Annotated in this window: 37 protein-coding genes and 1 pseudogene (1 of these 38 cut by a window edge); 12 read left to right on the top strand and 26 right to left on the bottom strand. The window is 66.5% G+C overall.

Annotation, left to right across the window (positions count from 1 at the left end):
- Positions 1 to 109, bottom strand: the 5' end (the start) of a protein-coding gene (gene gatC / locus ABIA70_RS08535) for an Asp-tRNA(Asn)/Glu-tRNA(Gln) amidotransferase subunit GatC (protein ID WP_354147155.1). It extends 188 nt beyond the left edge of the window; 109 of the gene's 297 nt are visible here — the first part of the coding sequence; its start codon is at positions 107 to 109; its stop codon lies off the left edge, out of view.
- Between the two features lie 147 nt (positions 110 to 256).
- On the bottom strand, positions 257 to 1,756 hold the full coding sequence (locus ABIA70_RS08530) for a CitMHS family transporter (RefSeq protein ID WP_354147154.1): 1,500 nt from the start codon (positions 1,754 to 1,756) through the stop codon (positions 257 to 259).
- Between the two features lie 225 nt (positions 1,757 to 1,981).
- Between ABIA70_RS08530 and ABIA70_RS08525 the strand changes: the two genes are divergently transcribed.
- Complete coding sequence (locus ABIA70_RS08525) at positions 1,982 to 3,889, top strand: sensor histidine kinase (RefSeq protein ID WP_354147153.1); 1,908 nt, start codon at positions 1,982 to 1,984, stop codon at positions 3,887 to 3,889.
- Positions 3,882 to 4,544, top strand: a complete 663-nt coding sequence (locus ABIA70_RS08520; RefSeq protein ID WP_354147152.1) for a response regulator — start codon at positions 3,882 to 3,884, stop codon at positions 4,542 to 4,544. Before ABIA70_RS08525 ends, ABIA70_RS08520 begins: the two co-directional genes overlap by 8 nt.
- A gap of 130 nt (positions 4,545 to 4,674) precedes the next feature.
- Here ABIA70_RS08520 and ABIA70_RS08515 read toward each other — a convergent pair whose 3' ends face one another.
- The 23 genes and pseudogenes from ABIA70_RS08515 to ABIA70_RS08410 all read right to left on the bottom strand — a co-directional run bounded on the left by ABIA70_RS08515 (position 4,675) and on the right by ABIA70_RS08410 (position 44,214).
- Positions 4,675 to 6,264 carry an HNH endonuclease signature motif containing protein gene (locus ABIA70_RS08515; RefSeq protein ID WP_354147151.1) on the bottom strand — a complete coding sequence of 530 codons (1,590 nt, stop codon included), beginning with the start codon at positions 6,262 to 6,264 and terminating at the stop codon, positions 4,675 to 4,677.
- 107 nt (positions 6,265 to 6,371) lie between these two features.
- Complete coding sequence (locus ABIA70_RS08510; protein ID WP_354147150.1) at positions 6,372 to 6,755, bottom strand: RidA family protein; 384 nt, start codon at positions 6,753 to 6,755, stop codon at positions 6,372 to 6,374.
- 38 nt (positions 6,756 to 6,793) lie between these two features.
- Positions 6,794 to 7,306, bottom strand: a complete 513-nt coding sequence (locus ABIA70_RS08505; protein WP_354147149.1) for a GNAT family N-acetyltransferase — start codon at positions 7,304 to 7,306, stop codon at positions 6,794 to 6,796.
- 26 nt (positions 7,307 to 7,332) lie between these two features.
- On the bottom strand, positions 7,333 to 8,151 hold the full coding sequence (locus tag ABIA70_RS08500) for an inositol monophosphatase family protein (protein ID WP_354147148.1): 819 nt from the start codon (positions 8,149 to 8,151) through the stop codon (positions 7,333 to 7,335).
- Complete coding sequence (ligA, locus tag ABIA70_RS08495) at positions 8,148 to 10,469, bottom strand: NAD-dependent DNA ligase LigA (protein ID WP_354147147.1); 2,322 nt, start codon at positions 10,467 to 10,469, stop codon at positions 8,148 to 8,150. Before ligA ends, ABIA70_RS08500 begins: the two co-directional genes overlap by 4 nt.
- Before the next feature lie 128 nt (positions 10,470 to 10,597).
- Positions 10,598 to 10,861, bottom strand: coding sequence for a WXG100 family type VII secretion target (locus ABIA70_RS08490; RefSeq protein ID WP_354147146.1), 264 nt, complete (start codon positions 10,859 to 10,861; stop codon positions 10,598 to 10,600).
- A 165-nt stretch (positions 10,862 to 11,026) separates the two neighbouring features.
- The gene (locus ABIA70_RS08485; protein WP_354147145.1) at positions 11,027 to 11,611 is read right to left on the bottom strand and encodes a hypothetical protein; all 585 of its coding nucleotides are present in this window, start codon (positions 11,609 to 11,611) and stop codon (positions 11,027 to 11,029) included.
- Between the two features lie 122 nt (positions 11,612 to 11,733).
- Complete coding sequence (locus tag ABIA70_RS08480) at positions 11,734 to 16,179, bottom strand: type VII secretion EssC family protein (protein WP_354147144.1); 4,446 nt, start codon at positions 16,177 to 16,179, stop codon at positions 11,734 to 11,736.
- Positions 16,176 to 16,880: a hypothetical protein gene (locus ABIA70_RS08475; protein ID WP_354147143.1), complete on the bottom strand. Its 705-nt coding sequence runs from the start codon at positions 16,878 to 16,880 to the stop codon at positions 16,176 to 16,178. Before ABIA70_RS08475 ends, ABIA70_RS08480 begins: the two co-directional genes overlap by 4 nt.
- A gap of 62 nt (positions 16,881 to 16,942) precedes the next feature.
- Complete coding sequence (locus ABIA70_RS08470; RefSeq protein ID WP_354147142.1) at positions 16,943 to 18,769, bottom strand: serine/threonine-protein kinase; 1,827 nt, start codon at positions 18,767 to 18,769, stop codon at positions 16,943 to 16,945.
- The gene (locus tag ABIA70_RS08465; protein ID WP_354147141.1) at positions 18,766 to 20,592 is read right to left on the bottom strand and encodes an FHA domain-containing protein; all 1,827 of its coding nucleotides are present in this window, start codon (positions 20,590 to 20,592) and stop codon (positions 18,766 to 18,768) included. Before ABIA70_RS08465 ends, ABIA70_RS08470 begins: the two co-directional genes overlap by 4 nt.
- A gap of 1 nt (position 20,593) precedes the next feature.
- Positions 20,594 to 21,496 carry a PP2C family protein-serine/threonine phosphatase gene (locus ABIA70_RS08460; protein ID WP_354147140.1) on the bottom strand — a complete coding sequence of 301 codons (903 nt, stop codon included), beginning with the start codon at positions 21,494 to 21,496 and terminating at the stop codon, positions 20,594 to 20,596.
- Positions 21,493 to 22,830 (bottom strand): RDD family protein, encoded by a 1,338-nt coding sequence (locus tag ABIA70_RS08455; RefSeq protein WP_354147139.1) that lies wholly within the window; start codon positions 22,828 to 22,830, stop codon positions 21,493 to 21,495. Before ABIA70_RS08455 ends, ABIA70_RS08460 begins: the two co-directional genes overlap by 4 nt.
- A 218-nt stretch (positions 22,831 to 23,048) precedes the next feature.
- The gene (locus ABIA70_RS08450) at positions 23,049 to 25,652 is read right to left on the bottom strand and encodes a transglutaminase domain-containing protein (RefSeq protein ID WP_354147138.1); all 2,604 of its coding nucleotides are present in this window, start codon (positions 25,650 to 25,652) and stop codon (positions 23,049 to 23,051) included.
- Positions 25,649 to 26,980 carry a DUF58 domain-containing protein gene (locus tag ABIA70_RS08445; RefSeq protein ID WP_354147137.1) on the bottom strand — a complete coding sequence of 444 codons (1,332 nt, stop codon included), beginning with the start codon at positions 26,978 to 26,980 and terminating at the stop codon, positions 25,649 to 25,651. The genes ABIA70_RS08450 and ABIA70_RS08445 overlap by 4 nt, the downstream gene beginning before the upstream one ends.
- A gap of 54 nt (positions 26,981 to 27,034) precedes the next feature.
- Positions 27,035 to 28,006 (bottom strand): AAA family ATPase, encoded by a 972-nt coding sequence (locus ABIA70_RS08440; protein ID WP_354147136.1) that lies wholly within the window; start codon positions 28,004 to 28,006, stop codon positions 27,035 to 27,037.
- A 31-nt stretch (positions 28,007 to 28,037) separates the two neighbouring features.
- Positions 28,038 to 34,160: an Ig-like domain-containing protein gene (locus ABIA70_RS08435; protein ID WP_354147135.1), complete on the bottom strand. Its 6,123-nt coding sequence runs from the start codon at positions 34,158 to 34,160 to the stop codon at positions 28,038 to 28,040.
- A 130-nt stretch (positions 34,161 to 34,290) separates the two neighbouring features.
- A complete protein-coding gene (locus ABIA70_RS08430) occupies positions 34,291 to 40,482 on the bottom strand; it encodes an Ig-like domain-containing protein (RefSeq protein ID WP_354147134.1) in 6,192 nt (2,063 codons plus the stop codon).
- Positions 40,483 to 40,615: 133 nt separating this feature from the next.
- Positions 40,616 to 41,731, bottom strand: coding sequence for an adenylate/guanylate cyclase domain-containing protein (locus tag ABIA70_RS08425; RefSeq protein ID WP_354147133.1), 1,116 nt, complete (start codon positions 41,729 to 41,731; stop codon positions 40,616 to 40,618).
- Positions 41,721 to 41,903 carry a hypothetical protein gene (locus ABIA70_RS21650; RefSeq protein WP_502917192.1) on the bottom strand — a complete coding sequence of 61 codons (183 nt, stop codon included), beginning with the start codon at positions 41,901 to 41,903 and terminating at the stop codon, positions 41,721 to 41,723. The genes ABIA70_RS08425 and ABIA70_RS21650 overlap by 11 nt, the downstream gene beginning before the upstream one ends.
- A gap of 3 nt (positions 41,904 to 41,906) precedes the next feature.
- Positions 41,907 to 42,209 (bottom strand): annotated as a pseudogene (locus ABIA70_RS21645) (PH domain-containing protein); the annotation flags it as partial.
- Between the two features lie 121 nt (positions 42,210 to 42,330).
- Positions 42,331 to 43,245: a biotin--[acetyl-CoA-carboxylase] ligase gene (locus ABIA70_RS08415; protein WP_354147131.1), complete on the bottom strand. Its 915-nt coding sequence runs from the start codon at positions 43,243 to 43,245 to the stop codon at positions 42,331 to 42,333.
- Positions 43,246 to 43,329: 84 nt separating this feature from the next.
- Entirely contained in the window at positions 43,330 to 44,214 is an 885-nt protein-coding gene (locus ABIA70_RS08410) for an SDR family oxidoreductase (RefSeq protein WP_354147130.1), read from the bottom strand.
- Positions 44,215 to 44,451: 237 nt separating this feature from the next.
- On the opposite strand from ABIA70_RS08410, the gene ABIA70_RS08405 reads away from it, so the two are divergent.
- The 4 genes from ABIA70_RS08405 (at position 44,452) to ABIA70_RS08390 (ending at position 49,656) form a co-directional block, all read left to right on the top strand.
- Positions 44,452 to 46,035: an acyl-CoA carboxylase subunit beta gene (locus tag ABIA70_RS08405; RefSeq protein WP_354147129.1), complete on the top strand. Its 1,584-nt coding sequence runs from the start codon at positions 44,452 to 44,454 to the stop codon at positions 46,033 to 46,035.
- Entirely contained in the window at positions 46,032 to 46,262 is a 231-nt protein-coding gene (locus ABIA70_RS08400) for an acyl-CoA carboxylase epsilon subunit (protein ID WP_354147128.1), read from the top strand. The genes ABIA70_RS08405 and ABIA70_RS08400 overlap by 4 nt, the downstream gene beginning before the upstream one ends.
- A gap of 9 nt (positions 46,263 to 46,271) precedes the next feature.
- A complete protein-coding gene (locus ABIA70_RS08395; RefSeq protein ID WP_354147127.1) occupies positions 46,272 to 47,966 on the top strand; it encodes a DUF885 domain-containing protein in 1,695 nt (564 codons plus the stop codon).
- Positions 47,967 to 48,192: 226 nt separating this feature from the next.
- Positions 48,193 to 49,656: a dicarboxylate/amino acid:cation symporter gene (locus ABIA70_RS08390; protein WP_354147126.1), complete on the top strand. Its 1,464-nt coding sequence runs from the start codon at positions 48,193 to 48,195 to the stop codon at positions 49,654 to 49,656.
- A gap of 72 nt (positions 49,657 to 49,728) precedes the next feature.
- Here the strand turns inward: ABIA70_RS08390 and ABIA70_RS08385 are convergent, their stop codons facing one another.
- The gene (locus tag ABIA70_RS08385) at positions 49,729 to 50,295 is read right to left on the bottom strand and encodes a Clp protease N-terminal domain-containing protein (protein ID WP_354147125.1); all 567 of its coding nucleotides are present in this window, start codon (positions 50,293 to 50,295) and stop codon (positions 49,729 to 49,731) included.
- Between the two features lie 160 nt (positions 50,296 to 50,455).
- Here ABIA70_RS08385 and ABIA70_RS08380 point away from each other — a divergent pair, with 160 nt between their 5' ends.
- From ABIA70_RS08380 to ABIA70_RS08355, 6 genes are all read left to right on the top strand, one after another.
- Positions 50,456 to 51,115 carry a TetR/AcrR family transcriptional regulator gene (locus tag ABIA70_RS08380; RefSeq protein ID WP_354147124.1) on the top strand — a complete coding sequence of 220 codons (660 nt, stop codon included), beginning with the start codon at positions 50,456 to 50,458 and terminating at the stop codon, positions 51,113 to 51,115.
- Position 51,116: 1 nt separating this feature from the next.
- Positions 51,117 to 53,642 (top strand): MMPL family transporter, encoded by a 2,526-nt coding sequence (locus tag ABIA70_RS08375; RefSeq protein WP_354147123.1) that lies wholly within the window; start codon positions 51,117 to 51,119, stop codon positions 53,640 to 53,642.
- Positions 53,643 to 53,651: 9 nt separating this feature from the next.
- Positions 53,652 to 54,338, top strand: a complete 687-nt coding sequence (locus ABIA70_RS08370; RefSeq protein WP_354147122.1) for a Maf family protein — start codon at positions 53,652 to 53,654, stop codon at positions 54,336 to 54,338.
- 130 nt (positions 54,339 to 54,468) lie between these two features.
- Positions 54,469 to 56,283 carry an acetyl/propionyl/methylcrotonyl-CoA carboxylase subunit alpha gene (locus ABIA70_RS08365; RefSeq protein WP_354147121.1) on the top strand — a complete coding sequence of 605 codons (1,815 nt, stop codon included), beginning with the start codon at positions 54,469 to 54,471 and terminating at the stop codon, positions 56,281 to 56,283.
- A gap of 19 nt (positions 56,284 to 56,302) precedes the next feature.
- Entirely contained in the window at positions 56,303 to 56,743 is a 441-nt protein-coding gene (locus ABIA70_RS08360) for a YybH family protein (protein WP_354147120.1), read from the top strand.
- A 129-nt stretch (positions 56,744 to 56,872) separates the two neighbouring features.
- Positions 56,873 to 57,604: a glutamine amidotransferase gene (locus ABIA70_RS08355; protein ID WP_354147119.1), complete on the top strand. Its 732-nt coding sequence runs from the start codon at positions 56,873 to 56,875 to the stop codon at positions 57,602 to 57,604.
- Positions 57,605 to 57,671 lie beyond the last annotated feature (67 nt).

Here is a 57,671-nt window from a genome sequence, read left to right as displayed (position 1 = left end):
CAACGATGACGGCGAGTTCGCCGGCCATCCTGTCCAGCTCTTCGGCACTCATCTCGATGTGAGCGAGCCGCGCGAGGTGCGCGACGTCGTCACGGTTGATCGCAGCCATGGATCTCCCCTGCAAAGTTTGAATTGTTTTCCGAACCAGTCTAGTGGGGAAACGTCAGTGCCCGTCTGACGACCCCCAGCGGGCTTCAGACGGGCACCTCGGTACCGTGGTCCCGGCCACGGGGGGCCGGCCACAGGCAGGATAAGACTAACCGATTCCGATGGCCCCGGTAAGCATCCCCACACCGAGCATCACGAGGGACACCACGGCAGTGCGCCAGAGCACCTTTTTGTGGTGATCGCCCAGGTCAACCTTGGCCAGGGAAACGAGCAGCAGGATGGCCGGAACCAGCGGGCTCTGCAGGTGGAACGGCTGGCCGGTGATGGAGGCGCGGGCCATTTCGGCGGCACTGATCCCGTAGTGCCCGGCGGTCTCGCTCAGCACGGGCAGGACGCCGAAGTAGAACGCATCGTTGCTCATGAAGAACGTCATGGGGATGCTGAGGACGCCGGTGATGACAGCCATGAACGGGCCCATGCTCGTGGGGATGATCTGCACCAGCCACGCGGACATTGCCTCCACCATGCCGGTCCCCTTCAGGACGCCGGTCAGGACGGCGGCGGCCATGACCATGCTGACCACAGCCACGATGGACGGTGCGTGCGCGATCAGCTGGGCGCCCTGGTCCTTGACCCTGGGGAAGTTCACCAGCAAGGCAATGGCGGACGCCACCATGAAGACGAACGGCAGCGGAACGACGTTGGCAACCAGCACCACCATGACCGCGACGGTCAGGCCCAGGTTGAACCAGAACAGCTTGGGACGCAGCGTGGAGCGGTTGGGGTCCAGGGCCGTGTCGGCCATGGCGGTGTCTTTGTCGTCCACCAGCGTTTCGGTGCGCTCCAGCACGGCCACCGATGAGCCTCCGACGGCGGGAGCGCCGGTTCCGGGAGCACCGATGCCGGGGGTGCCGGAACCCAAGCGTCCGCGGCCTGAGCCCGGACCGCCGGCGGAGGTGCCGCCGTCGCGGGCTTCAGCGCCGCCGTCGAACTTTCCAGCTGTATCCGGCACGCCCCAGATTTCCGGTTCGGTGGCGCGGAGGCGGTTGCGTTCCTGCATACCCAGCAGCCAGGCGAAGGCAAAGACCACAACGAGGCCGGCGATGAGGGACGGGATCATGGGGACGAAAACGTCGTTGACGTCGAGCTTCAGGGCGGTGGCGGCGCGGGCAGTGGGGCCGCCCCACGGCAGGATGTTCATGGTGCCGTTGGCCAGGCCGGCGACGCAGGTGAGGACCACCGGGCTCATCTTGAGACGCAGGTAGACCGGCAGCATGGCCGCGGTTGTGAGGATGAAGGTGGTGGAGCCGTCGCCGTCAAGGGACACAGCGGCAGCGAGGACTGCGGTACCGAGCACCACCTTGGCGGGGTCATTGCCGAGTTTGCGGAGGATGCATCTCACCAGCGGGTCGAACAGGCCGACGTCGATCATCAGGCCGAAGTAGATGATGGCGAACATCAGCAGCGCCGCGGTGGACGTCATGGACTTCATCGATTCCAGGACCATGCCCCCGATGCCAAGTCCTGCACCTGCAAAGAGGCCAAAAACGGTGGGGACGATGATCAGCGCCAGCACTGGCGTCAACTTCTTCGTCATGATCAGCACCATGAATACCGCGATCATGGCGAATCCAAGTAATACCAGCACGGCCGGCTCCTTTTGTGAACGGCGACACAACGGCGTGACGCGTGCTACAGACGATATGGTGGCGGACGTCACGGCTGTGCCTTTCGCTCAATTGATTGGCATACTGCTTATTCAGAGCATTTTGCGCATTGTGCTCACGCAGGGAGTGCGGCCGAATGCGGCCCCTGCGTGAGGGTCTCCGTGTAGTGCCCCACCCGTCAAAGATGCGCTTTCCAAAGGAGGATCATGCAGCGTCCCGCACCCCGGCCGCCGTTGCGGTTCTCGACCCAGACCCTGCTCCTGCAGTTGGGCGTGGTCCTGCTGGTGGTCCTGCTCAGCGCCGGCGTGCACACGTGGCTGACGTACGGCAGGATCGGCGACGAAGCCGAAAACCAAGCCCTGACGCTGGCACGCACCGTAGCCTCGGACCCCTCAGTACGGGCCGAGGTGCTGGCCATCAGCGAACAGGCCGGCACTCCCCCGCCCGCGGAACTCCGCACCGGGCCGCTGATGGCCACCGCTGAGGCTGTGCGCACCCGGACCGGTGCACTCTTTGTGGTGATCACCGACGAGACCGGGCTGCGGTTGGCGCACCCGGACCCCGGCCGGCTGGGCGAGAAGGTCAGCACCGATCCCTCCGAGGCCCTCGCTGGCCGGGAGGTGACCACGCGCAACACCGGCACGCTCGGACCCTCAGCCGGCGCCAAAGTCCCCGTCTATGCGCCCGGGACAGAGACCATTGTGGGTGAAGTGAGCGTCGGATACTCCATGGAGAGCGTCGGCCAGAGCGTTGCGCGGGACGTCGGACCGGTAGCCCTGGCGGCTGCCGGGGCGCTGCTGACCGGCGTGCTGGCGTCGTTCCTGCTGCGGCGCAGGCTCCAGCGGCTGACGCTGGGCCTTGAGCCTGAGGAAATAAGCACCCTGGTCCACGACCAGGTGGCTGTGCTGCAGGGTGTGGACGACGGCGTCATCGGGGTGTCGGCCGATGGCAGGATCAGCGTGTTCAACGCCGCCGCGCAGCGCCTCCTGGATCGGGGGGACCTGGCCGGGACACCCTGGGCTGACGCGCCGGTGCCGGACCGGCTCAAGGACCTGACACTTCCGGATGCCACGGAAGGGGACGCCATTGAGCTGGTGGCTGGCGGCCGGGTACTGGTGGCCAGTGCCCGCAAGGCCCTGCACCGCCGCGAGGACCTGGGCTGGGTGATCATGCTGCGCGACCGTACCGAGCTGCAGCAGCTGACCCGGCAGCTGGACGCCGTGGGCACGATGTCAACGGCATTGCGCGCCCAGCGCCACGAGTTCGCCAACCAGCTGCACACCATCGCCGGGCTGATGAGCATCGGGCAGCACCAGCAGGCCCGCAACTACCTGGCCGGACTGGCCGCCACCGGTCCGCTCAAATTCCCTGTGGACCAGGCTGAACTGCTGCAGGACCCCTACCTCCAGGCCTTCGTGGGCGCCAAGGGTGTTGAGGCGGACGAACGCGGAGTGACGCTGCGCATCGGCCCCGAAACCCTGGTCCGCGGGCAGGTCACTGAGCCGCAGGACGTGACCACTGTCCTGGGCAACCTGATCGACAACGCGGTGAACGCCGCCGTCGCAGGCTCTTCCCAGGAGCGATGGGTGGAGCTTGAAGTACTCGATGAACCGCACGACGACGGCGGAACGCTGCACATCGTCGTCGCCGACTCAGGCGACGGGTTGGGCGCCGGAACGGACGCTGAGGCCGTCTTCGTCGAAGGATTTACGACGGCGGCACCCGCCACGAATGCCGGTTCAGTGGCTGCGGGGTCAGCGAGTTCCGGGGTCAGCCGTTCCAGCGGTGGCCAGGGGCTGGGACTGGCTCTTGCCCGGCAGCTGGCCCGCCGCCGCGGCGGCGACGTGAGGGTGCTGGAAGCCGGCTCACCGGGCGGTCCGGGCGCGGTGTTTATGGCCTCACTTCCCGGCACCACAGCAGGAAGCACCACTGCGGGTAGCCCCGCTGCTGGTAGCCCCGCTGCGGGGAACAACACGGCTGAGAACAAGACGGCCGGGAAAAGCACAGCCGGTACCGCGGCAGCGTCAGGCAGCGGCATAGCTGGCGTGGAAACACCCGGCACCGGGCACACCGCCGGCATCAGGGACACAGTTGGAGAGGATAACGATGCCTGAGGACTACAGGGTATTGATTGTGGACGACGACTTCCACGTTGCGAAGCTACACGCCGCCTATGTGGATTCGGTGGCGGGGTTCCTCGCCCTTTCGCCGGTGGGTTCGGCGTCGCTGGCGTTGCAGGCCATCCACAGCCTGCGCCCGGACCTCGTGCTGCTCGATGTGTACCTGCCCGATGCGTCCGGCCTGGATCTGCTGCAGCAGCTCGACGTGGACACGATGATCCTCAGCGCGGCGTCCGACGCAGCGTCTCTGCGCGTTGCCTTCCGTCGCGGCGCCTTGGGATATCTGCTGAAGCCGTTCACGGCCGAATCCCTCTCCCAGCAGTTGAGGTCCTATGCCAGATACCGCCGTATCCTGGGCCAGCCCGGCGTGCTGGACCAGGAGGCAGTGGAACGCGCCAAACGGGCCCTGATTCCCGGCGACGTGACGCCGTCGGCCAAGCCCCGCTCTGCCACGGAAGCCGCCGTCCTGGAGTCACTCGTTCCCGGTGAGCAGTACTCGGCCGCTGAAGTCGCAACGCGCGTAGGCGTATCCCGGGCCACGGCGCAACGCTACCTGTCCTCGCTGGCCGACGACGGCGCCGTCGACATCCAGCTGCGCTATGGAACCACCGGCCGTCCTGAACACCGCTACGGCCTTCCAGTCCAGTAGGGCAGGCCGACCCAGCGGAAGTCATCGTCAGCCCGCAGCCGTCAGGCACCGGTGTGTCGACCGGCAGCGTCAGCCCTCACGTATCAGCGGTAAGCGCGTCCTCGGGCGGGCCTGAGAAAGCATGCAACCCTCAGGGGTCAACCGGTATCGCACCCTGGGGCGGCCCTGAGAAAGCATGCAACCCGGTACCGGCGGAAAAGCTCACGGCCGGCAGGTGAAGCTGCAGGTCTTCCAGCAGGTCTTCCGGCCAATGTGGTGGTTCCCAGTCGGGTTGTTCGCTGGCGTAGCGTCTGCCGGTGGGTGAGATCCAGCCGGGTGGTTCGTGTTGGGTGGCGGGGCCGGGTGTCCAGCCGCCGGTGTGGCGGAGCTTGTGGTGTTTGGGGCAGGGTTGGGCGAGGTTGGTGATTCCGGTGGTGCCGCCGTGTGCCCAGGCGAGGAGGTGGTCTGCTTCGTTGTCCAGGGATTGGTTGTGGCAGCCGGGGAACGGGCATTTCCCGTCCCGGAGGCGCAGCCATTGGCGTTGGGCTTTGGTGACGGGGTAGCTGGTCCGGCCGATCTCCAGCGGTGCCCCGTCCCTGGGGTCGATCAGGACCCGGTGGAAGGAGGTGGCGCCGTCCGCGATGAGCCTGCGTGCCATGGTGACAGGGATCGGCCCGAACCCGTCCAGCATCGCCGGTTCGGCCGTGGCGCCGAGGAGGGACATGAGGGGCACGGTGAGCAGGACCTGCGCACGGGGTGACGGCACCCGCCCCGCGGCGCTTCCGTCCTTGCCGCCACCAGTGGTTCCGCCCCCGCCAGTCTGGCTGGCCATTTCACCTGTGCCGCCGGAGCCGGCGGGAAGCAGGGTGTCCGCGTCTCCACAGAGGAGCAGGGTGGCGGTGATGTCGGCTCGCATCTGGGTCATGGTGCGGTCCTCGTCCGGGCCCTGCAAAGCGCGGGCGTCGGCGGTGGTCCGGTTCCAGATCCCGGCGGCCTGGTCCGCGGGCAGGTACGCCGAAAGCCACGCCATCCCGTCCCGGTCCGGCCGGTATTCCAGCCGCCGGTCCGCAACACTTCTGGTGTGGCGTTTTTCGATGCTGACCGGATGGTGGCGTTCGCGCCAGATCCGGGCCTTGTGCCTGAACCGGGAGGCGACCAGTTCCCCGGCCGGGCAGCCCCGGGCGGGGTTCTCCGCCCCGGGGTCCAGGAAGTGCGCCTCCAAAGCCTGAGCAGCAGAAGCGTCCAGGTTGCCGGTCTCATCCACCATGACCCGGGCATGCTGCCACGAAATTGCCCCTGCCTGCAGAGCGGAAAGGGTCAAGGGTAAATCAGTGGTCAGGGCCTGGGATTCGGCCAGCAGGGCCCCGGCGGTCCGTTCGCCGACCGTCAGCACACACGCGACCTCGGCCACGACCGCCATCTCCTGCGCCCGATCAGAGGTATCGGGGGACGCCAACGCCTGGGCCATGCCGGCATACCCGGCTGCCGCGTGGACCGCCACGGCGGCGACCTGCGCGTTGAGCCGGGCGGTCAGGGCCAGCGTGTCCAACCAGCCATCGGCTTCCCGGCGCAACGGATCATCAGCAGCACACCCAGCCAGCCGGGCAGAGTCCGCGTTCCCGCTGAATCCGGCAGGCCCGACAACCGCGGCGGAATCCGCGCCGGCCTTAGCCGCAGCGAGCAGCGCCGCGGCGGAGGCACAAACAGCCTCCGCCGCCTCAACCGCCGCCCTGTTTCCCATACCAACATCATCCCGCGGGGCACCGACAAAAACCGCGAAGCATCAGGCCTATGTGGATAACCTGGGCCAGCGGATGACCGTCACATCCTCAGTGTTAGCCGGCGCTGTCAGCTGGCGCTCTTCTGGGCCACAAGTTCGATCTCCACGAGCATCTTCGGGTCCAGGAACGGCAGGACGTGCACCAGTGCGAGCGTAGGACGGATCTCGCCAAAGACCTCGCCGTGGGCCCGGCCGGCCTCTTCCCACTTGCTGATGTCCGTGAGGTACAGCTTGGACTGGACGACGTCCTCGAAGCTGAAGCCGGCGTCGGCCAGCACTGCCCCGAGCTTCTGCAGGATGAACTGGGTCTGGGTGTAGAAGTCCTCGCCCACAATGCCGTCCTCACCGCTGGCGGCCGTGGCAGAGATGAACAGGGTGTTGTCCACCTGGACGGCGCGGGAGTAGCCGAGCGTCTGTTCCCAGACGGAGCCGGTGCCGAACGTTTTGCGCATGGTGGGCCTTTCAGAGCTGAAAATGAGTCGGCACCACTTTAGGGCGGCTGGACGTCGAGCCGGTAAACCAGCAGCTTTATGTCGGTGCCCGGAACCAGCCAGTCACGTTCCGGGACGCGTGTGAAGCCTGTTTTCCGGTACAGTCCGTGGGCGCTCTCCCACGTCTTGCCGGTGGTGAGGGCAACCGCTTTGATTCCTGGGAGGGACCGGGCGTGGTCGATGATGGCTTCCACCATCGCCTTGCCGGCGCCGCTGCGCTGAATGGCGGGGTCCACCACCAGCATCCGGAACTCCAGCTCATCCGCCAACGCGATGTCGGCGTAAGGTTCTCCTGCGACCGCCAGGGTCACTGAGCCCACTACGTGCCCCTCACGCTCGGCAACCCAAATGGTGGCCTTCGCTGCACGCTCGGCAACTTCCTGCACCTGCCGCATGTAGGGGTGGTCCGGGCTGTCGAAGTAGCCTGCTGCGAGGTAAGAGTCCCGGGTGATGCGGGCGATCGCGTCGAAGTCTGCCTCAACGGCTGGTCGGATGGTTATCTGCGGCTGCACCTGACAATGTTAGTGGCCGCACCGGATCAAAGCGGAAACTTCCCCGACAGTTCCAGTGTTCCGGCGCAGGTCCAGGCCGCGAGCCTGTCCGCATCGGCGGGTCCGCCGTCCAGCGGACTGTCCAGGCGGGGCCGGCGGACCCAGCAGCCGGCTTCCTCGGCGATCAGGGCGCCGGCGGAGAAATCGTGTTCGTTGAGCCCGCGTTCACCGTAGGCGTCGTGGGTACCATCGGCCACCAGGCACAGGTCAAGTGCGGCCGAGCCCAGCCGCCTGACGTCGGCGAAGCCGTCCATCAGCTCACCCAGCAAAGCGGCCTGCTCCGTGCGGACGGCGGGATCGTAGCTGAAGCCGGTGGCCAGAATCTGGCCTGCCCGGCCGGCCACGGGGCCTTCCAGCTGCGTCACCTGGCCGCGTTCCTCCAGCCACGCCCCCTGTCCCCGCGCTGCGTAGTAAACGCGGTTCAGCGCAGGCGCGTGTACGACGCCGGCCAGCCAGACGCCGTCGGGGTCCGCCACTGCCACAGAGGTGGCGTAGTAAACGATGTTCCGGATGAAGTTGGTGGTGCCGTCCAGCGGGTCGATGGACCAGCGGTAGCCGCTGGGTTCCGCCGGCCGCGTGGTGCCGTGCTCCTCCCCGGTGATGGTGTCCTGCGGCCTGGCAGCGGTGATCGCATCCCGCACCGCGTTCTCAGCGGCCACGTCAAAGGCGGTGACCCAGTCGCCCGAGTCCCCCTTGTTGCTGACTTCCAGGGCATCGCCGTTCCGTGAGGCCAGGACGGCGGCGCCCGCGGCGGCGGCCCGCCTGGCCACCCCAAGCAGCTCGGTGACGAGGTCCGGGTGGTTCACTCGGCCTCATCCGGTGCGCCCACAGCGGCGACGTGGCCGTCGTCGTCGTCGGTCGCAGCAGAGTCAGCGGCTGCTGAGTCAGCGGCTGCAGAGTCGCCGGCCGCAGACGGGCCGTTGGCCAGCAACTCCCGGAAACCGTCTTCGTCCAGCACCGGGACCCCCAGCTGCTCGGCCTTGTCCAGCTTGGTGCCGGCATTTTCGCCTGCCACCACGTAGCTGGTGTTTTTCGATACCGAGCCCGCGGCCTTGCCTCCCCGGACCAGGATTGCTTCCTTGGCTTCGTCCCGGCTGAAGTTCGGAAGCGAGCCCGTCACCACAATGGTCAGGCCTTCCAGGGTGCGCGGGGTGGACTCGTCCCGTTCGTCCTCCATCCGGACACCGGCTGCCGCCCAGCGGTCAATGATTTCCAGGTGCCAGTCCTCGGCAAACCATTCCTTGAGCGCAGCCGCGATGGTGGGGCCCACGCCGTCCACATGGGCCAGGTCTTCCTCCGAGGCGTTCCGGATGGCGTCCATGGTGCCGAAAGTCTGGGCGAGGGCCCGGGAGGCCCGCGGACCCACGTGCCGGATGGACAGCGCCACCAGCAGACGCCACAGCGGCTGGCTCTTTGCTTTTTCCAGTTCCTTGAACAGCTTCTCGGTGTTCGCCGTGGGTCTCGACGGGGACTTGGCGGTGCCCTTACTGAAGAAGTAAGGCACCAAATCGAACTCGCCGGTGGCCACTCCCTTGGAGCGCTTTTCACGCCTGATCCGGACGTTCGCCAGGTCCTCGGGGGTGAGGTCGAACAGGGCAGCCTCGGTGGTCAGGGGCGGCACTTCCGGCTCGGCCGGCTGGGTGAGGGCGATGGCGGCTTCCCAGCCAAGTGCCTCGATGTCGAACGCCCCGCGGCCGGCCAGGTGGAAGACGCGTTCGCGGAGCTGCGCCGGGCAGGACCGGGCGTTGGGACAGCGGATATCCACGTCGCCTTCCTTGCCCGGGGCAAGCGGAGTTCCGCACGAGGGGCATTCGGTGGGCATCACAAAGTCCCGGACGGGCGGGTTCTGCTGATCCCGGAGGGCAAGCACGGGACCAACGATCTCCGGGATGACGTCGCCGGCCTTCCGCAGGACCACGATGTCGCCGATTTTCACGCCTTTGGCTTTGACGACGTCCTGGTTGTGCAGGGTGGCCATTCCCACGGTGGACCCCGCCACCTTCACCGGCTCCATCACACCGAACGGGGTCACGCGTCCGGTGCGCCCAACGTTCACGGCAATATCAAGGAGCTTGGTGTGGACTTCTTCCGGCGGGTACTTATACGCGACGGCCCAGCGCGGCACCCGGGTGGTGTAACCCAGCGCGCGTTGGGTGGCGAGATCGTCAACCTTGACCACAATGCCATCGATTTCGTGCATCAGGCTGTGCCGTTTATCGCCGAAGCGTTTGATGAAGGCAAGGATCTCCTCAAGGCTGCCGAGCACCTCGAAGTAGGGGCTGACGGGGAGGCCCCACTGCTCCATCACGGCATAGGTCTCGGACTGGCTCCGGGTCTCCAATCCTTCCCGTGCACCGATGCCGTGGACAAACATCCGCAATGGACGCTTCGCAGTTTCCGCGGGGTCCTTCTGCCTGATGGAGCCGGCAGCGGCGTTCCGCGGGTTGGCCAGCGGCGCCTTTCCGGCCTCGATCAATGCTTCATTGAATTCCGCGAAAGCCTTGGAGGGAATAAAGACCTCGCCCCGGACTTCCATCTCGGGCGGAAAGCCGGTGCCGCTCAGTTCCTGCGGGATTTCCTTGATGGTGAGCACGTTGTGCGTGATGTCCTCACCGGTGGTGCCGTCCCCGCGGGTGGCTGCGCGCACCAGTTTCCCGTCACGGTACAGCAGGTTGACGGCCAGGCCGTCGATCTTCAGTTCCGTCAGCCAGGCCGGCCCGGCCGTGCCGTTGCCGATCTTGGCGACGGAGGCCTCGGCTTTGGTGATCCAGGCTTCCAGCTCCTCAAGGGAGAAGACGTCTTCGAGGCTGTACATGCGCTGCAGATGTTCGACGGCGGCAAACGCGGCTGAGACTTCGCCGCCCACCTCCTGCGTGGGCGAGTCGTTGGACACCAGTTCAGGGTGGAGCGCCTCGATCTCCTCCAGGCGGCGGAAAAGTGTGTCGAATTCGGCGTCCGAGACCAGGGGTTCGTCTTCCTGGTAATACGCGAACCGGTATTTCCGGACGAGGTCAGCGAGGTTTTCGTATTCCTCACGCACTGACCCGGAGGGAACGGCGTCCGGCTCGGTCGGGTCATCGGTGCTGGCGACTGTCTTCCCTGCGGGGCCCGGTACTGTGCTCACAAACCTATCTTGCCCTACCGGCGGCATCTCTTGCCTTACCCCGGCTGACAACTGACGCCGGACAACGCCGGAGGGCCCGGACACTGTGCTGTGTCCGGGCCCCCGCGGTGAATTTGTGGTGCTGGTGTCTAGCGTGAAGCCTGGTCCTGCTCGTTGGCGTTCTTGGTGGCCTTCTGGCCGGCTTCGTTCAGCGCCTGGATGACCTGGTTCAGCGCGCTGGTGTGGGCGCCGTTCCATTCGCTGCGGAAGTGCTGTGCGTCCGGGCCTTCCCAGTTGGTGCTCTCCAGCACGCGGCCAAGGTTGGTCCGCTGCTGCTCGATCTCCGAAGCACCGGCCTTCAACTTGTTCCCCAGAGTCCTGAGCTGCTCTACATCTGCGCCCCAAATAGCCATCAGTTTCTCCTCATATTCTTGGATCCGAACTCGTCGGCATCCCCAGCGGCCCCCGGCTCATCCGGAAGATCCATTACCTAGAACCTATCCCGGCCCCAAAACACTGTCGATGGGCACCGCTGCCCATCCAGCACTCCCCATCCAGGTCAGTGCGACCCATCCAGGTCAGTGCGAGGAGAGCCGGTTCCGGCCCCACCAGGCGAATGCCAGCCCTGCGACGCCCACCAGCAGCACCCCGGCCATGATGGCCAGCAGCCCGGGGCTGCCGAAGAGGCCGGAGCCGTCGTTCCGTGACACGGCGGCGGCCTGGGTGGGCTTGGCCGACTTGGTGACGGGTTTGTTCCAGTTCGATTCCGTGGACGGGGTTGCGGACGACGGCGACGGGCTGGGGTCGGTGGTGGTGGGCGAGGCCGAGGCCGTCTCCTCGGTTGGCGCAACGATGGGTTCCGGCGCCGTGGTGGCGACCGGTTCCGGGGCTGCGGGTGCCGGCGCCGCCGGTGGTGCAGGAGGTGCCGGTGCCGGGGCAGGGGGCTCGATGGTGGGCTTGGGGTCCTGTTTTCCGGGGTTCCCGGGCGGTGTCTTATCCCCGGAATCGACGAGGATTACACCGCAGTTGAGCAGGCACGACGGGGTGGGTTCACCGGTTTCAGCATGCGCCGGAACAGCCGCCGAGAGCCCCAACGTCAGCGCCAGAAACGCACCTGCAACAGTTGCGGAGACGTCGCGGAGCACAGCGGAGGATCGGATCATGTTTACCTTTTCGACGGCGCGCGGCACCCCTCCGCGGCGAACTTGTGTTTCCCGTAGTCTCCTACAGCGCACAACGGGGCCGCAAATCCCCCGGTTCCCGGCCCCGCCGGAACAGCCGGCTTTCAGTCCCTGTTTTCGGGCGGCAACGCGACCTGCAGTTTTCGTGCCTTGCCGCGTCCCACAATGTAGCCCCGGCCCGGAATGAACTCCGGACTGACCCGGCCCAGCGACGTATTAAGCAGGCTGTCCCCTTCAATGTCCCCCGGGTTGATGAGCAGGCCCCGGCGCCCGGATTTGAAGGGCTGGGACAACGACCAGGCCGAGGACCAGGTTGAGGTTTCGGACTCACCGATCACCCACTGGTCGGCTTTGAGCGACGCCGTCACAAGCTGCGAGACACCCGATTCGGCCACGGAATCCGTGAACTCGGTCAGGCCTTCAATGAAGATCGCCACCTTGCCCGGATTGCCGCTGGAGTGCGCGATCAGGTCCTCGACGACGTCGGCAAGGTCATCGGCACCCACCACCGACCGGTTCCAGACCGGGAGCGAGGCCACCGCTGACCGGCGGGAACCGATGTAGACAAGCTCCGTGTCAGGGTTGGACCGGCGCAGGGCGTAGGCGAGGCTGACCAGCGCCACCGTCCGGCCTGCCCCCGGCGGACCTGCCAGAAGGAGGGTGCCCTTGGCCATGATCACGGCGGGCTGGAGGGTTTCGTCGTCGACACCGATGACCGGCAGGTCCGGGCTGCCGGCGGGAAGAACGTCCAGATCCACCTGCTCCGGAAGCCGCTGGATTTTCGGTGCCTGCTCCAGACCCTGGCGCAGCATTGCCTGACTGAGCTTGTGGACCTCGCGGGCCTGCAGCGCCAGGTTGGAGTTGCCGCCCAGGACCGCCAGTTGGACCTCAAGGCCGCCCAGCAGGCCACGCCCCGGCGGCGACGAACTGCTCAGGACGTCCTTGGGAACGTCCATGGAGAGGTAGTCCTCCTCGGAGGAAAGCCGAAGTACCAGCCGGCGCTGGATCGATGCGAGCAACGACGCCGGTACAGAGTTGGGACGGTCCCCGGTGACCACGAGGTGGATTCCGAGGGGACGGCCGTCCGTGGCCAGCTGGAGGAAGATGTCCCACAGGGCGGACAGCCGGCTGTATTCATAGGTCTCACGGAAGGCTGACATGCCGTCCACCAGCACGAAAATGCGTTTTTCGTCCGGCCTGTCGGCGAGGGTCCGGTATTCGCCGATGGTGGACGCCCTGACGTCGGCGAACTGGGCCGACCTTTGGTCAGCAATGTCCCGGAGCAGGCGGAGCAGGCGGCCGACGCGTTCGACGTCGTCGCCGCTGATGATCTCGCCAACGTGCGGCAGGTCTTCGAGCATGCTTAGCCCCGAGGAACCGCAATCGATCCCGTAGATGTGGACCGGCCCGCCGCGCGGCGTGACCGCAGCGGCAATCGCGATCCCCCGGAGGGCAGCGGACTTGCCGGAGCCGCCGGTGCCGTAGATGGCCATGTTGCCGTCTTTGTCCGGTTCGTAGAACACCGTGGGCTGTTCCTGGCGCGCGGGGTCATCCGCAACACCGAGCAGCAGCCGCTCGTCAGTGCGGGGGTTGGGCAGCAAGGAGAAGTCGTAGGTTTTGGCAAGCTCGTCAAGCCAGGGTTTCCGCGGCGGCCTGATGGCCAGCGAATCAGCGGCGCTGACGATGTTGGTGGTCATCCGGGAGATGTCGTTGGGTCCGGCCGGGGCTTCCCTGACGGGTTTCTCCGGGGCAGGGGCCTCCCAGCTGGGCCCGGAGCCGAACGCCATTTCCACGATGTCGATCTGGGGCCGCTGGGGTTTCTCGGTGGTCCAGCCGCCGGCGTAGCCGGTCTGGAATCCCTGGATGCGGCCTGGGCCGGTTTTGGCCGCGCCGCGGCCCGGGATGGTGGGGTCGAAGTAGGCCGCGTCAGGCACTCCGAGGATGTCGGTGGCGTCGTCTTCATCAGCCATGCGCAGGGCAACCCGGAGGTTGGTGTTCGCGCGCAGGCTGTCCTTGATGACGCCGGCGGGACGTTGCGTGGCAAGGATCAGGTGCAGGCCCAGGGACCGGCCGCGGGCGGCCACATCCACCACCCCGTCCACGAATTCCGGTACCTCGGTGGCCAGTGCGGCGAACTCGTCCACGACGATGACAAGGTACGGCGGGGCCTCGGGATCGGCTTCGCGCTGGAGCGCCAGCAGGTCCTTTGCCTTCTTCCGGTTCAGCAGATGCTCACGGTAATGCAGCTCCGCCCGGAGGGACGTCAGGGCACGGCGGACCAGGTGCTGGGACAGGTCCGTGACCAAGCCAACGGTGTGGGGCAGGTTGAGGCAATCGGCGAACGCCGCGCCGCCTTTGTAGTCGACGAACAGGAAGCTCACCCTGTCGGGGCTGTACGCGGCGGCCATGCCCATGACCCAGGACTGCAGGAACTCGGATTTGCCGGCACCGGTGGTGCCGCCCACCAGTGCGTGCGGTCCCTCGTTCTTAAGGTCCAGGTAGAGGGGTTCGATGCCCTTGGAACCCACCAGCGCGCGGAGGGTGCCGTTGTCCTTGCGGTTCGGCACGGCGGAGGCGTGGACGGAATTGTTCTCCACCCAGCGCTCCGCCACGGCCTTCGGATTGTCCAGGAAGTCCTTGCCGATCAACGTGGCATAGGAGACCGCGCGCGGCAGGTCGGAGTCGTCGCTGACGGGTTTGCCGACGTCGACCACCGGCGCCAGCATCCTGGCCAGCTGGGCGGCCAGTTCGGCGTCGAGGCTTTCACAGCTGACGGGGTAGGAGTGGCGCCCCAGGCGCACCTGCCCGGTGGTGGTGCCATTCTCGCCGTCGACCACCATGAAGTCCCGGCAGGCAGCCGGGAGGGCCTGGATGTCGGTTGCCACCCACATCACGTGCACGCCGGAGTCAGGCCCCCGCTCAGCGAGGCGGGTCAGCCTGCCACGGTCAACCGGGGCGTCATCCTCGACGATGACCATTACTGCCGGCAATACCGGGGCCGGGAGCTCGTCCCTGGCCGGGTTGATTTCCGCCCTCGGCTCGGGGGCTGAGCGTCCGGCCGTGGCTTCCCTGGCGTCGAGCAGGTCCTCGAGCCTGGCCAGCAGGGTTGAGCCGCTGGCAGAGCCTGCGGCAAGGTGGTCCCCGGCGAGGGGGCTGTGGCCCGAGCCAACGTGGGGCAGCCATTGCAGCCAGTCCCAGCGCTGCCGGGACTGTGCCGACGTAATGGCGGTGACCACGGCTTCCGCCGGCGAGTGCAGTCCCACGAACTGCAGCACCATACCGCGGGCGACGTCGTCAACGAGGCCGCGCGCCCCGGCAACACCGAAGGACCCCGCGGCCCGCAGCTGCGAGACCACCGGGACGCCTTCGATGTCCTGGAACTGCTTGAGGCAGTCCTGGATCTCGCGCATGTGCTCAACTTCGGTGTCGTTGCTGGCCGGTTCATCGAAAATGATGCGTGAGGGGCTGGTGCCGAGCCCGAACCTCAGGCCCAGGAAGCCGATGTGCTCCGGGCGGTGGGTCCATAGCAGAGGGCCCAGTTTGTAGATGGAATCCACGGTGTCGCTGACTGATGGGGCTTCCTGCAGGCGGACTGCGCGTTCCACATGCTGCAGTTCGGTGATGTCCTGGCGGAAAGCGGCCATGGATTCCCGGAAGTGCTTGAGCTGTTCCTTCTGCTGGCGCCTGGCCTGCATTTTGTGGTCCACGTAATGGCCCACAATGAACAGCGGCATCATCATCATGAACACCACGGACAGTACGTTCCCGGTGGTGGCGAACATGATTCCGCCCATCAGGAGCGGGGCCATCAGCATGATGTAGGGGAACGGCTGGTGGTCCGGCCTTTTGGGCCCGGCCGGAGGCACGCGCTTGGGGGCCTCGAAGCGGGGAACCACGCGCGGGGAGCGGTTGAAATCGACAAGGGGCGACGTCGGTGCTGCCGCATGGTTGCGGCCCAGCGGAACCACTGTGAGCGTTGTGTCCCCCAGCGTCACCGTGTCCGAAGAGTTCAATGTTGCCCGCGTGACGGGAAGGCCGTCCATCAGCAGCCCGTTGGCCGAGTTGGTGTCAACGATTTCCACGCTCTCGCCAACGGTGATGCGCGCGTGGCGCTTTGACGTCAGTGGATCGGAGAGCCGGATGTCCACGTCCCGGTCCCGGCCGATGTAGCTGGTGCCGGAGGGCAGCGAGAATTCCTGGCCGACGTCGGGCCCTGAAAGGATCCGTAGCGTCGCAGCGGCGGGGCCTCGGTTGGCGCCGGGGGCGTTGAAGAGTTCGCTGACCTCGGTCAGCGACACCACGGAACCGGGGCGAAGGCCCGACTCCAGAAGGTTGTCCGAACGGGAAAGGACATTGCCGCGCATTCCGCCGGCCACAAATGCCTCGTCGATACGCAGCGAAAGGTTCTCCGGCGGCGTCGAACCCTTCCGTTCGGGATCGGCGGCCCACAGTTGGGTGGCGATGTCCGCCACTGTGGCCAGTCCGTCGACCGTGACGGCCAGGTCCTTCGTTTCCGCCGGGTCCCGGCGGAGTGTCAGCCGGATCCTCATCCTTCGTCCACGCCCCTCATCTTTTCAAGCAGGGGCAGGTCCTCGGCGGTGACCAGATGCGAGGTGACCGCATGTTCGACGAGCCTCGCCCGCCGGTTGGTGGCCAGCTTTCCGCCGCCGCCGCGAAGCCCCACCACACCTACCCGGTCAAGTTTGTCGCAGACGTTGTCCAGCTTCCGGTTGAAGCGGGTGAGGGCCCAGCCCAGGGTCTTGGCCGCTGCAGCCGAGGACGGGATGGCGCTGAAGCCCGTCCCTTCGCGGCGGAGCATGGGTTCTGCGAGCGCCACAATGAGTGCCCGCTGGGAATCGGTGAAAACCACGGGGCCGATCGTGGTGTCGCCGTTGCTGTCGTCCTCGCGTGATTGCTGGCGGAAGGACGGGGTCTTGAGGTGTACGGCGAACTCGTAAGTGGTAGGGCCGGCGGTGAAGATGACATTGGTGTGGCTGAACACCAGCGGTATGCGTGCACCCGGCGACAGCCAGGCCTGCATGCCTCCGGAGCCGTCGGCGACAGTCGCGGAGAGCATCCTGCCCACGTTGCTGAGCCACCAGATTCCGTCGTAGCGGGCCACCTGCAGGAACTGACGGTGAAGATATGGGTTGTCGTCCACCTCAAGATCGCCTTCGCGGCCGATATTGAAGATTTCCTCATCGGACGGTTCGTACCATTCACCACAGAAATCTATTGCTAGATCCCCCATTTTCCGTGCCTCCTTGTCGGGCCTGGCCCGCGTTCGCCCAGCGTTTATGCGTCTGCCTGCAATCACTTGCGGATGCAGGCGATCGAATCTTCTTCCAGGGGCGAGAACATGCCGTCGCTCCTGACGAGCATCACCTGGATGCAGGTGGGTTCACTGGGATTCAGTGCCACCTGGGCCCTTGGCTCGGCCGTGGACTGGTATTCGCCGCTGCCCCCGAGGGCATAGACCCGCCATTTGTAGGCGTCCCCGGCCTTCGGCTGAGGGTTGGTCCAGGTAAAGGTCGCCTTGCCCGTGGCATCCACTGTTCCCGCCAGGTCTGCGACGTCGGGGACCGTGCCGTCATCGAGGGCATCCGCCGGAGGTTTGCTGATCCCGGCTGTCGGAGCCACCTTCGGCGCGGGCGCGGCGCTGGCCATGACGATTCCCACGATCACGGCGAGGACCAGCAGGGTCCCGCCGGCGACGCCGAGCCACAGATTCCGCTTGCCGTGGTCAGTTGGCGCCTCAGGGGCGGTTTCCCGGACAGGAGCGGGACGGCTGATCGTCGCATCGACTGCCTGCTCTGCCGCAGCGGCCCGGCCCGGGGATCCTGCCTGCTGTCCCTGTCCTGCCTGCGGGACAAGGAGGCCCGGCCCTTGCACGGTTGCGTCCTGGGGGGTGCCGTACTCAGTGGCGGCGGGCGCACTGCCCCGCAGCATGGTGGCATGGGCCCATTCACCGGCCGGGTTCGCGCCGGGTTGCTGCCCGGCGGATTGCTGACCGGGTTGCTGCCCGGACTGCTGCCCGGCAAAGAGGTTGCCCGGCACTTGCGGCTGGGGCCCTCCCGGCTGCACGGCGGCTGGCGGAAAGCCCGACGACTGAAAGCCCGACGGCGGCGCGCCGCTGCCGGCGCCCTGCGGCCGGGTGCGTGCCGGGAAAGTCGGCGCACTGCCGGTGCGCTCGGGATCGATGGCCGCGATGCTCCGGACGCGGGTTTCCTCGAAGCCGTCGTCCGGATGGCTGTCATCCTGGTGCTGCTCTTCAAGGACCTCGAAGGGCGTGACCGACAGGTTCAGTTCGGCCTGGATCCGTTGCAGGGCAAGGGCGAACGCGTGCGCCGAGGAGTACCGGGACGCAGCAGACTTCGCCATCGCCGTCGACAGTGCGCGTTCGAGCGAATCCGGAACGTCCGCCCGCCCCAGCCGTGGCAGGGGCGAGTTCGTGATCCGTGAGATCAGTTCACGCTGGGAATTATCCGTGCCGGGCATGACAAACGGGGATCTGCCGGCCAGCAGAGTGTACAGCGTGGCACCCAGTGCCCAGACGTCCACCATGATGCCGTCGACCGGGCCGTCGGCAAACTGCTCCGGCGGCGACCACGGAATGGACATCCCGGCGTCCTCGTCAGCCGCGTCACCCAGGGTTCCCGAGATCCCGAAGTCCGTCAGCGCGGGCCTGTTGTAGTCCGTCACCAGGATGTTTGCCGGCTTGATGTCCCGGTGGGCGATGCCTGCCCGGTGTGCGGTTTCCACCGCGGAGGCCACCTGGATCCCTACAGCCAATACCTCATCGACGCTGAAGCGCTGGCGGCGGTACCGGACGTCGAGGCTCGGCCGGGAGCAGTATTCCATCGCCAGGTAGGAGTGGCCGGCGTCGGTCACCTCCGCCTCGTAGATCGTCACGATGTACGGATGGGAGGACAGCTGGGCCATCAGGTTCGCTTCGGACTCGAACCTGCGCCGGGCACCCTCGGTCTTGAGGTCGGACAGGAGGACCTTGACCGCCACCTTCCGCCGCGGCCGGTCCTGTTCGTAGAGATAGACGTCGGAGAACCCGCCGGAGCCCAGCAGGCTGATGTACGTGAACCCCGGAATAGGGGGCGGCGGCGCGATCGGCCGTTTCGAACTCAAAGAATCTCCTCAAAACGCAACGAGATGTCGTCCCCCAGCTCAGCGATGTCGCCGTCCAGCAGGATGGCCATTTCGTTCTGGGCAAGCCGGCGGGGCTGCTGGCCCTCCCGGACCAGGACTGTTCCGTTCGTGGCCTTGAGATCACAGAGCATCACATGCCAGCCCTCAAGCCTGACCTCAACGTGCGACCGCGATATGTCGCCGCTCGGGCTGGCCACCTGGACCAGCCGTGGCATTCCTTCGCCCTGGACCCGGGAAACGGAAGGCTGGCGTCCAATCACCAGGGACTGGTCGAGATCCACCATTTCCCCGGTTGATACCCGCATCCTGCCCAGCCGCGGCCGCGCCACCTGGACGGCGTCGGCGGGCAGCGGCGAGCGGCAGACTGCGCACTGCGCGTGCGTCGGGGGGTTGGCGTGCCCGCGTTCGCAGACACGGGCCAGCACGAGGGGGCCGACGGCGGTGCGGGGCTCCGGCGCATTGTCCGGCTGCGCGGCCGTTCCGGCCGGACCGTGCTTGACGTTGAGGTCGCTCTTCATGATGGTCTGGCCGTCGTGGTCCGGGTCGAAGTCAGCCGGAGAGACTGCTGCCCCGGAGACCGGGGCGAGTTTTGCGGGTGCCGATACTCCCGGGTCCGCAGCCAGCGGGGCCGGTGCTCCCGGGGCCGCCGGAAGGTTGAACGACGGCGGAACCTGGACAGCGGGGGCGCTGCCGGCACCGGTCCGCCACGGGACCGAATCGATCAGTCCGCCGCTGAGGCCGGTTGAAGCTGCGGCTGCCGGCGCTGCGTCATCGTCCGGCGCCTGGTTCAGATGTGCCTGGTTCGGTGCCTGGTTCGATGCCTGGTTCGGTGCCTGGTTTTCTGGATGCCCGGGGTCCTCTGCTTCGGGCTCGTCGCGGACGGCGGCATCTTCGATGCGGCGGACGACGGTTTTTTCCCAGAGATGGTCGTAGCTGCCCGTCAGTTCGTGGGCAGGCACCTGGTCCGGAAAGGACACGGGAGCTTCAGGCAGCACAGGCTCCGGGTTTTCCGCATAGCGGGAGTCCTCGTCCATGAGCCCCATCACCGTTTCGGCCGAGACCTCACTGTCCCCACTCATGGCGCCGGTGCCGGTGCCGCTGCTGCTTGGTCCAGCTGCCGGCCCCGCTTCTGATTCCTCCACCACGTCTGGCTCGACCTCAGGGGCAGCGTCAGGTACGGGTGCAGCTGCAGGCGCCTCTGCGCGCGTAAGCTCAGGTTCCGGAGCAGGCTCAAATTCAGGCAGCTTGTCCACTTCAGGCACCGGTTCAACGGCACGCTGAGGGCCGGCTTCGGGTTGAGCGGCGACGGCGTCGGGCACAGCAGTTTCGTTGGCTGCGTCCCCGTAGGCCGCATCCCCGTTGGCTGCGAGTGCCATGGCCAGGGACCGGAGCAGGACCACGCCCTCGCCGAGCGGGAGAAGGGTTCCCGGCCGGCTATCACCTGCGACGGTGAGGACGTACCCCTCGGGAGCAGCGAGACGGCGCTCCGTCCAGGTGGTGACATCCCGCCCATTCAACTCAACGGAGGCATCCGGCAGCTGAACAATCAGGTCAAGGTCACCGCGGAGGAAGACCCTGAGGGAGTCACGGAAATCCACGATTCCGAACGACGGGATCTGAGCCAGGGAAACGCCGAAGCCGCTGGTGACGGCATGCAGCACTTCATGGACTTCCGGGGTCGTCCCCAGCAAATCCCACAACGACTGGGCGAGCTCGGGCGAGGACCCGGGCCCCAGCAAAACAGCTGTGCGGGAACGGATCACTCCAAGCCAGGTTCCTGAGGTGTAGCCAGCGGCAGCCATGTCAGCGCTCCCCCTTTTCGTCTTCACGGTCCGCCGGCCTGCTGGCGTCGACGATCTGTGCCCGGGGCAGGGTGACTTCCTGTTCGGCATCGGCGGGGCGGCGGGGCGCAGTTACTGCAATGCCGGCGTCGTTCATCACGTTCTTGGCGTCAACCACAATGACGGTGACGTTGTCCCGGCCTCCGTTGCGGAGTGCTGCCTGGATCAGGGCATCCACTGCGTCCTGAGGGTGGCCGACAGTACTCAGGATGCGGAAAATGTGCTCGTCGGTCAGCTCGGCGTTGAGGCCGTCGGAGCAGACGAGGATCCGGTCGCCTTCTTCAACAGGCAGCAGCCAGTAATCGGCCTCGGTCTCGTCGCCCGTGCCCAGAGCCCTGGTTACTACGTGCCGGCGGGGGTGGACGGCAGCCTGTTCAGGCGTTATTTCGCCCGCATCGACCAGTTCCTGGACCTCCGAATGGTCCACGCTGACCTGGGCGAAGTTGCCCTGGCTCAGCCGGTAGGTGCGCGAATCACCGATGTTCATGACCAGCCAGTACGGCATTCCCATCTGTTCGACGACGACGGCTCCGGTGAGGGTGGTTCCGGCGCGCGCACCGGTTACGTCCCTGATGGAACTGTCGGCACGGAGCAGGTACTGCTGGAGAACGGAGGCCGTGACGGACCGCTCCCCGGTTGCGAGCTGTGGCATGGCGGCCAGGGCCCTGACGCACATCCCGCTGGCGATCTCCCCTGCTTCGTGTCCGCCCATGCCGTCCGCCACCGCGAAGACAGGATCGGAGGCGATGAAGGAGTCTTCGTTGAGCTCCCGCCGCAGCCCGCGGTCCGTCCCGTAGCCGTAACTCAGGCTGAGGCCCGATGCGTGGTCATCGTCAGTGGAGACGCTGTCCGGTTGTGAATTCATGCCTGTCCTAGGTGGAAGGAACGGTCACCAAAGTGGACAGTGGATCCCGGGCTGACAAAGGCTGGTACGCCCGGCTGCAGCGGCGTGCGCAGGCCATCCGGGGTGGTCACGGCGCTGCCGTTGGTGGAGTTCCGGTCAGTGACCCAGACGCCCGCACCGTCGGTCAGCAGGTGGAGGTGCGTCTTGGAGATCGAACGGCCGGGGTCATTGATGGCCAGGACCTGGGACTGCTGCTCCCCAGTCTGGCCTACCGGGTTCCGGCCCACCAGGACGTTGCGGTCGAGCTGGAAGTCCCGGCCGTCGTCGAGCTTGATCCGCAGCACTGCCACCGGCGCCGAATAGGACGCACCGCCGCGCATCCGCGTACGGTCATGGTCCTCATCCGGGTGGGGGGCCGGCTGGGAGTTGGCTGGCTGGGAGTTGGCCGGCTGAAAAGGAAAAGCTTGTGCCGGGGCGGCCTGGGACGGAGCCTGCGCGAACGGCGACGGCGGCGCCGTGTAAGGCTGCGTCGCAGTGTGCGCCTGCGTCGCAAGGTGGGGCTGTACCGGTGCCGGAGTGACGGCTGGGTAAGGCTGCAAGGGTGGGTAAGGCTGCACGGCTGCGGGCTGCTGGGCTGCGGCCGGCTGCAGTGGCGGCTGCTCCTGGTTCGCCGGCGCCTGGTTCGTTGGCAGCCGAGCGGCACCGGCGACGGGCGAGGCAACCTGCTGGACAGGGGGCAGATCAAGCGGAGCGAAGCTGTACGGGCCCTGGATCCCGCCTGAGGTGATGGGGTTGCGGCCGGCCTTCACGTCGAACATCAGGGTTTTGGATACAGCGTCATGCCAGCCGCGGAGCCTGCCGTTGCGGTCCCAGGTGTTTGAAACCACCACCAGGACGGCCCAGACGGCACCGGCCAGGAGGAGCGGGCCCAAAATGAACGTGGCGATGCCGAACCACTGGAAGACGATGACGGCCAGGGCGGCCAGGAGGGTCAGGATGATGCCTGCGCCGGTGACGAGGCCGCGGAGGGCTACTCCCCCGGCCCCGGGCGCGTAGCCATCCTTATCGGCGCTGCGGATCCCCATGGCCCGGTTGCCCACGGTATTGCCGGTGCGGCCTTCCAGGCTCATGAGGACCAGAAGGTAAACAAGGGTCAGCCCCAGGCCGATGCCGCCGAACAGGACCAGCGAAGCCGTGTCGTAGATGATGAAGCCGCCGCTTTGGGTACGCGTGATGCCCGCGAAGCCGAGGGAGAAGGTCACCACCAGCACTGCGACCGGCGCCAGCCAGTCGAGCACTGCGGCGCCAAGCCGCTTGCCGGCCGTGGCCGGCACAAGCTCAAGATTGGCTGCCATTCCCGTTCCTCCCCCTGGAGCCGTTCGTACTACCGGGATAGTACCGGGTATCTGGAACTGCTGCTCCGCCGCGCGATCCATCAGCGCCCGTTGGGCGTGATCCGCATTGCGCCCGCTGCGGGCAGATCGGTTCGGCAGCGGAGCCCCGCAGGCCGTGCAGAATGTGGCGCCGCCGCGGATCAGTTGCTGGCACCGCTGGCAGCGCTCGGCCTCGTAGGTCATGATTCAGTGGGTTTCTTCCTGCCAGGGTTCCGCAGAACGGTGGACTCATCAGCCTCGGGGGCTGCCGCCGTCGTCCGGGTACCGCTTTCCTGAACTGCCGGAGCCGGGCTGCCGGAGGTGTCCGGGCCGGTCTCCACCCTACCGGTGGGGGCCGGTTGTGCCTTGGAGCCCTGCCGGGACGGTGCCAGCGGGCCCAGTCCGATCCGGGCGCCACGCAGTTTGAGGGCGTTGCGGCCGTCGGCGAGCAGGGAACGGGGCGAGAACCTTGCCTGCTGGCGGCGCCAGAAGCCCACGGTCCCGGTCATTTCCTTGAGCGAACCGTCCACGATGTTCCAGTACTCCCGCACATCTTCCTCGCTCGGCTGGCCCGCGCCGAAGATGGAGGCATCGGCCCGGTGCGCGAGCATGGTGGTGGTCTGCCCTGTCGCGGGGAAAGCTTCGGCCACCACAGCCGCGCTTTCGCGCCTTGTTGAACGGGTGTCGATTCCCGCGCCCATGTCCGTGGCCAGGCTGAGTACTTCGTTCCAGCCACCACCCACACGCTGCGCCGGGTGTCCGTCAGTGAAACGTGCCTTCCGCCGCCGCGACTTCAGCAGGGCGATCAAAAGGAGCGGCAGCGCCAGGATGGTGATCGGAATGAGGGCAATGCCCAGCGCCCCGAGCAGTGCACCCCAGAACAGCCAGGGGTTGTTCTTCTTCTGGTCGGCGTCCAGCGCATCCGGGGAGGAATCCGGCGGGAGGTCGGCGGGTTCCTGCGGCGGGGGCGGTGGCTGAAGCACCTGGGGCTTCGGCTTGGACTTGTTTTCGGGGTCCGGCGGGATGGGGATGTTGTCCTTGGGCGGGGTGGGGTCGAAGGTCACCCAGCCCACCCGGTCGAACGCCACTTCCACCCAGGCGTGGACGTCCTTGCCCGTGATCTTCACTTCGCCGGCGCCGTTCTCGGGGCTCGTGGGTTCGGGGTAGAACCCCATCACCACCCGTGACGGGATCCCGAGGTGGCGGAGCATCAGCGACATGGACACGGCATACTGCTCGTCGTCGCCAAGCATCTGCTTGGCGGTGAGCAGGTTCCGGATCCGTGAGGAGCTGTGGCCGGAAACGCTGGGCAACTGTCCCTCGGTGACCAGCCCGTTGCTGAAGGCGCCGGTCTTTTGGAAGTGCGCCTCGATTTGGCGAACCCGGTCAATCGCGGTGGGGGCATCGGCGGAGAGGTCATTGGCCTGGGATCCCACCACCGGCGGGACCTCGACAGCGTCCGGAAGCGTGATCTTGGCGAAGTCGTACTGGGTCAGCTGTCCGTGCTCAAGCTTGACCGGATCCGAGACCTGGACGCTGTAGGAATCGCCCTTTGAAAGGCCCCTGGTGGTTACCGCAGTGTCCGTGCCTGCGTTGAAGTAAAGCCCTGACGCCGCGGCGGAGGCGGTCTGGTCAAAGCTCAGGCCGGTGGTCTTCCGGCCGCCCGGAACGAAGTAGCCCTGATAGTCCTCGATGGTGACGTCGATGGAGTAATCGTTGGTGGGGACCACGCTGGACGTATCGGCCAGGGTGTTGATTGACTCCGTGTCGCCGACCTTGCTGAAGCTGCCCGAGCCGTTGGGGTCCATGTTGTAGTTGGTGCCGTTGAAGGTATCCAGGGCGCCCAGCCGGACACGGGCATCCCGCGGCAGGCCTTTGACCACGAACAGCGTGTCGTCTTTTTTGTCCTTGACGAACGTCCGGAAACTGGCCAGGGGCGTGATGTAGGCCTTCGGATCAAACGGCGGGACCACCACGTTGCGCAGGACCTTGCGGTCGGAACTGGCGGTGACCAAAGGCGCTGCGAGGGAGGTGATGACGACGCTGGCAGCTATGACGGCCGCTGCGGTTCCGAGCCTGCGGAGCCGGGCCTTCCTGGCCGTTGCGGTATCAGTCTCGGGGCGGTTCACGGAGACCTTCCGGGTGTCGCTGCGCCGGAGCGCATCCCTCCGGAAGGTGGCCCAGGCGATGGCAATGACAGTGAGCCCGATGCCGCGCTCCACCGTCAGGAAGGCAGCGTTGGTGCTGAACGCTATGCCGGTGACGAACAGCGCCAGCACCGGAAGCAGCGGCCAGTAGGGGCTCTTGAGCCGCCAGGTGAGGATGCCGCCAACCAGGGCGGTCAGCAGCGAACTGAGGAACGGCACGATCAGCACGCCGCCGGCTGACCCGACCGGCACGCCCACTGTCAGCATGTCTTTCCAGGCGAACACGACGCCCAGGAGCAGTGTCCGCAGGGAATCAAGGCCCGGCAGGAAGCCGGCCACCGACGCGTCGGGAACAGCCAGTACAGTGCCGAACACCAGGTAGGCGCCGAGGGCGGCAGCCGTGGTGATCAGCAGCCCGAGGCGCAGGTGGGCGTTCGCGGCAGCGATGCCCAGGCCCAGGAAGATGCCGCCGAAGCCTGAGACCAGGTAGTAGGGGTCCCCGCCGAAGCTCAGGCTGAAGCCCAGCAGGCCAAGCCCCAGAAGTATGGTGAGGGCGGCGGCGTCGAGCACGAAATGCCAAATGGGCTGCCCGTCGCCGAACGCGGATTCAGTCTGCCGCTGCTGCTGTCGAGGCCGGAGGACCGGTGGGGCGCTCATGCGGCGGCCTTTCTGAGGACGATGGCGAGATCGGCAAGGTCGCCGAGGGTCAGGACTGTGAGGTCCGCGATGTTGGCGCGGCCTGGGGCTGCGCCGATCTGGAGGCGGACAGCCAGGCTGCGGACTCCCGGCGGCACGGATGCCGCGGCTGACCTGAGATGGGCGGGGGTGACATTGCTGCCCACCACGAAAAAGACCACCGACGCGTTGGGAACCGTATCGGCCAGGGTACGGGCGAGGTCGACGGCGGTCCGGCGCATGGGTGCGCCGACAATCCGGGTCATGTCATCCAGCATGTTCCGCCCGGTTTCGCAGCGCAGCGGCCCCTTCTGGGTCAGGACATCCAGCTCGCGCTGCTCGCGGATGGCCTGCCGTCCGATCGATGCCGCCGCCGAGATGGCCATTTCGAATTCCTGCTCTGACGCGTATTCGTCGGTGTTGATGGACAGCGAGATGGCAAGGTGGGCGCGGCGGGTTTCCTCGAACTGGCGCACCATCAGCTTGTTGGTCCGTGCCGTGGTCTTCCAGTGGATATGCCGCCGGTCATCGCCCGGTACGTAGTCGCGGAGGGCGTGGAAGGAAACGTCGGCACTTGAGAGGTCAGTGGTGGGCATGCCTTCAAGGTCGCGGATGAAGCCGGCAGCGGAGCCGGCCAGGGCAACGGTGCGCGGGTGGACAAAGAGGTCTTCCGGCTCAGTCCACATGACCTGACGGCGGAGCAGGTGCAGCGGGTCTGCCCGGACGGAGCGGACAGGGCCCACCACGATGACGGCACGGCGGGCGGTGGGGATGGTGAAGAGGTCCTCATGCACCTGCCGGGGCTTCATCCTGGGCAGGTGGAAGATCGCGGTGGCGTTGCCCACCGGCAGTTCCAGCGCGGCCGGCAGGAGCGGGCGGGTTGAGGTGTTGGAAACGGAAATACTGCCCACCGCGCTGTCACCCACGGCCACCCGGGTCCGGGCCAGGTCCAGGATCACACCGTACGACGAGCGGCCCATGATGAACCCGATGGCGATAAGGATGAGGACGAACGCGGCGATGGCCGCGGCCTTGGCCTCCTGCCAGCCGAATGCCTGGCCGAGGCTCCACAACAGGATGGAGGCGGCAAGGACCGACCAGCCCAGGACGCTGACCACCGAGACAACTGGCCACACGTAGCGCAGCCACAGGCCGCGGGTTTTCTGCCACGCCGGAGTCAGGGCGAGGGCTGCGGTGCTTGTGGCCTCGGCCCAGACAGCCGGGGGGTGCAGCCGGGTTGGCCGGCCGTCCCGGTGGAAGGGCTGCCGAAGCAGGTCAGCAAGCCGGGTCAACGGTGTGCTGCTGGACATAGAGGTGCCTTTGTTTGCGCTGGTCGGTGGTTGTCGTTAGGTCCGCAGGGACCGTCAGGCGTTGGCGCGCTGCTGCGGTGCGGCGACGTCGGAGAGGACCCGGGCAAGGACTGCTTCCGGGGTGGCGCCGGAGAACTCGGCCTCCGGGTCCATCACAAAGCGGTGGGTCCAGACCACGGGCGCAAGTTCCTTGACGTCGTCCGGCAGGACGAAGTTCCGCCCCTGGCCCGCGGCCCACACCTTGGCAGCGCGGACCATGGCGATGGCGCCGCGGACGGAGACACCCAGCCTGGACTCAGGCGCGTTGCGCGTCTCCTCGCAAAGCCGGGAGATGTATTCGAGCACCGCAGTGTCCACGTGCACCGTCGCGGCCAGGTCAGCCATGTCCGCCACGGCCTGGGTGGTGATCACCGCGGAGAGCTCCTTGGAGCGGTCCTTCAGGTTCGATCCGCCCAAGAGCCGGACCGTGGAGGCGTGGTCCGGATAGCCGATGGAGGTCTTGATCAGGAAGCGGTCCAGCTGCGCTTCGGGCAGCCGGTAGGTGCCCGCCTGCTCGATCGGGTTCTGGGTCGCCATCACCATGAACGGCCGGCCGGCCTCGTAGGTGACGCCGTCCACGGTGACCCGGGACTCCTCCATGACCTCCAGCAGTGCCGACTGCGTCTTCGGCGATGCCCGGTTGATTTCATCGGCCAGGACAATGTTGTTGAAGATCGGCCCCTTGTGGAACTCGAACTTCTGCGTCTTCTGGTCGTAGATGGTGACGCCGGTGACGTCTGAGGGCAGGAGGTCGGGGGTGAACTGGATGCGGTTGTTGGAGCCCTGGACGGTGGCTGCCATGGCCCGCGCCAGCATGGTCTTGCCGGTGCCGGGAGCGTCCTCGAACAGCACGTGCCCTTCGGCCAGCATTGCGGTGAAGGTCAGCCGGATGACGTGGTCCTTGCCCAGCACCGCCTGCCCGACGTTGGCAACGAGCTTCTCGAAAGTGCCGGCAAACCATTCGGCCTGCTCAGTGGTCATGGTCATGGAGTAAGTCCTTTTCTTCGGTTCTGAATGGTCATCGTTGTGGCATTCCCCCGGGCGGGTTGCAGCCCAGTGAAACGGTGTCGCACCTGGCGTAGTTCCCTGACGCGCCACCGCTGGTCAGGTGGTACCAGACTCCCGACGGGTTGGCCGAGGTCTTGTACCAGACGACATAGAAGTCGGTCTGCGCCGTGTAACCGGTGTCAAACCATTTGCCGGGGCTGATGCACTGGTCGGGGTTGGAATTGCGGTAGCTGTCCGTGCCGTACCGGGGTTCGGTACAGGTACGGACCGGTGTCGCGGAGACGCCCCACGACGTGGGCGCGGGCGGCGGTGGTGCTGCGCCGCTGCGTGAGGTGTCCTGGCCGATCCGGCCTGGCTGGTTGGCGCTGATGGCACGGACACGAAGCTGGACCGTCTCGCTGTAGCCCACGGTCTTTGAGAACGACCGCTGGTCGGTGTTCTGCCAGCCGCCGCCGTCGACGCTGTACTGGTAGCCCGTGACGGGACGCCCGTTGCCGTTGGGCTGGTTCCAGGTCCAGGAAACGGTCCTGTCCCCCACCCCGCTGCTGTTGCTGCCCGTCACCGTCGGGGCGAAGGCCAGCCCGTACGGGTTCACTGTGTTCGAGGCGGGACTCGCATCACCGGCGGTGGAACTGCGGGATGACACAGCCCAGACCACGACGGCGGTATCGGTGCCGTTCGTGGCTGCCACCACGCCTCCGCCGGCGGGAATGCTTCCGCTGCCGCCGCCGGAGGTCAGCCGGTACATGTAGGAGATCTCGCCGGGGGCCGATCCGTTGCGCTGGGCCTCGGTCAACCCGGGGAACCGCACATCGATCTTTCCGCCGTTGTTGTCCGTGTCGACCAGGGTTGCGGTCGGCTGGCTCACCATGCCCGGTTTGCCCACCGCCCGGATGGCCGCAGACTGCGCGCTGGTCCCGGAGGTACCCGCCTTGTTGGTGGCGGAAACCGTGAAGGTATAACCCGCTTCGGAGTTGTCCACCGTGACGTTCTGGGTGGTTCCGGCGACCTGCTGCGTGGCCACCGCGGCGCCGCCCCGCAACGTGGTCAGGGTGTAGGCCGAGACCGCGTCCCCGTTGTTGTTCGGAGCAGTCCAGCTGACCCTCAGCTGGGTCTGTGTTCCCACGGATCCGGCCTGCGAGGCCGTAGGGGCAGCGGGCGTAACGGGAATGCCTGCCGGCACTTCTGCTGCGGAATACGCGCTCCATTCGGATGGTTCCTTGGCGTCGTTGCGGGCCAGGACACGGACCTTGTAGGACACCCCGTTCTGGAGTCCCTTCCAGACGTAGCTGACTGCAGTCAGGTTCTGGATCTGCGCGTTCTGGCCGGCGGGCGGCGGCGAAATTTCCAGGTCATAGGACTTGACCGGGGACCCCTTGCTGGCCGGAGCCACCCAGTTCACGGACAGCTCCCTGTCGCCGAACTTCAGCGACGGCGCCAGCGGGGTGTCCGGCTTGACGTCGGGCCTGATTTCCGCCGACGCGGGCGAACGGTCAGATTCGCCGAACCCGTTGGTGGCCGTCACCTCGAAGTGGTACTTGGTGTTGTTGACCAGCCCGTTCAGCGTGCAGGTGTTGGCGGGGCAGTCCTGCCGGAAACCGGACTCGCCGTACACCGTGTACTTGGTGATGGGTGAGCCGCGGTCTGCCGGTGCCGACCAGTTGAGCAGGGCCGTCTGGTCCCCCACGCTCTGTGCCTGCGGTGTGGTGGGCGCCAGTGGCTTGTCCTTGACGGTGAGGCGGATGCGGGCTGTTGCCTGCCGCGACGCCTCCCCGGTCTTGTCCGCCACCGTGTAGGAGACCACCATCGATCCAGAGAAGCCTGGAGCCGGTGTCACCACCACGGATTCGCCCGATACCTCCACGTTGCCGCTGCCGGTCTCGGTCGCTGCCGAAATGATCTTCAGCGCCGTCTCCGGGAACGGGTTGGAATCGTTGGCCAGAGCCTTCACGGTGACCGGTTTCCCGGCCGCCGCGCTGGGCTCGACGTCATCGTTGGCCACCGGTTTGGGCCGGTTCGAAGCCGTCACCGCCAGCTGGTAAGTGGCAGTGGCCTCGAGGCCTCGGGAGTCCTTGGCCTTGATCTGGACGGCACCGGATGTGCCGGTGGACGCTGAACCGTCAACGGAGGTCTTCAGCGTCTTTCCGTCGATCCTGGCGTTGAAGCCGGCAGGGCTGCCACCCACAAGTTCGTACTTCATGTTCCCGAGGTCGTCCCTGTCGGGGTCCGACGTCAGCCGGCTGAGGTCCAGGTCGGCGGATTCGCCCTTGGGCACCTCGACGCTGGCGCCGAGGAGGGTGGGAGCGTTGTTGCGGTTTGGATCCGGCAGGACCTTGGTGCGGATGCTGAGGGTGGACTTCAGGCCGGCGGGATCATCCGGGCCGGAGCCATCAGTGACTTCGAAGCTCAGCGAGCCGGGTCCCACGTAGTCGCCACCAGCGGTGTACTTGAGCGAGGTGGCGCTGCCGCCGGTGGGGTCACCGCCGTCGGCTCCGATGAGCTTGATCCGGTCAGTCTGGGTGATCCGCGGGGACCGTCCTTCCCGGACCTTGACCCATTCGTTCAGGTCAACCGTGACGGACTGTCCGGAGGTCACCTCTATGACTTCGTCCCTGGAGAGGGTGGGAACCTGCTGCCCGATGCCCGGAACCCAGATGATCGCGATGGACTTCTGCCCGTCGACGTCCTCCACGGTGTACGGGATGAGCTGCGGCTGTTCGGTCAGGTCCACGATCATGTTCCCGTCGGAGCCGGGGCGGGCAGTGGCGGCCTCGGTGCCAAGTTTGAGGTTCTCGCCCACGCCGTCGGGGTCTTCGTCGTTCTTCAGGACCGGAACATCCACGGCGGTCTTGCCCATCGTCTGGGCAGAGGTCACGCGGTCGTCCCGGGCAATCGGGGCCTTGAGCGGCACGTCGTTGTCCACCACCACGCGGATGGCGGCCTGGGCGGCCGCGCCGCGGTCATCCGCAATCGTGTACCGGACATTGACGGTCCCGGCGGCGCCCGGAGCCTGCACGATGACGCGTCCGCTGGTCTGGCTGACGGTCGCCTGCAGGGCAGCATCGGCCTCGATCCCATCGGTGAGGATGCGGATCAGGTCGCCGTCGGGGTCGGTGTCGTTGCCCGTGGCGTCCACCGCGATCTGCCGGCCGGGACGGACCCTGACCTCATCGTCCACGGGCGTCGGGTTCTGGTTCGTTTCGCCGCGCGGGGCGACGCCGACCGTGACGGTGCCGGTATTGACGGCGCCCTGGCGGTCCACCACTTTGTACCGGAACGTATCGGTGCCGGAGCCGTCACCGGCTGCGGTGAAATCGATGAAGTTGCTGCCCACCGTGGCGGTTCCCATGGCAGGGGTGCTGTCGATGCCGGTCAGCTGGACCGAGTCGCCATCGGGATCAATGCCGTCCAGCGGGACCGGGATGCGCACCGTTCCGGCAGCAACGACGCGGGCCGTCAGGTTCGGCGGCTGCGGCCGGGAGTTCTGGGCCCCTTCGAGGGGAAGGACGTGGATGGTCACCGCGGCAGCGCTCTTTTGCCCCTGTGGGTCCACTGCGTTGTAAATGGCACGTACGGTCTTGGGCTGGGGACCGGCGATGAAGCGCAGGGTGTTCTCGGAGACAAAGCTCTTGCCGTCCGGTTCATCCACTGCCTGCGGCAGGACGGGGTCAACGCTCAGTTCCAGGCCCTGCGGATGCGTATCGTTCTGCAGCACCGGAATGGTCACGACGTCTCCGACGCGGACGTTGACCTCGTCCGGCTTGGGCTGGGGGGCCTCGACGACGGCGGGCGCCGGGACGGGGACCACCGAGACGCTGCCGGTGGCCGACTTCCTGCCGTTGGACATGGTGTATTCGAAAAGGAACGGGTCCTTGGTACCCAGGACATCCGTGATGCGCAGGACGCTGTGGTCGATCACGCTGACCGAGGCCGTGGTGTTCTCCGGGAGCTTGACGGACTGCAGCACCAGGACACCGCCGGAGGGATCGGAGTCGTTGGCCAGCGGGTCCAGCAGCACGCTGCCGCCGGTGGGCATCAGGGCAACATCGTGCACCGCAACGGGGTCACCGGCGTCCTTGCCGGACTCCACGTCCACGCGGATCAGGCCCTGGCTGCTTTGCGGGCCGTTGCTGGCAATGTAGGTCAGGTAGACGGGGCCGGGGGTGGTGCTGCGGAACGTGAAGGTGCCGCCATCAGTGACAGGACCGAGCTCAGCGGGTCCGTTCGCCTCCACCTGTGCCAGGCGCAGCGCCCCGCCGTTGGGGTCGGCGTCGTTCTTCAGCGGTGCGATCACCAGGTCCTGGCCCACCACCGCAGTGACATGGTCGGCGTTCACCACGGGCGCCAGTGCGCCCGGAGGCTGGACGTTGACCACCACCTTCCCGGTAACGGTGTCCCTGCCGTCCCAGATGGTCACGCTGACGTTCTTCTTGCCGGCAGTTGCTCCGGAGTCCTGGTAGGTGAGCAGTCCGTCACGCCGGACTTTGACTTGGTCCTGGTCGTTGTCCGCCTTGGCGTCCATCAGCACCAGGTCGTCGCCGTCGGGGTCCATCCAGTCGGTGAGGATGTTCTGGCTCACGGTCTTGCCCTGTTCCACCAGCATGGTGGTGGAGTCTCCGCCGCGCTTGAAAAGCGGAGGCTTGTTCTGGTCCGGTCCCACCACAGTGAGCGCCACCTGGCCGCCGGCCGAAAGGCCCCTGCCGTCTGCGGCGTTGTAGCTGAACGTCTCGCTGCCGGGCCTGGTGTCCGCGGGGACGGAGATCTGGAATGCGGTGCCGCCATAGATGTTTTGCAGGGTGCCGGCCCTGGGTCCGGAGTCGACGGCGGCCGTCAGGACGTCGCCGTCGGGATCGGAGTCGTTGTCCAGGACGCTGAGAATGGTGGTCCGTCCCGGGCGGACCCCTACCGTATCCGGTTTGGTTTCCGGCGGCCGGTTCGGCTTGGTGCGGTCAGGAAGGACGTTGATGGTGTTGTTGTCCGCCGACTCCTGGTCCTGTTCATCGGATTCGTTCTTCGGCGGTACGACGTCGTCCCAGTTGTTCACGAGCTGCATGTTCTGGTTCACCAGCCACACGTTCCCGGAGTTCACGTCGTTAAGGACCACCAGGTCCCGGTTGACCCGGAAAACGTACGACGGCGACGCACTCGCCTTGGGCACGTCCACGTTCTTGTCATCAGCATCGTTGACGCAGTCCCGGACATACTTGTTGGCCCCGGACCACGCCGCATGCACACAACCGCCCAGCTGGACCGGGGCAGCCGGCACACCCTCGCCGTCGAACGTCACCGTCTTCGCCGTCGAACCGTCCAACGGCTGCTTCAACAACGCCTTCGGCGTCGAAATCGCCACAAAATCACCCGCCGGCCCGCCCTGTTGCAGCTTCGCATCCCGCGCACCCTCAAGCTGCAGACGCTTCCCGCCAGGCAGGAACAGGTTCCCCGCAGCAGCATCCAGCACCACCGGCTTGTCCCCCACCACCGTGATCTGCAAGTCACCGGCGCCCTTCAACTCACCCCAGGTGTTGGAACCGGTGGACACCACCACACCGTTGACATCCACTTCAGTGACTGTCACAGCGCCGGACTTCGGATCCGCCGAATAAATCCGGTCGTCCGCCCCCACGGCCGACACCAGGCCCTCAGAACCGACCATCACCGGCTCCGACGCTTCCTGGTCAAAACCGTTTACGGTCGACGGCGACACCGCCCACACCTTGCCCGACGCCGGGTCCGTCACCGAAATCACGCCGGCACCAAAACTCACCTCAGCAGAACCCGGCAACTGCTTATCGCCACCCAGACGCATATTCGCCGGCGACACCTGGTTCAACGTCGAACCCGTCTCATCATCAACAAACACATCCCCGGCGCTCTGCAGAATGTCAAAGGTTGTACTCGCCGGCGTCACCGCACCATCCAACACACGCGACGGATAATTCAACCGCCCCACAGCGTTCTTGGACTTCGAAACAACCCACACGCCGCCGTCGTTCAGCTCCACTTCAGTGGTCTTAAACCCGGGATAGATAATGGCACCTGCAACCAGCGCAACACCCGCCGCAGCAAAAGCGGTGCCGGTGATGAGTTTGTTGTGGCGCTTCTTGAGACCGAGCTTACCCAGCAGTGATGTCACGGCGTCAGATTTCCTTCAAGATTCCGTTGTCCCCCGCCGGGCCTGAGACAGGGCCGGCACCCGAGACAGCCTACCGAGTGTTCCCGGAGCGGGCGATGGGGAGTACTGCCCGCTCTCCGGGCCCCGCCGGCTATGGTGTCGCCCCGACCGGGAAGGTGCAGTTGGGTACGCCGCTCTGGCCCGGCGTGCCGATGGTGGTGTGCCGCGAATCGATCCAGCGCGTCTGGTTCGGCGAGCCGCGCATAATGTAGTACCACTGCCCGTCGCCGCTGTAGTAGGTGCCGTGCGGCTTCCAGCACATAACGTCGAAGACATCGGCGGCGCCCATCCAGGGGCGGTCGGTGCCGCTCTGTCCGTCGCAGGTAAAGTTCCCGGGCTGGCTGTTGTCGTAGGAGGTGGCGCCGGGCAAGTCCGTGCAGCTGCGGTACATCCCGGCGTTGAGCCGCGTCGTCCACCGTGTCTTCGCCGGGCCGGACTGTGCGGAGGCAGAGGCTACCGGACCGCCGGTGCCGCGGGAGTTGACGGTCTGGACCTGGATGGAGTGCGGTTCACTGAAACCGCCGGTATTGACCGTCCGGCTGCCGGAGGCGGCCACCCGCTCCCAGCCCCCGCCGTCGATGTTGATCTGGGTGTAGGCCACGTCGTTGGTCGAGGTTGACGGCGAGCTCCAGCTGAAGCTGAGGCTCTTCTGGTTCTCTGCCCCGTTCTGCCCGGAGGCCGACGGCGTTCCTGGTGCACCGTACGGATTCGCTCCCGCCCCTGCGCTGGCGTCTGAACTCGGCGCCACACTGGAGTGCGCTGTGACGGTGATGGTGGTGGCGGCCCCGTTGGCGAAGCCTCCCTTGGTGTCCCCCGGGCTGACGGGCCCGGACTGGCCGGTGGTGGCGTAGTACGTGTAGCTGACCTCGCCATAGGCCGAACCGTTGCGCTCTGCCGCGGTGAGTTCCCTGAAGTTGATGGTCACCTGCCGTCCTGCGCCGCCGGTGTTGGCCTCGGTGACGCTGACTCCGGACACCTGGCTGAGCTTTCCGGTGGCACGGCGCGGCGCGGAGGGCGCGCTGACGGCGCCCTTGCCGGCTTTGTTTTCGGCCTGGACAGTGAAGGTATACGAGGCCTCGGAGTTGTTGGCCGTGAAGTTTGCGGTCCGGATGGTCCCGGCAACCTGCTGGGTCTGCGGGGCGCCGCCGCCGCCGCTCATGGTGACGTAGTAGTTCCTGATGGCATCGCCGTTGGTGTTCGGTTCGGTCCAGTTGACCTTCAGCTGGTTGGACGTGCCCACGGCTGAGGCAACCGACGTCGTCGGGGCGGCCGGGGCAGCCGGCACTCCGGCCGGGTTGTCCTCGGCCGAGTAAAGGCCCCAGTCGGAGGGCCCCAGTTCGTTGACCGCCTGGGCCCGCACCTTGTAGCGCACGCCGTTGGTGAGTCCCGGCCAGGTGTACGTCAGGCCGGTCACTCCGTTCTTCACGGCAATCCCGCTGGCCGGCGGCGGGGAGATCTCCAGGTTGTAGGTCTTGACCGCGGAGCCCTCGGTCTTCGCTGCGGCCCAGTTGATCACCATGTCCTTGTCGCCGGCCTTGACCGTGGGAGACTCAGGCGGAGAAGGCTTCTCATCCGGCCTGATCTCGTTGGAGGACTGCGACGGTGCGGACTCCCCCACTTCGTTGGTGGCGGTGACTGTGAAGACATACTTCACGTCGTTGGTCAGGCCGTTGAGGGTGCAGGTGGTAGTGGCGCAGTCCTGGCTGAACCCGCTGGAGCTGACCGTGTACTTGCTGATGGTGGCGCCGTTGTCCGAGGGCGGAGTCCACTTGAGCACCGCGGTGCGGCTGCGCACATCCGTTGCGGTGGGTGCCGAGGGAGCGTCCGGTTTGTCCCGGACCGTGATCCGCACGCGTCCGTCGGTCTGCCGCGAGACGTCGTCGGTCTTGTCCATCACTGTGTAGCGGACCACCATGACGCCCTTGAAGCCGTTGGCCGGGGTGACTGTGATGGAGTCGCCGGCCACTACTGGCTGGCCGGAAGCGGAGCCGGTTTCCACCGTGGCGGCGACGATCCGCAGCGGAGTGTCGCTGAAGGGGTTGAAATCGTTGGCCAGGACGTTGATGGACTCGGTCTTGCCCGCATTGGCCTTCTCGATCACATCCTCGTTCGCAACCGGCATGGGCCGGTTGGATGCCACGACGGTTGCCGTGACTGTTGCGCGGGCGGGCTCGGAGCGGCCGTCTGTGACCCTGAGCGGGATGCTGCCCTTCCAGCCCGCTCCCCGGCTGGAGTCCGCGGTGACTTTCAGGGTGCCGCCGTCCAGCGTCGCGTTGAAGCCTTCGGGGAGCGTGCCGTCCAGCTCAAACCTGAGCTTCTCCTGGTCCCCGGAATCCACGTCCTTGGCCAGGTTGCCCAGCTCCAGGGTGGCGGACTCGGCCTTGGGCACGTCGAGGGAGGTGCCGCTGAAGACAGGCTGGTGGTTGGCGTTCGGATCGGGGATGACCTTGGTGATGATGCTGAGCGTGGACTTGAGGCCCTGCGGATCTTCTGGACCGGAACCATCGGTCACTTCGAAGGTGACCGAACCCGGCCCCACGTAGTCCTCGAGCGCCGCGTACCGCAGCTGGTCCCCGCTGCCGTTGCCGGGCACCACGTTCTGCGGGTCGGCGCCCTGGACGCGGACCTTGTCCACCTGGGTGATCCGTGGCGTGCGGCCTTCCCGGACGCGGACGTATTCGTTCAGGTCAAGGGTGATCTCTTTACCGGCCATCACTTCGACAACCTCGGAGCTGGCTAGGGTGGGATGCTGTTCGCCCTGGCCGGGGACCCAGATGACCGCCGTCGCGCTTTGGCCGTCGATGTCCGTGACGGTGTACGGGACCAGCTGGTCGTTCGGGGCGAGGGTGACCACAACGTTTCCGTCGTCACCGGTACGGGCGTTCGGGTTGCCGTCCGGCAGGCTGATCTTGAGCTCGGCGGCCACCCCGTCCGGATCGGCATCGTTCTTCAGGACCGGGACGTCCACTGCGGACTTGCCTAAGGTTTCGGCGGGCGTGACCACATCGTCTTTGGCAAGAGGCAGTTTGAGGGCGGCATCCGGGCTTACCCGGACGCGGATTACGGCGCTGCCCTGGGCCTTTTTGTCGTCCTGGATCTTGTAGGCCACGCTCTCGTTTCCGGCAGTGCCCGGCGCGGTGAGGAGTACCTTGCCGCCGTCCGCTGCCTCCACACCGAGTTCCGGGCGGGATTCGAAACCGTTGGACACGAGGCTGACCGGGTCTCCGTCGGGATCCGAGTCATTGGTCAGGGCGTCGACGGCAATTTTACGGCCTGGCCTGACATCCACGGCGTCATCGATGGCGATGGGCTTCTGGTTGTTCGCTTCCTGCGGTGCGATGCCCACGATCACGGTGCCGGTGTTTTCGGCACCTATCCGGTCCCGGACGCGGTAGCTGAAGGTGTCCGTTCCCGCAGCGTTCCCGGCGGCGGTGAATTCGAGGTAGCCGTCCTTGACCACCGCCGTTCCCATGGCGGGGGCCTTGTCGACGCCGGTCAGCTGGACGGAGTCGCCGTCGGTGTCCACGCCGTCCAGCGGAACAGGGATCCGGACGGTCATGCCGGCCACCACGCGGGCGGTGAGGTTCCTGGGCTCGGGGCGGGTGTTTCGCTCGTCATCGCGGGCCCTGATGCGGATGGCCACCTGCTGGGAGTCCGACTGGCCGGACGCGTTGGTGACTTTGTAGATCGCGTAAACGGTCTTCGGGACCTCGCCGGCGATGAAGCGCAGCACGCCGCCGGACGTGAAAGTGCGGCCGTCCGCGGCGTCCGGCTGCTGGGCCAGGACAGGTTCCAGGGTCAGCTTCCCGCCGTTGGGGTCCGTGTCATTCTCCAGTACGGGAATGGTGACCACGTCCCCGGCACGCACAGTTGCCTCGTCCGGTTTGGCTTGCGGTGCCTGGAGTTTGGCGGGCGCGGGGACCACCAGGACGGCGATCTCCCCGCTCGCGGAGGACTTGCCGTTGGAAATGGTGTATTTGACGCTCAGCTGGCCTTCGGCACGGAGGTCGGTGATCCGGACAACGGAGTGGTCCAACACGGAGACGCTGACCGGAAGCCCGTCGGCAGCCGTCACGGACTGCACCACGAGGACGCCGCCGGAGGGATCCGAGTCGTTGCCCAGGACATCCACGAGCACGCTGCCCCCGCTGGGCAGCAGCGCGGTGTCGCGGACGGCCACCGGGGCGCCGTCGCCGCCGCCGGGAACGACGTCGACGCGCACCAGCTGCTGGGCGCTGGCCGGACCGTTCGTGACAAGGTACGTCACGTAGTGCGCGCCCTCGGCGGTTGAGTTGAACGTGAAGGTCTGCTGGTCAGCACCAAGGGTGGCAGTTGAATTGCCGTCCGGGCTGACCTGGGCGAGCCTGAGCGCACCGCCTTGGGGGTCGGAGTCGTTCTTCAGCGGGGCGATCACAGTGTTTACCCCGGCGACGGCGACGAGGTGGTCAGCGTTGGCGATCGGCGGCAGGGCCCCGGGGGCGCGGACGTCCACGGTGACCTTGCCTTCGGCCGAGGAGCGTCCGTCCGAGACGGTGACGGTCACGGTCTTGCGCCCCGGTTCCGTGCCGGCGTCCTGGAAGCTGAGGAGTCCGTCGGGACGGACCTTGACCTGGTCCCGGGGATCGCTGCCGACTGCACCCACAACAAACAGGTCGTCGCCGTCGGGATCGATCCAGTCAGTGAGGATGTTCTGGCTGACCACCTTGCCGGACTGGACCACAAGCGTGGTGTTGCGGTTGGGCTTCTGCCGCGGGGCAGAGTTCTCTCCGGGCGGGACGATGTTCAGCGTAACGTCGGCGGTGGCGGAAAGCCCGCGCCCGTCGTCGACCGTGTACTTGAACGTTTCCGAGCCGGTCTTTTCCGCCCCGATGCCGGCCTGGAACCCGGTGGCGCCGTAAATGGGAGCCAGCAGCCCGGATTTGAGCGGGTCAGGGGTGCGCACGGTCAGGATGTCGCCGTCGGGGTCTGTGTCGTTGTCCAGCACGGGCAGGATGGTGGTCTTGCCGGCGCGCACACCGAACGTATCCGGCTTTGCGGCCGGCGGGTTGTTGGGTTTGGTCCGGTCCGGAAGCACCGTCTGCTGGACCTCGTCGGCGGAGTCCTTGTCAGCGTCATCGGAGGTCTGTTGCGGCGGGATGACGTCGTCCCAGTTGTTCACGAGCTGCATGTTCTGGTTCACCAGCCACACGTTCCCGGAGTTCACGTCGTTAAGGACCACCAGGTCCCGGTTGACCCGGAAAACGTACGACGGCGACGCACTCGCCTTGGGCACGTCCACGTTCTTGTCATCAGCATCGTTGACGCAGTCCCGGACATACTTGTTGGCCCCGGACCACGCCGCATGCACACAACCGCCCAGCTGCACCGGGGCAGCCGGCACACCCTCGCCGTCGAACGTCACCGTCTTCGCCGTCGAACCGTCCAACGGCTGCTTCAACAACGCCTTCGGCGTCGCGATGGCGACGGAATCCGATTCCGGACCGGACTGCTGCAGCTTCGCATCCCTGGCATCCGCCAACGCAAGTTCACGCCCGCCGGCCAGGAACAGCTTGCCCCTGCCCGTGTCCAGCACTACCGGCTGGTCCCCCACGACCGCCACCTGCACATCGCCCGCACCTTTCAGCCCGGCCCAGGTGCTTGACGTGGCGTCTGTGCGTTCGCCTGCGGCGTTGACGGTGGTTTCCGTGACCTGGCCCGATTCCGGATCCACAGTGTAGATCCGGCCATCCGCACCAACAGCGGAGACGGTTCCGGCCGAACCTGTCAGCACCGGCTCTGTGTTTTCCTGATCGAATCCGTTGACCGTGGACGGCGAGAGGGCCCAGACCTTGCCGTTGGCCCCGTCCGTCACGGCGATGACGTTGGCGCCGAAGCTCACGTTTGCCGAGCCCGGCAGCTTCTTGTCCCCGCCCAGGCGCATGTTGGCGGCCGAGACCTGGTTCAGGGTGGATCCGGCGTTGTCATCGACAAAGACGTTCCCGGCGTCCTGGAGAACGTCGAAGGTGGTGCTCGCCGGTGTCACGGCACCGTCGAGGACGCGGGAGGGGTAGTTCAGCCGCCCCACGGCATTCTTGGACTTCGAAACGACCCACACGCCGCCGTCGTTCAGCTCCACCTCAGTGGTCTTGAACCCCGGGTACAACACAGCGCCGGTCACCAAAACCACCAGGGCAGCGCCAAAAGCGCCCCCGGCAAGCCAGCGGCGCGGGTTTCCGCGTGCTGTGGTCCTGGCAGACCTGTTGACAGGCCGGTTTGTTGTGCGCGCGAAGTCGCGAAGTTTCATGGCCGGTATCTCCCCAGATAAGACTCCGGCCTTGCGGAACTACGATCCGCGGCGGCCAGGCACAACCGACTATAGCCGGTTCGCCATCAAGTGGATAAATTCGTTGCGCCCGGAAGGGAACGCCGCGGCAAAGCTAGTCCAGGACCAGTCCCTTGCCCTGTCCGCGCTTGAGCAGGACAGGGTGGATTTCACCGAAACCGCGGACGTTTTCCGCGGGCTGCGGCAGCAGGACGAAGCGTTCGTCCTGGTCCAGGGCGGAAGCCGTCATGGAGTCGATCAGCACAGTTCCGGGATCGGCCAGGCTGGTGAGGCGCGCGGCCAGGTTTACCGTGGGTCCGTAGATGTCGCCGAGCCGGGACAGGATCCGGCCCCAGACCATTGCCACCCGTGCCTCTGGAAGGATTTCGTCCTCGGTAAACGCCTGAGCCAGGGCGAGCGATATTTCCGCTCCAGCTGCCGGTGTTTCGGCAATGTAGAGCACTTCGTCACCAACGGTTTTGACCAGCCTCCCGCCGCCGACAGAGATGATCTCGGCGCACTTGTTCTCGAAACGCTGGACCAGGCGCGCGAGGGTCTTTTCGTTCATCCGTCGGGACAGGCTGGTGTAGGAAACGAGGTCAGCAAACCCGACGGCACGGGCCAGCGGCAGCGGCGCGTCGTCTTCATCGCCCTCGCGGCCCTCTTCGCTGGCTTGCAGGCCAGCTTCCGCCCGCACGCCCAGCCGCTGGACGCCCGCGTTGAGCTGGCGACGCCACGAGTAGACCAGCATCTCCTCCAAAGCGTCCACCAGGCCCGGAAGTTCGTTGACCAACCGCTTCCGTGCCACGGCGTCCGTGACGCCCTGCTCGTGGACCATGTCCTCCACCAGGGCCTCGATCTGCCAGACCACCATCCGGTCCGTCATCTGCCCGATTGCCCGGGTCACCGAGATGGCAGCTTCTTCGGTGAGCACCCCGGATCGGACCAGGTCCACCACGGTGGAGAGCGCTGCCTGGTCGCGTTCGGTGAAGGCCACGTCTTCGTCGCCGAAATTCGGAAAGCCCAAAGCGCGCCACAGCTTCCGGGCCGAGAGGAGCGACAGTCCTGCACCGGCGGCGACCTCACGGCGGCGCAGTTTCCGTTCGCCTCCCAGCAGCCTGGTCTCGAGTGCTTTGGCTGCGATCCGTTCAGCGGAGAGAGTGCCGGTAGCCGGGTGGGCACTTCCGGGCGCGGCGGGAGCCTGCAGGTCCTGCTGGTCCTCATCGTTCATCGTGTCCACCTTCTCTCAACTCCCGTTGCAGCGTCCGGTCTGCGGGGTCCGGCATGCCGGTGTAATCCACAGTTCCGTCGGTCTCCGGATCCGTGCCCTCAGGGAGGTCGTCCATGGCATCCAGGACAAAATCCCGGAACCTTGCGGCTTCCGGGACGTCCTGAATGGTCACCACGCCCTGATACCCGGTTTCCAAGGATATATTCCCTGACCGCAATATGCGCTGCAGCACCGTCCGGTGGACCGTCACGTTCCGGATTGATGCCAGATTGACCTGCACATCCCGGCGCCGCATCATGCCGTAGCGGGCAACAATGCGCCGGTTCGTCAGCGTATACCGGGTCCCCTGCCACCGCATCAGCCGTGGCAGGCAATATGCCAACCATATCCATGCCACAGCAAGGACGCAGCCAAGCAGGATCCAGGGAGTCCATCCCTCAGAAACGGCCGGGACCAGACGAGTGGCTTCCCCACGCATCGTCCAAGCACTGGCAAAGGCCGCTGCGGCCGGGGCAGCAACAAAGGCTGCGGCGGGACCTGCCAGTTTCCTCGGCTGCGGGCGGGTGGTCGTAATGACCTGCTCGCCCGGAACGAGGTCTCTACGCATATCCGCCTTCGGCTTCGGTTCCCTGGCCCGGCGGGGTCCACGGGCGGAGGTGAACCACGTCGCCGGCCGTCACCACATGTTCCCGTGAATCCTTGTCCACCACGAGCAGCGAACCGTAATCGTCAAGCCTGGTAGCGTGCCCGATGATCTCGTGGTCACCGGGCAGTTGCGCGCGCACCTGCTTGCCGAGGGTCACCATCACGGACTCAACCCGCTTGTGCAGTGACGGGCCACCTGCCAGGCCCGCGGCAGGATCGCCGTCGGCGTTGCAGAATCCCCGGTAGAGACTGGCGAAGTGCGAGAGGTAGCTCTTCAGGAGAAGCGTCCGGTCAAGCGTGAGGGGCTGTTCCAAGGCGACCGAAGTTGCCGTCGGTACCGGCAGTTCCTTCTCTGTCATGGTGACGTTCAGGCCGGTTCCCAGAATGACCGGCGGAACTGACCCGTCACCCATGGGCCCCAGCTGGGCGAGGATTCCGGCGATCTTACGGCCCCGGACGAGGATGTCGTTGGGCCATTTGAGCTCAGCGGGTATGCCTGCGGTCTCCAGCAGTGTTTCCCGGAGCGCCAGTGCACCGAGCAGTGACAGCCAGGAGTACGTGTGGGTGGGAAGCGGCCTTCCCTGCGCGTTGGCGGGCCGCAGAACCAGGGAAACGGACAGGGAGCTCAGCGGAGGCGATTCCCAGCGGCGGTCCAGGCGGCCTCGGGCGGCGCTCTGGTATTCGGCCGTGAGCACCGACAGGTCCGGCCATTCCGCGGGCTCCACCGTGACAAAGCGCAGGAGGTCCGCATTGGTCGAACCGGTGGAGTCCACCACCACCACCTTGGCGATGCCGGTGGCTGCCAGGAAATCCTGGTCTGCCAGGGCTCCGCGGTTCAACGGACTGCCTTGGGTGTGTGAGTCATCCATGGTTGAATCCTATCGACTCACGCCTGCCCCGCAGCCTGCCGGCCGGCCAACATGTCCCAATGGTGACGCGGCGGACACGGCTGCTCAGAGGAAGATATCCGGAACCAGCTGCTCCTCCGCGGCTCCGAGGCTGTATGGACGGAAGTCGGTGACACCCGCCGCCGTGAGCACTTGTTCGTCGGTGTAGAAGTTGCCGGTGGGCGCCCCGCCGGCCGCCAGGTTGGTTCCGGTGAGAATCGCGTGGGCGGCATCGGCCATGATCTGCGGACCGCGGGCAGCGTGGACCATCGCCTCGCCGCCCGGCATGTTCCGGATGGCGGCGGTATCGATCAGGGTGCATGGCCAGAGGGAGTTCACGTGGATGCTGTCGGCTTTGAGCTCCTCGGCCAGGCCCAGGGTGGTCAGGCTCATGCCGTACTTGGCCATGGTGTAGGCGAGGTGCCTGCCTGCCCATTTGGGATCGAGGTTCAGGGGCGGTGAGAGCGTCAGGATGTGGCCCTGCGTTGATTGGCGCAGGGCGGGCAGGGCAAGCTTGGAGAGCAGGAACGTTCCCCTGACGTTGATGTCCTGCATCAGGTCGTAGCGCTTCATGTCGATCTGGTCGGTATTGGACAGATCAATGGCCGAGGCATTGTTGAGCACGATGTCTATCCCGCCAAAGCGTTCGACGGCGGCTGCCACTGCGTTTGCAACATCCTCATCGCTGCGGACATCACCGACCAGGGGCAGCGCCTGTCCCCCGGCGCGTTCGATCTCCCCGGCGGCGGTGTGAACGGTGCCGGCGAGCCTGGCATGGGGCTGGCCCGTCTTGGCCAGCAGGGCAATATTGGCACCGTCCTGGGCTGCGCGGAGGGCAATGGCAAGCCCGATGCCGCGGCTTCCGCCGGACATGAGGATGGTGCGGCCCCGGAGGGAACCAGTGGACTGATAGGGGGCCGCGGCGGTCCGTGCGTCGTTGCTCGAAGTCATGGATCCACTGTAGCCGACTTATGTTACTGACCAGTAACATAAGTGACGCTCGCCAGAAGTAGGGCGAAAATTGTAGGTTTTCTACAGCCGCCGCGGCGAAGGGCGTCATTAGACTAGCGAGCAGGGTCCGAATTTTGTGTGGAATCTACTTAAGACCACCGACACCCGGACCGTCCACCACCGCACGAAGCACCACATTGTTACAGCACCAATCTGCTACAGAGCCGGAGACACTGAATGAGCCACGATCTGACAACGACAGCGGGAAAAATCGCCGATTTCCGCGACCGCCAGGCCCGTGCAGAACAGCCTTCCGGCCCGGAGGCCATCGAAAAGCAGCACGCCCGCGGCAAGAACACCGCCCGCGAACGCGTCGAACTCCTGCTGGACGAAGGCTCCTTCGTGGAATTCGACGCCCTGGCAGTGCACCGCTCCACCGCCTTCGGCATGGAAAAGAAGAGGCCGCTGGGCGACGGCCTGGTTTCCGGCTACGGCACCGTGGACGGACGCCCGGTGGCGGTCTACAGCCAGGACTTCTCCGTGTTCGGTGGATCGCTGAGCCAGGTCAACGGCGAGAAGATCGTGAAGGTCCAGGAGTTTGCCCTGCGCAACGGCTGCCCGGTGGTGGGCATCCTGGACGGCGGCGGTGCCCGCATCCAGGAAGGTGTCGCGTCGCTGGCGATGTTCGCGGACATCTTCCGCAACAACGTCCACGCTTCCGGTGTGGTGCCTCAGATTTCGCTCATCATGGGCCCGTCCGCGGGCGGAGCGGCCTACTCCCCCGCCCTGACGGACTACGTGGTGATGGTGGACAAAACCTCGCACATGTTCATTACCGGACCGGACGTTATCAAGACCGTCACCGGCGAAGATGTGGATATGGAAACCCTTGGCGGGGCGCGGCAGCACAACGCCACAACGGGCACCTCAACCTACCTGGCCTCCGACGAGGCCGATGCCATTGAATTCGTCCGCGAACTGCTGGACTTCCTGCCGTCCAACAACCTCGCCGAGGCACCGGTGCTGGAGCACCAGCAGGAGCTGGAAATCGACGACGACGACCTCGTCCTGGACGCGCTGATCCCGGACTCGGCGAACCAGCCGTACGACATGCGCACCGTCATCGGCCAGATCGTGGACGACGCCCACTTCCTGGAAATGCAGTCCCTCTACGCCCCCAACGTGATCATCGGCTACGGCCGGGTTGAAGGCCACACCGTGGGGATCGTGGCCAACCAGCCGCTGCAGTTTGCCGGCACGCTGGACATCGCCGCCTCGGAGAAGGCCGCCCGCTTTGTCCGCCACTGCGACGCCTTCAACATCCCCATCATCACCCTGGTGGATGTTCCCGGCTTCCTGCCCGGCAAGGACCAGGAGTTCCAGGGCATCATCCGCCGCGGCGCCAAACTGCTGTACGCCTACGCCGAGGCCACCGTCCCCAAGCTGACAGTCATCACCCGCAAGGCCTACGGCGGCGCGTACATCGTGATGGGCTCCAAGAAGCTCGGCGCTGACCTTAACCTGGCCTGGCCCACCGCACAGATCGGCGTGATGGGCGCCCAGGGCGCGGTCAATATCCTCTACCGCCGGGAGCTGGCATCGGTTGCCGAGGCAGGCGGGGACGTCGAGGCCCGGCGCGCCGAGGTCATCCGGCAGTATGAAGAGGAACTGCTGAATCCTTACCAGGCCGCCCAGCTTGGCTACGTCGACGCCGTGATCGCACCGTCGGAAACCAGGCCCCAGATCGTCCGGGGACTGCGGGCACTGCGTGACAAGCGGGCAAGCCTGCCTGCCAAGAAGCACGGAAACATCCCGCTGTGATCCCCGAAGACGTTCCTGCGGAAGAGCCCGCCGCTGCCCTTTTCTCCGTTGTTAAGGGGCAGCCGTCCGCCGAGGAGCTTGCGGCGCTGGCCGCCGTCGTCCTTTCCCTCAGCGGCACCGAAGCCTCTGATACGGGCAAGCCCACCGTCCGGCACTGGGTCCGCCGCCAGCAGCTGCGGCTCGCCCCCACGCCGGGACCCGGCGCCTGGAAGCGCAGCCGGGGTTAGGCTCGTGGGGTGACTACCGAAACCGCCCCCGCCACCCGTCCCCATACCGCCATTGATGCCGTGGCGGATGACTACACGGACGCGCTGATCCGGCTGGATCCTTCGTTTGCCACCATTCTGGGCATCCCCGGCCACGAAACCCGGTATCCGGACTACTCCCCCGCGGGCATCGCCGCCTTCGCGGCCGAGGCCCGGAAGGCGCTCGCTGCCCTGGCCGGCCTGGTACCGCAAGACGACGTTGACGCCGTCACGCTGGATGCGATGCGCGAGCGGCTGGGCCTCCAGCTGGAAATCCACGATTCCGGCTGGGATGAAGCGAATCTGAACAACATCGCGTCGCCGGCCCAGGACATCCGGTCGGTTTTTGACCTCATGCCCACTGAGACCGCGGAACACTGGGATCATATCGCCGGCCGTGCCCTCAATGTTCCCGGCGCCATCCATGGCTACATCGAGGCCTTGCGTACGGCCAGGGAGGCGGGGAAAGTGGCGGCCGCCCGCCAGGTCTCAGTCGTGATCGAACAGGCAACCAAATACGCTGCCGAGGACGGTTTCTTTGCCAAGCTCGCAGCCGGTGCCCGGACCGCTACCGGTCCCCTGCCGGGCAGTATCCAGGAGAAGCTCGACGACGGCGCTGCCGCCGCACGGGGCGCTTATACGGAACTGGCCGAATTCCTTGGCTCTGAACTGCTTCCCGCAGCCCCGCAGAAAGATGCGGTGGGCCGGGAACGCTACTCCCTCGCCTCACGCTCCTTCCTGGGCGCCGCCGTCGACCTTGAGGAAACCTACGCGTGGGGCGTCCAGGAACTCGACCGTCTTATCGCCGAGCAGGAGAAGGTGACTGCCACCATCAAGCCCGGGGCCGGCATTGCCGAGGCCAAGGACAACCTCAACAACGACCCGGCGCGGCAACTCAAAGGCACTGATGCCCTCAAGTCGTGGATGCAGGAACTCTCGGACAGGGCTGTTGCGGACCTGGCCGGGGTGCACTTCGACATCCCCGATGTGATGAAAAAGCTTGAATGCCTGATCGCCCCCACGGACGAGGGCGGCATTTACTACACGGGCCCATCGGATGACTTCAGCCGTCCGGGCAGGATGTGGTGGTCCGTCCCGGCCGGCGAGGACACGTTCACCACCTGGGCCGAGACCACCACGGTGTTCCACGAAGGGGTTCCCGGCCACCACCTGCAGGTAGCCACCGCCGTTTACCGGCGTGAACTGCTCAACAAATGGCGGCGGAACGTCTGCTGGACCTCGGGCCACGGCGAAGGCTGGGCGCTGTATGCGGAAAAACTCATGCAGGAACTCGGGTACCTCACCGACCCCGGCGACCACATGGGCATGCTGGACATGCAGCGGATGCGGGCCGCCCGCGTGGTGTTCGACATCGGCGTCCACCTGGAAATGCCCGTCCCCGAACGCTGGGGCACCGGAACCTGGACCCCGGACAAGGGCTATGCCTTCCTGAAGGAAAACCTGCCCATCAGCGAGGGCCAGCTGAACTTCGAATTCACCCGGTACCTCGGCTGGCCGGGCCAGGCCCCCTCCTACAAAGTGGGCCAGCGCCTCTGGGAGCAGATCCGCGCCGAACTCGAGGCCCGGCCCGGCTTCGACCTGAAGGAGTTCCACACCCGCGCCCTCAACATCGGCTCCGTAGGCCTCGACACCCTTCGCCGGGCACTGCTCTCCAAGGTCCCCTAAAACAGCAACGCGGGGTCACTTGATGCCCAATCCGACGGCGATATCGGGCGTCGAGTGACCCCGCGTTGCAGGAGAGGTTCGCCACAGCCAGGCCGGGAATAACTTCACAATTGCCTTGTATGACGGCGGATTTCCGGAGCTTCCGTGTCTTGTTACGCGCAGAGTGGGCGTAATATTTCTCAACGTTCGTTCGCTGTGCTACACGGTCCCGCCCTAGCGTGTTCTGGTGAGCACTCAAACCCGCACCCCCGAATCCGCAGGAAAGACCGGCTTCCAGCTGCCCAAATGGGCTGGCTCGTTCGGCTTCCAGATCATCGCCGCCCTCATCGTGGGGCTGGGCCTCGGCCTGCTGGCCAAGTACACCGGCAGCACCAAGGCAGAGCCCAATGGCCTCGGCGCCACGCTGCAGACCATCGGCTCCAGCTATGTTTCGCTGCTCCAGACCGCTGTGGTGCCGCTGATCTTCACGGCCGTGGTCAGCTCCATCTCGAACCTGCGCCAGGTCTCCAACGCCGCCAAGCTGGCCTGGAACACCCTGCTCTGGTTCGCCATCACCTCACTGATAGCCGTCCTGATCGGCATCGGGCTCGGTGTGCTCCTGCAGCCCGGCGCCAACACCGGCATCACCCAGGAAGCGAAGTACTCCGGCAAGTCCGGTGACTGGTGGTCCTTCCTGATCGGCCTGTTCCCGAAGAACTTCCTGGGACTCGGCGCAAGCTCCACCGTGACGGAAAGCGCCAACGCAGCCACCACTGTCAGCACCTCCGTCAGCTTCAACGTGCTGCAGATCCTGGTCATCGCCATCGCCGTCGGCGTTGCCGCCCTCAAGGTGGGCAAGGCGGCCGAGCCTTTCCTGGTCCTGAACGCTTCCGCGCTGGCCGTGATCCAGAAGGTCCTGTGGTGGATCATCCGGATCGCTCCGATCGGCACCGTAGGCCTGATCGGCAACGCCGTAGCCGTCTACGGCTGGGACACCATCGGCGCCCTCGGCAAGTTCACGTTTGCCATCTACGTTGGCCTCGCCCTGGTGCTGTTCGTCGTCTACCCGGTCCTGATCCGCACCCACGGCCTGTCCGTGAAGCAGTACTTCTCCGGTGTCTGGCCCGCAGTTCAGCTGGCCTTTGTCTCACGCTCGTCCATCGGGACCCTGCCTCTGACCCAGCGGGTCACCGAACGCAGCCTGGGTGTTCCCCGCGCCTACGCGTCCTTTGCCGTGCCCCTCGGTGCCACCACCAAGATGGACGGCTGCGCGGCGATCTACCCGGCCATCTCCGCCATCTTCGTGGCCCAGTTCTTCGGCGTCCAGCTCGACTTCACCCAGTACCTGCTCATTGCCTTGGTCTCCGTCCTCGGCTCAGCAGCAACGGCAGGCACCACCGGCGCCGTGGTGATGCTCACCCTGACGCTCTCCACGCTGGGACTGCCGCTCGCCGGCGTCGGCCTCCTGCTGGCGATTGACCCGATCCTGGACATGGGCCGCACCGCGGTCAACGTCGCCGGCCAGGCCCTGGTCCCCACCATCGTGTCCAAGCGCCAGGGCATCCTTGACGAAACGCTCTACAACGCGCCCCGCAACGGCACGCCGTTCGTGGACGACGACGCCGACACCCCCGCTGCGGGTTCCGTCGCCTCCGCCGGAGGTACCGGTTCGGCCGGCGCCGGCAGGGAGCTGGCCGAAGCCAAGTCCTGACGGGTGTTTCGTTAGCAAAAAAGCAGTCCCCGGGATTTCTCCCGGGGACTGCTTTCTTCGTTGGCTCCTCTGTTAGCGCCCGCCGCCGCCGATCACTCCGGCTTCAACGGCCTTGGTGACAGCGTCTGCCTCGGCCTGGGTCAGCTTGCCGTCGGTGACTGCCTTGTCCAGCCGGGTCTTCAATGCCGCGGCATGTTCGGCCTGCTCAGCGGTACGGAGTTCCTCGAGCGCCGCCGTGACCTTGGCCTCGTCGATGCCCAGCGACGCCGCCAAGGACTTGGCAAGGGCCGCGTCCCGGGTGGCCGCGTCCGGTTTTTCACCTGCGGCCGGCGGAGTGGTGGGCTTGTTGGCTTCGCGGTATGCCTGCAGGGCCTCGGTAACCTTGGCCTCGTCGACGCCGAGCTTGGTGGCCAGTTCGGCGGCATCCACGCCGCGGAAACCGCCGTGGCCGTGGCCACCGCGCCCGCCCTTGCCCTCGGTCGGAGCGGCGGTGCTGCCGTCCGCCTGGGTGCTGGAGCTGGCACTGGGGGTGGGGGCCGGCGTGGTGGTTGCCGATGCCATCCCGGCCACCCCAATACCGGCGCCCAGGGCCAAAGCTGTAGCCGTGAGGCCGAGCGTAATTCTCTTAGTGCGTACCATTCGTCTCTCCTGGATCTGCCGTCCGGTGACGGCTGGTGATGTTGTCCCTTTCGGGACTCTTTCAGTCTCAGGCGCCAGGATCTGTCACAGCTGTTCGGAACCTTTCATCTTCCTGTGAATCAAGTTGCGCGGCGTGCAAACTTGCACGTAGTGTAATTTCATGCCCGAACTTCTCTCGCGCCGCGAACTGAACAAAGCTGCCACCCGGCAGGCCATCACCGACGCCGCCCTGACGCTGCTGCGGGGCAAAGGCCCGGGAAACTTCACGGTGGAGGATATTGCGGAAACGGCGGGAATTTCGCGCCGTACCTTCTTCAACTACTTCGGCAGTACCGAAGCCGCCCTGGCCTCGATGACCCACGGTTTCCTGGACACCGCCCTGCAGCAGTTCCGCCAGCGTCCGGCGGACGAGCCCATCCTGGAATCCGCGCGGGCCGCCCTGATGCAGCTCGCGGATCCCATGACAGTGGCGCCGCTGGCTGAACTGTTCACCCTCACGCACGAGAGCGCCCAGCTCTCCCGCTCGGAACTTGAGGCATGGGACCACTGCACCGAACAGATCATCAGCGCAGCACGGGAACGCTTTGCCGCGACGCCAGGTGCGGCCGTCGACGAGCTGTACCTCCGCTCCCTGGCGGGATCCGTCATCTCCTGCGGCAAAGCGGCCATGGACGTGTGGTTCGCGCGCTGCGGAGCAGACCTCTCCCCCGAATCGCTCGCCATCCTCCGCCAGCTGCTTATCGACGCCATGGGCCACCTCGGCACCGGCTTCAGCAGCCCGGCTCCAACCTCCACCACCCTCCTCAAAGAACGGCTCTGACATGGCCCTGTTGCTCTACCGGATCGGCAAGTTCTCCTACCGCCACCGCTGGCTGGTCATTTCCCTCTGGCTCGCGGTCCTGGTGGCCGTCGGCGGGTCGGCCGCAGCCTTCCACGGCACGCTCTCCAACAACTTCCAGATTCCGGGCACCGAGACCCAGCGGATCGCAGACAAGCTGAGGCAGGAACTGCCGTCGGCTTCAGGCGGCTCCGCCACCATCGTGTTCGAAGCGCCCGCGGGCGGGTTCACGGATGCGGGCCGGGCAGCCGTCACAGATGCGCTGAACAAGCTCCGGGACCTGCCCGAGGTGAAGGGCACTGTGGATCCGTTCGCCACCCAGGCCCAGCTGGACCAGGCCTCGACGGCCATCGCCGACGGCGAGCAGCAGCTCTCGTCCGGCCAGGCACGCCTGGACGCCTCGCGCGCGCAGCTCGACGCCGGCAAGGCGCAGCTTTCCGCCGCGGAGCAGCAGCTTACGGCCGCCGGCGCCCCGGCCGCCCTGATCGAAGCCCAGCTGGGACAGCAGAAGGCCGCGCTGGCCCAGGGCCAGGCCCAGCTCGAGGCCGGAACCAAGGAACTTGAGTCCGCCAAGGCCAAGCTGGAACTGGGCAAGCGCCAGGCCGAAGCCTCAGAAGGCGTCCGCTTCGTCTCCGAGGACGGTCAGGCCGCCGTGGCGCGGGTGCAGTTCAACACCTCCATCAATGCCCTCACGCCTGCTGTCCGCGACCAGGTGCAGGAGATTGCCCATGAGACGTCGGCTGCCGGCGTCACGGCATTGGCCAGCAAGGAAATCACAGAGGACATCTCAGAGCTCTTCGGTGCCGCGGAAGTCATTGGCGTTGCCGTGGCCGCCCTGGTCCTGATCCTGATGCTCGGCACCCTGGTCGCCGCCGGTCTGCCGCTGCTGATGGCGCTTATCGGCGTCGGAGTCGGAGTGGGCATCACCTTCGCTCTGTCCGGTGCGTTCGACATGAGCTCAATCTCCCCCATGCTCGCCCTGATGCTCGGCTTGGCGGTCGGCATCGACTATTCGCTGTTCATCGTCAACCGGCACCGGACCCAGCTCCTGGCCGGGATGGATCCGGAGGAGTCCGTGGCGCGGGCTACGGGAACCTCCGGCAATGCGGTGCTTTTCGCAGGCCTGACGGTGATTATTGCCCTGGCCGCCCTGGTGGTTCCGGGGCTGCCGTTCCTGAGTGTGATGGGCCTGGCAGCCGCAGGCACCGTGGCCGTGGCCGTCCTGGTGGCACTTTCCCTGACCCCGGCCATGCTTTCCCTGATCGGGCGGCGGATCATCTCACGTCGGGCCTGGGCGAAGGCCGAGGCCCACAACGCCGAGGCCGGCCACGAGGTGGCAGATGAGGCCCGGGACGAGGAGAAAAGCACCCGTGGCTGGGGCGGCCTGGTGACGCGGCACCCGGTGGTGGCGCTCGTCGCAGGCGTGCTCCTGCTCGGCACACTGGCACTGCCGGCCGCGCAGCTTCAGCTCGCCCTGCCCGACGGCGGTTCGGAACCGGTCGACTCCGAGGCCTACCAGGCCTACGACGTGACGGCCCGCAGCTTCGGCGAAGGCGTCACCGGCCCGATTGTTGTGGTCGGCGAGTTCCCCGCCGGTCTGAATGAAGCACAGGCCCAGGAGAAGCAGTACGACGTCGCCGACCTGATAAGGGGCGTGGACCACGTGGTGGCAGCCGTCCCGGTCGCCCTGAGTGAAGACCGCCGCACGGCAGTTTTCCAGGTCATCCCCGAAGAGGGACCGGCCAAGGCGGGCACTGTCCAGGTGGTGCGCGAACTCCGCGAACGCGGCCCGCAGATCCAGGCCGAGACAGGGGCCACCATTGGCCTGACCGGGCAGACTGCCGGCAACATCGACGTCTCCACGAAACTCGGTGACGCCCTGCCGCCCTACCTGGCGATCGTCGTCGGGCTTTCCCTGCTCCTGTTGCTGCTGGTGTTCCGCTCCATTGTGGTTCCCCTCCTGGCTACCGGCGGCTTCCTGTTGTCCCTGGCAGCAGCCTTCGGCCTCGTGGTGGCCGTCTACCAGTGGGGCTGGCTGGGCGGCGTGTTCGACGTCGCCAATCCCGGCGCGGTGCTCAGCTTCCTGCCCATCATCCTGATCGGTGTCCTGTTCGGCCTGGCCATGGACTACCAGGTGTTCATCGCCTCCGGAATGCGCGAGTCCTACATGCATGGCGCCCCGGCCAAAAAGGCTGTCCGGATCGGCTTCAGCCACGCAGCGGCTGTGGTCACCGCCGCTGCGATCATCATGGTCAGCGTCTTTGCCGGCTTCATCTTCAGCCACCTGACCATGGTCCGGCCCCTGGGCTTCGCCATGGCGTTCGGTGTGCTGCTCGATGCCTTCGTGGTGCGCATGACAATCGTGCCGGCGCTCATGTACCTTCTCGGCGAGAGAACCTGGTGGCTGCCCAGGTGGCTGGACCGGATCCTGCCGGACGTGGACGTGGAAGGCGCCAAGCTTGAGCGCCTGGCGGGCGGCCGGAACAAGGTCAGCGAGCGGGTCCATTAAGCTGAAACGGTGACCCGCCTGATCCTCGCCTCCCAGTCCCCCGCCCGCACCAAACTCCTCGCCGAGGCGGGAATCCGGCATACGGTGCTGGTGTCCGACGTGGACGAGGACGCAGTCCAGGCCCGCTACGGCGTCACGGACCCGTACGATACTGCGCTGCTGCTTGCCCGCGCCAAAGCGGAGGCGGTTGCCGCGTTACCCGAGGCGGAGGGTGCGCTGGTCATCGGCTGTGACTCCGTCTTCGAGTTCGACGGCGAGTCGCACGGCAAGCCGTACACCGCCGCCGTCGCCCGTGAGCGGATGCTCCGGATGAGCGGGCGCAGCGGGGTGCTCCACACCGGCCACTGGCTGGTGGACTGCCGCGCCACGGCCGCCGTGAGCGACGCGTCGGACGCATCAGACGACGACCCGTCCGACGCCGCCGGGTCAGCACCGGGGTCCGGCGCCACCCTCGGGGCGGTCGCCTCGGCGGAGGTCCACTTCATGGAGATGGCACCGGAGGAGATCGATGCTTACATCGCCACCGGTGAACCGTTGAATTGTGCCGGCTCGTTCACCATCGACGGCTTCGGCGGTGCCTTCATCCGGAAGGTCGACGGCGACCCGCACGCCGTCGTCGGGCTGTCCATTTCCACGCTCCGGAACCTCCTGGGACAGGCGAACGTGCGCATCACCGAGCTGTGGCTTGCGGACTAAAGGAAAGCAATTAGGCAGGGCTTTGTAGGTTCCCTACAAAGCCCTGCCCGTTTACCCACGGAATCAGCAAGTAATATCGGCGGAACCCACAAAATCGCGCTAGGCTCCCTGAAGGAAAGAAGGAGACGCCTTGTCAGCAAATTTGGAGCAGTCCGCAAAGCCCGTGCAGTCGAACCTCACAAAGGTGCTGATCGCCAACCGTGGTGAAATCGCAGTCCGGATCATCCGGGCGGCCCGCGACGAAGGCATTGCCTCCGTGGCTGTCTACGCGGATCCCGACCGCGATGCGCTGCATGCCCGGCTTGCAGACGAGGCCTACTCCCTGGGTGGAAACACCGCTGCCGAGTCCTACCTCGTGATGGACAAGATCATCGAGGCCGCCATTGCCTCCGGCGCCGACGCCATCCACCCGGGCTACGGCTTCCTGGCGGAGAACGCCCAGTTCGCCGCCCGAGTGATCGACGCCGGCATCACCTGGATCGGCCCCTCACCGGACGCGATCTCGGCCCTGGGCGACAAAGTGCAGGCCCGCCACATCGCTGAGAAGGTGGGCGCACCCCAGGTCCCCGGCACGGCCGATCCCGTCCAGTCGGCGGAAGAAATCCTCGACTTCGTCGACAAATTCGGCCTTCCGGTCGCCATTAAGGCCGCCTTCGGCGGCGGCGGCCGCGGCATCAAGGTGGCCCGCACCCGCGAGGAAATCCCCGAACTGTTCGAATCCGCCGTGCGCGAAGCCACCGCTGCTTTCGGCAGGGGCGAATGCTTCATCGAGCGGTTCCTGGACGCGCCCCGCCACGTCGAAACCCAGTGCCTCGCCGATGCCCACGGCAACGTGGTGGTGGTCTCCACCCGCGACTGCTCCCTGCAGCGCCGCAACCAGAAGCTGGTGGAAGAAGCCCCCGCGCCGTTCCTCACCGAAGAGCAGAACCGCCGCCTCTACGAATCCTCCAAGGCGATCCTGAAGGAAGCCGGCTACCTCGGTGCGGGCACCTGCGAGTTCCTGGTGGGCCAGGACGGCACCATTTCCTTCCTCGAAGTCAACACCCGCCTCCAGGTGGAGCACTGCGTCTCCGAAGAGGTCACGGGCATTGACCTGGTCCGCGAGCAGTTCCGCCTGGCCCGGGGCGAAGAGCTCGGCTACGGCGACCCCGAGGTCCGCGGCCACTCCATCGAGTTCCGCATCACCGGCGAGGACCCTGGCCGGAACTTCATGCCGGCGCCCGGCACCATCACCACACTGAAGAACCCCACGGGCCCCGGGATCCGCATCGACTCCGGCGTGGAGCAGGGCGATGTCATCAGCGGCAACTTCGACTCGATGCTCTCCAAACTGATCGTCACCGGAGCCACCCGCACCCAGGCGCTGCAGCGTTCCCGCCGGGCCCTGGAGGAAATGGTGGTGGAAGGCATTCCCACCGTCATCCCCTTCGACCTGGCCGTTGTCAGCAACCCCGCCTTCGCACCCGCGGAGGGGCCGTTCAGCATCCACACCCGGTGGATCGAAACTGAATTCGTCAACAACCTGCCTGCCTGGACACCGACCGGCACCGAGGCTGAAACGCCCGACGCCGGCGAACGGCAGCGCGTCACGGTTGAAGTCGGCGGCAAACGGCTTGAGGTTGTGCTGCCGGCCTCCCTGGGTTCGATCGGGACCGGCGCGGGCGCCGGCGCCAAGCCCGGCAAGTCGAAGAAGCGCCTCCGTACCGGCGGCCAGGCAGCGGCAGCCACGGGCAACGCCCTGACTTCTCCGATGCAGGGCACCATCGTCAAGGTCGCCGTTACCAACGGCGACGCAGTGACCGAGGGCGACCTCGTGGTGGTGCTCGAAGCGATGAAGATGGAACAGCCCCTCACTGCGCACCGCTCCGGGATCATCGTTGGCCTGGTTGCCAACGCCGGCGAGACGGTTTCGGCCGGCGCCATCATCGCCACGATCGAAGACTAGACCCTGCCGGAGGCACACCATGCTCGCACCAAGTTTTGAAGAAGAAGTGGACCGTTACCACCTTGCCGTCCCGGAGATCACGCGCGGAAACCCGGGCCCGGTGAAGGACCTGTACTCCAGGCTCGACGACGTCACGCTCGCCAATCCGTTCGGCGGCATCGCACGCGGCTGGGCGCAGGTGGAGGCCCGGCTTGACCAGGCTGCCCGCTATTTCCACGACGGAGAGATGCTCGGATTCGACACCATCACGTCCTACACGGCCCTGAACACCGCGTACCTGGTGGAGACGGAGCATTTCAAGGCCCGGGTGGAGGGTGCACCCGCCCCCGAGGAATTCGCGCTCCGTGTCACGAGCATCTTCCGGCGTGAAGAGGGCTTCTGGAAGCTGGTCCACCGGCATGCGGACCCCGCCGCACAGCCGCAGTCCCGGCATTCACTGGCACATACTGCCGGCAACTGACAGCGGAGCCGTAGGCGCAGCCGTACACGCAGTGTCGCCGCCGCGCCGCCGCCCTGCCGTGGCGGTGATCCGGCGCCGGCGCTGCCCCGGCGCTGGCATTGGGAAACCGGCCCGGGGCACACTTAGCGTGTGAAGCCTTTCCTGCTCCTGGCCTCCCGGGCCGAAGACGCCGCCGCCGATGACGAGTACGCCGCCTACCTGAGGTACGGGCAGCTGGCGCCGGATCAGCTGCGCCGCATCCGGCTCGAGGCAGCTCCCCTGCCGGAGCTTGACCTGGACGAGTACTCGGGAGTGATCGTGGGCGGCAGCCCTTTCACGTCCAGCGATCCTGCAGACCAGAAGAGCGACACCCAGCACCGGGTGGAGCGGGAACTGGCCGGTCTGCTTGACCGGATAGTGGACCTGGACTTCCCCTTCCTCGGCGCCTGCTACGGGGTGGGGACCCTGGGCAGGCACCAGGGCGCCGTGATCGACAGGACCTTTGGCGAACAGCTGGGCGGGGTGGAAATCGAGCTGACGGAGGCCGGGCTCTCGGATCCGCTCCTGCACGGGATGCCCCGGCGTTTCACCGCCTTCACCGGGCACAAGGAGGCTTGCACCACGTTGCCCTCCCACGCGGTGCGGCTGGCCTCCTCCCAGGCCTGCCCCGTCCACATGTTCCGCATCAAGCAGAACCTGTACGCCACACAGTTCCACCCGGAACTGGACGCGGAAGGACTGGTCACCAGGATCGACATCTACCGCCACGCCGGCTACTTCCCCCCGGAGTCCGCCGAGGAGCTCATGGCCGAAGCGCGGCGGTACACCGCCACCGAGCCCATGAAGATCCTCCGCAACTTTGTGGCCCGCTACGCCAACTGATGCCTGCCACGCGGGGCGGAGTCCCGCCGTCGTGCGTTCCTGCCGAGTTGGTGGGGCCCGGACGCAG

Source organism: Arthrobacter sp. 754 (assembly GCF_040548695.1).
Taxonomy (GTDB): Bacteria; Actinomycetota; Actinomycetes; order Actinomycetales; family Micrococcaceae; genus Arthrobacter.
The sequence above is the reverse complement of the archived record's forward strand: the minus strand, read 5'-3'. Positions and strand labels throughout refer to the sequence as shown.

Coding starts and splice junctions, on each gene's coding strand:
- ABIA70_RS08515 (WP_354147151.1), bottom strand. CDS start 6,264: ATGGGAAACAGGGCGGCGGTTGAGGCGGCGGAGGCTGTTTGTGCCTCC.
- ABIA70_RS08440 (WP_354147136.1), bottom strand. CDS start 28,006: ATGACCATGACCACTGAGCAGGCCGAATGGTTTGCCGGCACTTTCGAG.
- ABIA70_RS08455 (WP_354147139.1), bottom strand. CDS start 22,830: ATGGCAGCCAATCTTGAGCTTGTGCCGGCCACGGCCGGCAAGCGGCTT.
- ABIA70_RS08490 (WP_354147146.1), bottom strand. CDS start 10,861: ATGGCTATTTGGGGCGCAGATGTAGAGCAGCTCAGGACTCTGGGGAAC.
- ABIA70_RS08375 (WP_354147123.1), top strand. CDS start 51,117: ATGGCCCTGTTGCTCTACCGGATCGGCAAGTTCTCCTACCGCCACCGC.
- ABIA70_RS08475 (WP_354147143.1), bottom strand. CDS start 16,880: ATGGGGGATCTAGCAATAGATTTCTGTGGTGAATGGTACGAACCGTCC.
- ABIA70_RS08445 (WP_354147137.1), bottom strand. CDS start 26,980: ATGTCCAGCAGCACACCGTTGACCCGGCTTGCTGACCTGCTTCGGCAG.
- ABIA70_RS08410 (WP_354147130.1), bottom strand. CDS start 44,214: ATGACTTCGAGCAACGACGCACGGACCGCCGCGGCCCCCTATCAGTCC.
- ABIA70_RS08525 (WP_354147153.1), top strand. CDS start 1,982: ATGCAGCGTCCCGCACCCCGGCCGCCGTTGCGGTTCTCGACCCAGACC.
- ABIA70_RS08415 (WP_354147131.1), bottom strand. CDS start 43,245: ATGGATGACTCACACACCCAAGGCAGTCCGTTGAACCGCGGAGCCCTG.
- ABIA70_RS08405 (WP_354147129.1), top strand. CDS start 44,452: ATGAGCCACGATCTGACAACGACAGCGGGAAAAATCGCCGATTTCCGC.
- ABIA70_RS08510 (WP_354147150.1), bottom strand. CDS start 6,755: ATGCGCAAAACGTTCGGCACCGGCTCCGTCTGGGAACAGACGCTCGGC.
- ABIA70_RS08380 (WP_354147124.1), top strand. CDS start 50,456: ATGCCCGAACTTCTCTCGCGCCGCGAACTGAACAAAGCTGCCACCCGG.
- ABIA70_RS08485 (WP_354147145.1), bottom strand. CDS start 11,611: ATGATCCGATCCTCCGCTGTGCTCCGCGACGTCTCCGCAACTGTTGCA.
- ABIA70_RS08385 (WP_354147125.1), bottom strand. CDS start 50,295: ATGGTACGCACTAAGAGAATTACGCTCGGCCTCACGGCTACAGCTTTG.
- ABIA70_RS08425 (WP_354147133.1), bottom strand. CDS start 41,731: ATGAACGATGAGGACCAGCAGGACCTGCAGGCTCCCGCCGCGCCCGGA.
- ABIA70_RS08520 (WP_354147152.1), top strand. CDS start 3,882: ATGCCTGAGGACTACAGGGTATTGATTGTGGACGACGACTTCCACGTT.
- ABIA70_RS08480 (WP_354147144.1), bottom strand. CDS start 16,179: ATGAGGATCCGGCTGACACTCCGCCGGGACCCGGCGGAAACGAAGGAC.
- ABIA70_RS08430 (WP_354147134.1), bottom strand. CDS start 40,482: ATGAAACTTCGCGACTTCGCGCGCACAACAAACCGGCCTGTCAACAGG.
- ABIA70_RS08360 (WP_354147120.1), top strand. CDS start 56,303: ATGCTCGCACCAAGTTTTGAAGAAGAAGTGGACCGTTACCACCTTGCC.
- ABIA70_RS08460 (WP_354147140.1), bottom strand. CDS start 21,496: ATGAATTCACAACCGGACAGCGTCTCCACTGACGATGACCACGCATCG.
- ABIA70_RS08465 (WP_354147141.1), bottom strand. CDS start 20,592: ATGGCTGCCGCTGGCTACACCTCAGGAACCTGGCTTGGAGTGATCCGT.
- ABIA70_RS08450 (WP_354147138.1), bottom strand. CDS start 25,652: ATGAGCGCCCCACCGGTCCTCCGGCCTCGACAGCAGCAGCGGCAGACT.